Source organism: Cyclobacterium qasimii M12-11B, from assembly GCF_000427295.1.
GTDB lineage: Bacteria > Bacteroidota > Bacteroidia > Cytophagales > Cyclobacteriaceae > Cyclobacterium > Cyclobacterium qasimii.
Genome location: NZ_ATNM01000118.1, coordinates 1 through 57671, shown reverse-complemented (window position 1 = coordinate 57671; position 57671 = coordinate 1). Strand labels below are relative to the sequence as shown.

General features: G+C 38.6%; 41 protein-coding genes and 2 pseudogenes (2 of these 43 only partly in view). 22 read left to right on the top strand and 21 right to left on the bottom strand.

The features are described from left to right. Positions 1 to 47, top strand: the final stretch of a protein-coding gene (locus tag ADICYQ_RS27750) for a carboxypeptidase-like regulatory domain-containing protein (protein ID WP_200861902.1). It extends 853 nt beyond the left edge of the window; 47 of the gene's 900 nt are visible here — the last part of the coding sequence; its start codon lies beyond the left edge, outside the window; its stop codon occupies positions 45 to 47. Further along, on the top strand, positions 1 to 2541 hold the 3' portion of the coding sequence (locus ADICYQ_RS14485; protein WP_200861901.1) for a SusC/RagA family TonB-linked outer membrane protein. The gene continues 21 nt to the left of window position 1, outside the view; only the last 2541 of its 2562 coding nucleotides appear in the window; its start codon lies beyond the left edge, outside the window; the stop codon is at positions 2539 to 2541. Before ADICYQ_RS27750 ends, ADICYQ_RS14485 begins: the two co-directional genes overlap by 68 nt. Positions 2542 to 2553: 12 nt before the next feature. Beyond that, positions 2554 to 4047, top strand: a complete 1494-nt coding sequence (locus tag ADICYQ_RS14480; protein WP_020892839.1) for a RagB/SusD family nutrient uptake outer membrane protein — start codon at positions 2554 to 2556, stop codon at positions 4045 to 4047. A gap of 25 nt (positions 4048 to 4072) precedes the next feature. After that, positions 4073 to 5029, top strand: a complete 957-nt coding sequence (locus ADICYQ_RS14475) for a hypothetical protein (protein WP_040416430.1) — start codon at positions 4073 to 4075, stop codon at positions 5027 to 5029. A gap of 87 nt (positions 5030 to 5116) precedes the next feature. Beyond that, positions 5117 to 6310, top strand: a complete 1194-nt coding sequence (locus tag ADICYQ_RS14470) for a glycoside hydrolase family 26 protein (RefSeq protein WP_040416415.1) — start codon at positions 5117 to 5119, stop codon at positions 6308 to 6310. A 277-nt stretch (positions 6311 to 6587) separates the two neighbouring features. On the opposite strand, the gene ADICYQ_RS14465 is transcribed toward ADICYQ_RS14470, so the two are convergent. Continuing rightward, complete coding sequence (locus ADICYQ_RS14465) at positions 6588 to 7535, bottom strand: class I SAM-dependent methyltransferase (RefSeq protein WP_051160229.1); 948 nt, start codon at positions 7533 to 7535, stop codon at positions 6588 to 6590. A gap of 924 nt (positions 7536 to 8459) precedes the next feature. On the opposite strand from ADICYQ_RS14465, the gene ADICYQ_RS14455 reads away from it, so the two are divergent. The 7 genes and pseudogenes from ADICYQ_RS14455 to ADICYQ_RS14425 all read left to right on the top strand — a co-directional run bounded on the left by ADICYQ_RS14455 (position 8460) and on the right by ADICYQ_RS14425 (position 14056). After that, positions 8460 to 9269: a MotA/TolQ/ExbB proton channel family protein gene (locus ADICYQ_RS14455; protein ID WP_020892832.1), complete on the top strand. Its 810-nt coding sequence runs from the start codon at positions 8460 to 8462 to the stop codon at positions 9267 to 9269. Between the two features lie 59 nt (positions 9270 to 9328). After that, positions 9329 to 9628, top strand: a complete 300-nt coding sequence (locus ADICYQ_RS14450; RefSeq protein WP_020892831.1) for a hypothetical protein — start codon at positions 9329 to 9331, stop codon at positions 9626 to 9628. Positions 9629 to 9658: 30 nt separating this feature from the next. Beyond that, complete coding sequence (locus ADICYQ_RS14445; protein WP_020892830.1) at positions 9659 to 10297, top strand: ExbD/TolR family protein; 639 nt, start codon at positions 9659 to 9661, stop codon at positions 10295 to 10297. Positions 10298 to 10299: 2 nt separating this feature from the next. Next, positions 10300 to 10763: pseudogene (locus ADICYQ_RS14440) on the top strand (ExbD/TolR family protein). A gap of 396 nt (positions 10764 to 11159) precedes the next feature. Continuing rightward, on the top strand, positions 11160 to 12581 hold the full coding sequence (locus tag ADICYQ_RS14435; RefSeq protein WP_040416421.1) for an MBL fold metallo-hydrolase: 1422 nt from the start codon (positions 11160 to 11162) through the stop codon (positions 12579 to 12581). A gap of 368 nt (positions 12582 to 12949) precedes the next feature. After that, positions 12950 to 13531 carry a YeeE/YedE family protein gene (locus ADICYQ_RS14430; RefSeq protein ID WP_040416411.1) on the top strand — a complete coding sequence of 194 codons (582 nt, stop codon included), beginning with the start codon at positions 12950 to 12952 and terminating at the stop codon, positions 13529 to 13531. Between the two features lie 33 nt (positions 13532 to 13564). Then, complete coding sequence (locus ADICYQ_RS14425) at positions 13565 to 14056, top strand: DUF6691 family protein (protein WP_020892826.1); 492 nt, start codon at positions 13565 to 13567, stop codon at positions 14054 to 14056. Positions 14057 to 14119: 63 nt separating this feature from the next. Here the strand turns inward: ADICYQ_RS14425 and smc are convergent. Further along, a pseudogene (smc, locus tag ADICYQ_RS14420) lies at positions 14120 to 17677 on the bottom strand (chromosome segregation protein SMC). A gap of 501 nt (positions 17678 to 18178) precedes the next feature. On the opposite strand from smc, the gene ADICYQ_RS14415 reads away from it, so the two are divergent. Further along, on the top strand, positions 18179 to 18658 hold the full coding sequence (locus ADICYQ_RS14415) for a bactofilin family protein (protein ID WP_040416408.1): 480 nt from the start codon (positions 18179 to 18181) through the stop codon (positions 18656 to 18658). 200 nt (positions 18659 to 18858) lie between these two features. Here ADICYQ_RS14415 and ADICYQ_RS14410 read toward each other — a convergent pair whose 3' ends face one another. Further along, positions 18859 to 19323 carry a redoxin domain-containing protein gene (locus ADICYQ_RS14410; RefSeq protein WP_020892819.1) on the bottom strand — a complete coding sequence of 155 codons (465 nt, stop codon included), beginning with the start codon at positions 19321 to 19323 and terminating at the stop codon, positions 18859 to 18861. A 368-nt stretch (positions 19324 to 19691) separates the two neighbouring features. Here ADICYQ_RS14410 and ADICYQ_RS14405 point away from each other — a divergent pair, with 368 nt between their 5' ends. From ADICYQ_RS14405 to ADICYQ_RS14390, 4 genes are all read left to right on the top strand, one after another. Next, positions 19692 to 20198, top strand: a complete 507-nt coding sequence (locus tag ADICYQ_RS14405; RefSeq protein ID WP_020892818.1) for a hypothetical protein — start codon at positions 19692 to 19694, stop codon at positions 20196 to 20198. 50 nt (positions 20199 to 20248) lie between these two features. Next, a complete protein-coding gene (locus tag ADICYQ_RS14400; RefSeq protein WP_020892817.1) occupies positions 20249 to 21445 on the top strand; it encodes an Nramp family divalent metal transporter in 1197 nt (398 codons plus the stop codon). A gap of 81 nt (positions 21446 to 21526) precedes the next feature. Then, positions 21527 to 22543, top strand: coding sequence for an NAD-dependent epimerase/dehydratase family protein (locus ADICYQ_RS14395; RefSeq protein ID WP_020892816.1), 1017 nt, complete (start codon positions 21527 to 21529; stop codon positions 22541 to 22543). 10 nt (positions 22544 to 22553) lie between these two features. Further along, the gene (locus tag ADICYQ_RS14390) at positions 22554 to 23615 is read left to right on the top strand and encodes a dihydrodipicolinate synthase family protein (protein ID WP_020892815.1); all 1062 of its coding nucleotides are present in this window, start codon (positions 22554 to 22556) and stop codon (positions 23613 to 23615) included. Between the two features lie 7 nt (positions 23616 to 23622). Here ADICYQ_RS14390 and ADICYQ_RS26820 read toward each other — a convergent pair whose 3' ends face one another. Together ADICYQ_RS26820 and ADICYQ_RS26815 are read right to left on the bottom strand one after the other, a co-directional pair. Continuing rightward, the gene (locus ADICYQ_RS26820; RefSeq protein WP_020892814.1) at positions 23623 to 24081 is read right to left on the bottom strand and encodes a hypothetical protein; all 459 of its coding nucleotides are present in this window, start codon (positions 24079 to 24081) and stop codon (positions 23623 to 23625) included. A 5-nt stretch (positions 24082 to 24086) separates the two neighbouring features. Next, on the bottom strand, positions 24087 to 24854 hold the full coding sequence (locus ADICYQ_RS26815; RefSeq protein ID WP_081652363.1) for a hypothetical protein: 768 nt from the start codon (positions 24852 to 24854) through the stop codon (positions 24087 to 24089). A 202-nt stretch (positions 24855 to 25056) separates the two neighbouring features. Here ADICYQ_RS26815 and ADICYQ_RS14380 point away from each other — a divergent pair, with 202 nt between their 5' ends. Next, positions 25057 to 27189 (top strand): hypothetical protein, encoded by a 2133-nt coding sequence (locus tag ADICYQ_RS14380; RefSeq protein ID WP_020892812.1) that lies wholly within the window; start codon positions 25057 to 25059, stop codon positions 27187 to 27189. 205 nt (positions 27190 to 27394) lie between these two features. Here the strand turns inward: ADICYQ_RS14380 and ADICYQ_RS14375 are convergent, their stop codons facing one another. From ADICYQ_RS14375 to mtaB, 5 genes are all read right to left on the bottom strand, one after another. Beyond that, on the bottom strand, positions 27395 to 28102 hold the full coding sequence (locus tag ADICYQ_RS14375) for a 3-keto-disaccharide hydrolase (protein ID WP_040416407.1): 708 nt from the start codon (positions 28100 to 28102) through the stop codon (positions 27395 to 27397). A gap of 23 nt (positions 28103 to 28125) precedes the next feature. Continuing rightward, entirely contained in the window at positions 28126 to 29514 is a 1389-nt protein-coding gene (locus ADICYQ_RS14370; protein ID WP_020892810.1) for a neutral/alkaline non-lysosomal ceramidase N-terminal domain-containing protein, read from the bottom strand. 27 nt (positions 29515 to 29541) lie between these two features. Beyond that, positions 29542 to 30159, bottom strand: coding sequence for a ThuA domain-containing protein (locus ADICYQ_RS14365; RefSeq protein ID WP_020892809.1), 618 nt, complete (start codon positions 30157 to 30159; stop codon positions 29542 to 29544). An 84-nt stretch (positions 30160 to 30243) separates the two neighbouring features. Beyond that, the gene (locus ADICYQ_RS14360; protein ID WP_020892808.1) at positions 30244 to 31491 is read right to left on the bottom strand and encodes a BNR-4 repeat-containing protein; all 1248 of its coding nucleotides are present in this window, start codon (positions 31489 to 31491) and stop codon (positions 30244 to 30246) included. A gap of 244 nt (positions 31492 to 31735) precedes the next feature. Beyond that, positions 31736 to 33055, bottom strand: a complete 1320-nt coding sequence (gene mtaB / locus ADICYQ_RS14355) for a tRNA (N(6)-L-threonylcarbamoyladenosine(37)-C(2))-methylthiotransferase MtaB (protein ID WP_020892807.1) — start codon at positions 33053 to 33055, stop codon at positions 31736 to 31738. A 233-nt stretch (positions 33056 to 33288) separates the two neighbouring features. Between mtaB and ADICYQ_RS14350 the strand changes: the two genes are divergently transcribed. Next, positions 33289 to 35451: a glutamine synthetase III family protein gene (locus tag ADICYQ_RS14350; protein ID WP_174779580.1), complete on the top strand. Its 2163-nt coding sequence runs from the start codon at positions 33289 to 33291 to the stop codon at positions 35449 to 35451. A gap of 242 nt (positions 35452 to 35693) precedes the next feature. Here the strand turns inward: ADICYQ_RS14350 and ADICYQ_RS14345 are convergent, their stop codons facing one another. Then, positions 35694 to 36125 (bottom strand): hypothetical protein, encoded by a 432-nt coding sequence (locus ADICYQ_RS14345; RefSeq protein WP_146947433.1) that lies wholly within the window; start codon positions 36123 to 36125, stop codon positions 35694 to 35696. Positions 36126 to 36443: 318 nt separating this feature from the next. Then, complete coding sequence (locus ADICYQ_RS14340; protein ID WP_020892802.1) at positions 36444 to 37451, bottom strand: zinc-binding alcohol dehydrogenase family protein; 1008 nt, start codon at positions 37449 to 37451, stop codon at positions 36444 to 36446. Positions 37452 to 37783: 332 nt separating this feature from the next. On the opposite strand from ADICYQ_RS14340, the gene yiaK reads away from it, so the two are divergent. Then, positions 37784 to 38800, top strand: coding sequence for a 3-dehydro-L-gulonate 2-dehydrogenase (yiaK, locus tag ADICYQ_RS14335; RefSeq protein WP_020892801.1), 1017 nt, complete (start codon positions 37784 to 37786; stop codon positions 38798 to 38800). An 85-nt stretch (positions 38801 to 38885) separates the two neighbouring features. On the opposite strand, the gene ADICYQ_RS28740 is transcribed toward yiaK, so the two are convergent. The 4 genes from ADICYQ_RS28740 to ADICYQ_RS14320 form a co-directional block, all read right to left on the bottom strand. Next, positions 38886 to 40547: a family 78 glycoside hydrolase catalytic domain gene (locus ADICYQ_RS28740; RefSeq protein ID WP_020892800.1), complete on the bottom strand. Its 1662-nt coding sequence runs from the start codon at positions 40545 to 40547 to the stop codon at positions 38886 to 38888. Between the two features lie 11 nt (positions 40548 to 40558). Next, positions 40559 to 41743 carry an alpha-L-rhamnosidase N-terminal domain-containing protein gene (locus ADICYQ_RS28735; protein WP_020892799.1) on the bottom strand — a complete coding sequence of 395 codons (1185 nt, stop codon included), beginning with the start codon at positions 41741 to 41743 and terminating at the stop codon, positions 40559 to 40561. Between the two features lie 127 nt (positions 41744 to 41870). Then, entirely contained in the window at positions 41871 to 43376 is a 1506-nt protein-coding gene (locus ADICYQ_RS14325; protein WP_020892798.1) for a pyruvate kinase, read from the bottom strand. 205 nt (positions 43377 to 43581) lie between these two features. Beyond that, complete coding sequence (locus tag ADICYQ_RS14320; RefSeq protein WP_020892797.1) at positions 43582 to 44964, bottom strand: MBL fold metallo-hydrolase; 1383 nt, start codon at positions 44962 to 44964, stop codon at positions 43582 to 43584. A 712-nt stretch (positions 44965 to 45676) separates the two neighbouring features. Between ADICYQ_RS14320 and ADICYQ_RS28730 the strand changes: the two genes are divergently transcribed. Together ADICYQ_RS28730 and feoB are read left to right on the top strand one after the other, a co-directional pair. After that, a complete protein-coding gene (locus tag ADICYQ_RS28730) occupies positions 45677 to 45781 on the top strand; it encodes a ferrous iron transport protein A (protein ID WP_235114682.1) in 105 nt (34 codons plus the stop codon). Between the two features lie 3 nt (positions 45782 to 45784). Further along, the gene (feoB, locus tag ADICYQ_RS14315) at positions 45785 to 47896 is read left to right on the top strand and encodes a ferrous iron transport protein B (protein WP_020892795.1); all 2112 of its coding nucleotides are present in this window, start codon (positions 45785 to 45787) and stop codon (positions 47894 to 47896) included. Positions 47897 to 48205: 309 nt separating this feature from the next. Here feoB and ADICYQ_RS14310 read toward each other — a convergent pair whose 3' ends face one another. The 5 genes from ADICYQ_RS14310 to ADICYQ_RS14285 form a co-directional block, all read right to left on the bottom strand. Further along, positions 48206 to 49684: an efflux transporter outer membrane subunit gene (locus tag ADICYQ_RS14310; RefSeq protein ID WP_020892794.1), complete on the bottom strand. Its 1479-nt coding sequence runs from the start codon at positions 49682 to 49684 to the stop codon at positions 48206 to 48208. A gap of 11 nt (positions 49685 to 49695) precedes the next feature. Beyond that, positions 49696 to 52851, bottom strand: coding sequence for an efflux RND transporter permease subunit (locus tag ADICYQ_RS14305; RefSeq protein WP_020892793.1), 3156 nt, complete (start codon positions 52849 to 52851; stop codon positions 49696 to 49698). A gap of 49 nt (positions 52852 to 52900) precedes the next feature. Further along, on the bottom strand, positions 52901 to 54046 hold the full coding sequence (locus tag ADICYQ_RS14300) for an efflux RND transporter periplasmic adaptor subunit (RefSeq protein ID WP_040416402.1): 1146 nt from the start codon (positions 54044 to 54046) through the stop codon (positions 52901 to 52903). A gap of 665 nt (positions 54047 to 54711) precedes the next feature. After that, positions 54712 to 56364: a hypothetical protein gene (locus ADICYQ_RS14295; RefSeq protein ID WP_081652362.1), complete on the bottom strand. Its 1653-nt coding sequence runs from the start codon at positions 56362 to 56364 to the stop codon at positions 54712 to 54714. Positions 56365 to 56911: 547 nt separating this feature from the next. After that, positions 56912 to 57671: LLM class flavin-dependent oxidoreductase (locus ADICYQ_RS14285; protein WP_040416400.1), on the bottom strand; the 760-nt coding region annotated here is incomplete at its 5' end.

Sequence of the window (57671 nt, the reverse complement as noted above, 5' to 3'; positions counted from 1 at the left end):
GATCAAAACTCACCTTTAGTAGTGGTAAATGGCTTTCCTCTAGGTGATGCTGGAGAATTGAAACAAATAAACCCGGCAGACATAGCATCTGTTGAAGTTTTAAAGGATGCTTCTGCTTCGGCTATTTATGGTTCAAGAGGTGCCAATGGAGTCATTATTATCACTACAAAAAAAGCAAAGCAAGGAGAAACAACTTTTGGTATTCGGCAGCAAATGACCATTTCTGAGTTCACTTCAGAACTTAACCTTTGGAGAGACCCTACTTTATTGGCAGAGCTACACAATGAAGGAAGGGCAAATGGCGGATTTGAACCTATATTTATTGGTGAGGTTTCTCCATCAGGTATATACTACCCATCTATAGAAGAACTGTCAAGCGGAGAATGGCCTCACAATACACAATGGGATCAAATCGTATTCAGAGATGCTCCTATCTCTAACAATACTACGTTTTCTGTTGCCAGTAGCAATGAAAGGACCAATTTTAACCTTAGCGCTTCCTATTTTACTGACAAAGGGATTCAGATTGAAGATGATTATTCAAAAATCAACACAAACTTTAGCATCAGCCATCGCGTATTGGATAACCTGAAAATCACTTTCTCTAATATTCTGACCAAAGGCAAAAGAAATGCCAATGGAGATTTGGCCTTTTGGAGAAGTCCTATATGGCCCGTTTATGATGAAACAGGTGATTATTACCTTCTCAATAGCATGGATTTTGATCATCCTGTAGCAATTACAAAAAATCGAAAGAATGAATCCAAGACACTTGATTTACTCTCTTTTTTGGATGTTGAATGGGAAGTTATTCCTTCCGTTACAATTAATTCCCGGTTAAACTTCAAGTATGGAACAAGCATCAATGACGTGTATCAGCCTAAGCGCTATACCCAACCAGGAGAATTTAATAACGGAGCTGCCTATATCAACAACTGGCAGGGAAGTACTGTGGTTAGTGAGACATTTGCCAATTATAGAAAAGTTTTCGGAAAGCATGACTTTGGTTCTACTTTGGGATACTCTTATCAAAATGATGAATCAAGGACTTCTAATCTTGGCGCATTTGACTTTGTCAATGAAACACTCAACAATGAAAATTTAGGGGCAGGGAATCTGGAGCTAAATAGAGTAAGCAATGGATTGGTCGCATCTGAATTAGTGTCTGGGATCTTTAGGTTCAATTATACCTATGACGAAAAATACTTAATGACCTTTACTTCAAGAGCGGATGGTTCATCTAAATTTGGACAAAACAACAAATGGGCATTTTTTCCTTCAGGAGCATTAAGCTGGAAAGCCCACGAAGAGGGATTTGTGAGGGAAATGAATGTATTCGATCAACTGAAATTCAGATTGAGTTATGGTATTTCAGGTAACCAGGGGATCTCGCCTTATCAAACGCTAAGCAGATATGGCGTTAGCAATTATTTCAATAATGGAAATTGGATCACTTCAATAGGTCCGGGTATAGAAGTAGGCCGTACCGGACAGTCAGGAATTGAAGTGTTATGGGGCGGTATACCTAATCCAGACCTAAAATGGGAAACCACCGCTCAGATTGATGCGGGGGTTGATTTCTCACTTTTTGACAGCAAATTAAATGTCACTTTTGATTATTATCAAAAGAACACTGATGACTTGCTACAAGAAAGAATACTGGCGCTTTCTTCAGGATATGACAGAATGTGGATCAATAACGGCTCTATCATAAATAGAGGAATTGAGCTTACCGTTGGTAGTGATTTGATTCAAACCAAAGATCTCAATTTGAATGCTACCTTGATCTATTTCCAAAACAGAAATGAAGTGACAAGCCTCGGGAATCCACAGGAATCTGGACTTATCACTGACCCAAATACGGGGATGCAGTTCCAGTATTCAGGCAATAGTATTGAACAGTTCAGAGGGTTCCCAAATCTATTGGCGGTAGGCCAGCCTGTAAATGTTTTTTATGGTTACAAAGTTGATGGCATAATTCAATCGCTTGAGGAAGGCGTGCTTACTGGCCTGGACGGTGACCTTGCCCAGCCTGGAGAATTCAAATATGTGGACATTAATGGTGATGGGTCGGTGGATGAAAACGATCGGACGATCATTGGTAATCCTAATCCCGATTTCCTCGCCAGTTTAAACCTGGCTCTGACTTACAAAAAATTCGATATAAGCATATTTCTAAACGGCGTTTTTGGCAATGATGTCTTAAATACCCACGCGTTTGACCAGCCTAGTATTACCCCATTTAGATGGACTCTTGACAATCCGACCAACATGTATCCTAGTCTGAAAGACGGGAGACAGGTGAAATTCTCGGATTGGTGGATAGAAGATGGCTCTTTTGTAAGGATCCAAAACCTAAACATGGGTTATAATTTTGACCTACCTAAATCGATGCGTCTTCGAATTTCTATGAATGCATCCAATCTCTTTACCTTCTCCAAATTCAATGGATATGACCCTGAAGTAGGGACAGATGGTAGGTATTGGGGAGGTTATCCTCGATTAAGACAATGGACTGCTGGTTTGAATTTGACATTTTAAAAGAACTCACTCATGAAATTTCAAAAATATATACTCGTTCTATTTGGTCTGCTTACGATCAACGCATGCGACCTAAGTGAAGAACCCTATGGGTTCTATTCAGAGGATAACTTTTACAATACAGTCGAAGATGCAGAAGCTGCTATTACCTATGCTTATGATGCCTTAACCTTCTTAGAGTATTCTAGAACCGTGTTCCTACTTGGTGACATGCCTTCTGACGAATGTAATCCTAAGGCAGATGAAGGTGCAGATGCACAAGATCTGAGCAACTGGAAGGTTGCCAATTTCTCGACGAACAGAAGTTTGGTGAATTTCTTCAAATATGCCTATATCGCTATCAACAGAACCAACGCTATACTAGACGTAATTCCAAATTCAACAATTGAAGAATCGGCCAAAGGTAAATACCTGGGGGAAGCACACTTCTTAAGGGCCTGGAGTTATTTTAATCTGGTTCGGAATTTCGGAAAAGTGCCCCTGCATACCTCTTTTGTGGGAACGCTTGACCAAACTTCGGCCCCATTGGCTACTGATCTGGATCAGGTGTATGACCTTATATTAGCAGATTGCAAAAAAGCGATTGAATTATTGGAAGTGAACAGGGCTACAGGTAGGGCCGATAAAGTTGCTGCCCAGGCCTTGGCGGCAAAGGTTTACTTACACATGGCCTCTTCAAAGAACCATAATGTACCTCAATACAATAGTAGCCGTAGAGAGGTCAATACAATGTATGACAGTGCCGCTTATTTTGCCAATGAGGTGATTAGCAACCAGAATACTTATGCCTTTGATGATAATTTATTGGACATCTATGATGTGGATCAGCCTAGAGGCCCAGAGCACATCTTCTTAATGTCCATGGATAGAAGTGGGACTATCGAAGGGGATTACTCTAAAATCTCCAAACTTTTCATTCCTTATATCGCTGGTTCGGCTATTTATTTGGACAACGGCAATGGAACATTTACAGAATCCCATGATGGATGGAGCGTTTTTCAGACTAAGGAGTCCTTTTATGAAACCTTCGATGATTCTGATAAGCGTGGAAGTGAACTGCTGATTTCTGTTGTTTACGATAAATCTGGTGAGGAGATCGCCACATATCCAGGGGCTATTCCTTATCGGTTTACCAGGAAATATGTAGACCCACACTATATCCAGGACAAGACAAGTACCAAACCTTTTTTGATTAGGTTTTCTGAGGTAGCTATGATTTATGCCGAAGCTGCGGGACCAAATGCGAAAGCGTATGAAATGATTAATTTTATTCGAAACAGGGCTGGTTTAGGAGACTTAATCCCTGGACTTTCCAATGAAGACTTTAGGGAAGCAGTATGGAATGAGCGCAGCTGGGAACTGATGTACGAAGGCAACAGGATGTATGATTTGCGTAGGTTTAACAGGGTCAACAAATTAATTGATGAAGCTGCTGAATTGACGGATGAGCAAGTGGCCTTTTATCCACTGCCACAAATTGAAATTGACTTGAATCAAGCCTTGTAAAATTTTACCCAAAATGTCTTATACCATGAAACTATATATAAGTAAAATATTTCTGCTGGTGATAGTATTCACCCAGCTGTCCTGCGTGAAGAATCCTTTTGATGAGTTTGAAGAAGGCAATTGGAACAATGAAAGAAGCATCTTGACCATCAAATTTGAAAATCAGGTAGGGAAAGAACAAATAACCCGGGTAGACGACCAGATTGGTACCATCATGCTGGGAATTAACACGGGTGCTGTTGCTGATTTAAGCAGTGTGAAAATTAGCTCTTTGGTGCTTTCTTATGGTGCTGAAGCATCAGCAAAGTCAGGTGAAACCTTAAACTTTGAAAATGAAAGCAACAGCAGTACCATTACAGTAAATTCGCCAACAGGGAAATCCAGGGTTTATACTGTGATAGCAGAACCTTTTGAAGAAACGATTCTTGGAACCTATACTGTCAGCAATTTGATTGTCTATGGAGGTACGGGTCCAGAATATGGTGGTGGAGGAGTTACGGCTATGACTAATAAACCATGGGTATGGTTGCCTTCAGGAGGCCCTGAAGCAGAGCTTGACAATAGCATAACCCTCGCCCTTGATGGCTTCACTGATGATGGGAATAGCTTTGGTAAAATCACAAATGATGCAGGAGAAGACAATAGGTATGCCGATTTTCAACAAGTAGCTTTTGGCAATTATCCAGCGACTGACCTAAACGGTTTTTACAGAAAAATCCCAAAAGAAGAAGGTACATGGCTGCGAAATTATGCCACCGGAATAGTTACATTCACTTTTGCGGATGGGACTACTACAACTGGGCAATTTATTGAAGGCGCTATCACAGAAGATTTAGGAAATGGGACATCGAAAACTGTAGAAAACTATGCATTTGCTTTTAATTTGATTGGTACAGATGATTGGAATAGCATTTATAGTGATTACGATAAGTTTGTTAAACGTCCCAGGAGGTATTGGGTTGATTTGGAGAAAGTCGATTAACAATACAATAGGTTTTAAAGCACCAGTTATGCTTGAACCTGTTCTTTTAAACTAGTAATCTTTAAGGAAACTGATAATTTGTTTGAAATGAAATTACCGAAAATATTCTTAATTATACCCTTTGTTTTGAATACTGGTTGTACTTCTGTGGAGGATCCAGTAATCAAGCAACCGGGAACAAAACCGCCGGAAGAGGTGAAATTAACGCTGGTAGATAAAAATGCTACCGAGAAAACAAAAGCGCTGTATTCAAATCTTTGGGCACTCCAATCGAAAGGGTTTATGTTTGGACACCATGATGATTTGTTATATGGAAGGATGTGGTACACGGATTCAGGAGGATCTGACACCAAAGAAATAGTGGGGGACTTCCCTGGGGTTTATAGTTTGGATTTTGCGCAGATCATGGATGATAGACATGCCACAGATGACTTGAACGACGACCGTAAAAGGACGATTCTTGAAGCTAGAAGTAGGGGGGAAGTTATAACGGCCTGTGCTCACCTTAATAATCCCTTGACTGGTGGAGATTCATGGGACAATTCCAGCAATCAGGTGGTGAAGGAAATTTTAACTGAAGGCAGTGCCACTAATTCAAAATACAAAGGCTGGCTTGACAGGCTTGCTGCGTTTATGGTTGAATTAAAAGACGAAGAAGGCGACCTGATTCCAATTATTTTCAGGCCTTACCATGAACATACACAGACCTGGTCATGGTGGGGGAGTAGTGCTACTACCCAGGATGAGTTTATTGATTTTTGGAAGTTTACTGTTGATTACCTCATTCAGGACAAAGGAGTGCATAACCTAATATTTGCAATTTCTCCTCAATTAGACAGTCCATCCACGCTGGATAGACTTCTTTACCGATGGCCTGGAGATGATTATGTGGACTTTATTGGGATGGACAGCTACCATGGGACGAATACTGCCTCTCTGGCTACCAACGTGTCCAACCTTGAAAGCCTTGGTAAGCAAAAGATGAAGCCTGTAGGGATTACAGAAACAGGAATAGAAGGTGTTCGGGATGGTTCGGGGAATGAATATTCTAAATACTGGACAAAGGAGATGCTTACCCCCATCATTGGCAAAGACATATCAATGGTGATCATGTGGAGGAACAAGTACGATCCAACCCAACAGGGGCACCATTACTATGGCCCATGGGCACAGCACAGCTCTGCTGCTGACTTTAAGGAGTTTTATAATAGTTCATTTACTTTATTCAGCAAGGACTTACCTGATATGTATACCATGGCCGAGAACATCACAGTTAATTAACTTAGTGATTTCCTCTTGGAAGATCGATTCGAGAATTAATTTAAAAACCTGTGGAGAAATCTCCTCAGGTTTTTTTATGGTGCACCATTAAGAGATAAATGTACAAGTTAAGGTGCTGTCTAATTTTACTATCAAAATTGTCATAGGAAGGCCTTTGGCTACTGGAGTGCTGGGAGTAATGAGATTCTCTAACTAGGAGGGATTGCCATTGACTTTCCTAGCTCAGACTCATATAAAAGGGGTGTTCATTGAGAATTAGATGGTTTTTTAATTCAACCTAATCCTGCATTCTTATTTCAATGGGTTCAAATATTTCAGGCTTCTTTCTTCCTAAAATAAAACAAGCCTGGTCGCCAATTTTCTCCTTATTATAGTGATTGGCTTTTTTTCTAAAATCGGCCAATTCTTCTTTGCTAAACTCTTCTTCGATATTTGAACCCATCAAGGGCTTTCCTTTCTTATACAATGCTGTTCCCCAAAATTGACTGTCCATGCTGTCAAATGTGGTGTTGAATAGCTCTAGGCCAAACTTATCTCCCAAAATCTGCATGGATTTGGTGTTTGGAATAAATAAATGTCGAGGAGCATCAAGTTGAAACCAGTATTCTTTTTCCTCTTTCCAGACCTGTCCATCGGTGACAGGGACTCTGATCAACACCTCTCCACCAGGATTTAAAATTTTTGTCAGGTTTTCAAAAACTTCAATAGCATTGGGCAAATGCTCGAAAGAATGATGAAACATTATGAGATCATAGGTTTCTTCAATTTCAAAAAAATCTTTTTTCCTTATGGAGAACCTTTTAGCTATATAATTTTCTTCCACAAAAGGATCATAACCATGGAGTGATTTAAACCCACAATAGGACAGCTCGGCCAGAAGTTGCCCATTTCCACATCCAATATCCGCGATTTTACTGTTTTTGGTTAATTTAAGAGGTGAAAGCCAATCAAAATAAACGGGTGGACTAATAGATATACCGTATGTAAAGGCCTTGTACCTTAATTTTTTCAATAGGCCTAAAAATGGATTGCTACTATTGAACTCGCCAAAGGAATAATAATTGGAAGGATAGTATTTGCCAAGATCAGCAGGGGGATCCAATAAAAACAGAGATTTACAGGAATTACATTCTGCGTAAGTAAAAGTATCACTAGTGCCAAACATTCGTTCTTTGGCTTCAATAGAAGAAAAGTCATTGGATTGGCAAATCTCACATGTTGTCATAGAATTAATCATTCGGTATTCAAAGATCAAATTGAAGAATTGACAAAAGTAGAATAAAAATAGCCGACTTCAATAATACTGAAATCAGGAATCAGTGATGAAGTGGCTCTTTTAGAATGCTTCCTTCCATTTCAACCTGGTTGAGATAATGAAAGTAATTTGCTAAAACTACCTGGGCATTTCTGAGTGTTGAGAAGGTGGAACAATCCAAAAAACGGTCAATATCACCTTATGTTTTTGAGGTTTCGAGTCTCTTCTTGGTAAGAAAGCAAAAGGAATTTGAGGTTGGTTTTGATTAACGTTCCCCATAAACAATATTTCAATCAAATAAGCGAAGCTATTTTCTTCCGATTTGCAAGAATTAATTTGGGGGATAGGTGAAGCATGAAAACTTAGTTAAACCGGATCAATCTTTTAAAATAGATAAGGGACAGCTGGATTCGGATTTTATAATAGGGGCAACGAATAAGCGCATCAAAAGGAATTTATTCGCGGTGTTTATAATAGGATTCCCTTTTTATTATGTAGAAAGTGGCCTTCTTAAAGTTGACTTTTAGAAGTGATTTTATACAACCAAAGGGTTGATTAATAATCAGATAATATATATTTTGTTTGACTTTTGAAGGTGTTTCACCTAGTTCAGACTAAAAAATTAAGAGTTTTAATAGCCTTTAGAAACGTATTTTAGCTATTTTAGAGAAAGTTCACCTGTTTAATTTTTTTTTACCTATATTGTAGAATAGTGAACAAGGCCAATTTCAATGGATTAGCTTGCACCAAATGGATGTGTCGAGATGATTTGTAACAAATTCTTAGAAATTATAATGGATTCATTTGTAATTTGAGCCGAAAAAATTATAACTTTAAAATTCAAATTAAGATTAGAAACCGTTCAACCTTTAAATGTCTATTAAAAACTACACTATGAGAAAGTTAATCGCTTTGTTCATGCTTTTCGGAATGTTATTTGCTCCGATGATCACAAAAGCACAAGAAGAAACAGAATCAGAAGCTGAAGCTACTGAAGAGGCCGCACCGGTTCAAGCCGCGCCGGCTCCAACTCCAGTTATGACTGATGATGACCTAGTTGCTGAAGAGCAATCTTTTCATCAAGTTATAAAAGACAAGTTTATTGAAGGAGATCCTACTTACATGACACCAGTATTGTTATGTTTGATTTTGGGCTTAGCAGTAGCTTTGGAGAGAATTGTAACGCTAAACCTATCTACTACAAACACCAAGAAATTGTTGGCTAAAGTAGAAAGTGCTTTAGAAGAAGGTGGAATTGAAGCCGCTAAAGACGTTACTAAAGGAACTAGAGGACCTGTAGCATCTATCTTTACCCAAGGCCTTATGAGGTACTCTGAAGGTATTGAGATGGTTGAAAAATCCATCATTGCTTACGGATCTGTTGAAATGGGTCGTTTAGAAAAAGGTCTTGTTTGGATCTCTCTTTTCATCTCTTTGGCTCCAATGCTTGGTTTCATGGGTACTGTAATCGGTATGATTGGTGCATTTGATTCAATTGAAGCTGCTGGTGATATCTCTCCTTCACTTGTTGCGGGTGGTATTAAAATTGCCCTTTTGACCACAGTTGCTGGTTTGATCGTTGCGATTATCCTTCAGTTGTTTTACAACTACTGTGTGGCTAAAATCGATGGTATTGTAAATGATATGGAAGATGCTTCCATCAGCTTAGTAGACATTTTGGTTAAGCATAAATTGACTAGATAATCTAGTCAATTTAATGTTTTTCTAATAAATGAATTATTCACTTATATATTTAAGATAAAATGGATACTACTGATATATTCTTATATGCAGGGTACTTGCTGGTAATCATTGGTGTGATATTGTCTATCATAATGCCATTGATCAACTCCTTGGGAGATCCTAAGAGCCTTTTAAAGACACTCGTTGGAGTGGCTGTAATAGGTGTTGTATTTGGGGTAGCTTATTCTACCGCCAATGGTGACGTAGCTGCAAAATACATGGCTGACCCATTTAACATAACTCCAGAAGGAGCTAAAGTGGTCGGTGGTATATTGCTTACAGTTTACGCCCTGTTTTACTTGCAATTGTTGGGATTGTAATTACGGAAATTAATAAATTAATTAAATAATATGGCTAGCAAGAGAGGTAGAATGGCTCAGGAGGTAAATGCAGGATCGATGGCAGACATCGCCTTCTTGCTTCTTATCTTCTTTCTCGTGACTACGACAATTGCTTCGGATAAAGGGATAATGAACATCCTTCCTCCAAAGCAAGATCCTAATCAGCCCCCACCAGAAGTGGAATTGAATGAGCGGAATATTTTTAATATTCTGATCAATGCAAATGATGATCTTTTGATTGAAGGAGAGTTTAGAAACGATACCAAAGGGCTTTCAGAGGAAATTAAATCTTTCATTTTGAACTTCGGGAATCCTGATGAAGATGCAACGGCGCTATTCAATAGTTTGCCACCATCTTTAAAAGGTATTGCAGATCAAAGCCCTGAATCTTCTGATCATCCTATGTCGGGCGGCGCGGTAATCTCCATTAAAACAAATAGAGGTACCAGCTACGAGACTTACTTAGAGGTGCTTGATTTAATAAAACAGGCTTACTTCGAAATTTATGGAGAGCGTGTGGGACTTTCAGGTGAAGAATACAGAACCCTGTCAGGCCAGTCTGCTGCCGAAAAGGAGCTAATAGACCGTGGAAAAGAAAATATTCCAATGGCCATCTCCATTGCTGAACCTGATAAATCTGGAAGCTAATTATGTCAAAGTTTAAAAGAAAACCAAGGCGGAAACCAATATTCCTACTTCGGCATTACCCGATATTATCTTTATGTTGTTGTTTTTCTTTATGGTAACAACTGTATTGAGAGAACAAACCATATTGGTGGAACAAAAGATCCCCCAGGCTTCTCAATTGCAGAAGATTCAAAAGAAAACTTTGATTTCTTATCTTTATATTGGAAAGCCTAAAAATCCATCATTATACGGTTCTGAACCTAGGTTACAAGCCAATGATGTGTTGATTAATACTTCTGATATAGTGCTATGGGTAAACCAACAAAAAGATGCGCTTTCGGAAGCTGAAAGAGATCAAATTTGGATTTCGCTGAAAGCAGATAGAGATGTAAAAATGGGACCAATTAGTGATATTCAATTCGAACTTAGAGAAGCAGACGCTAGGAAACTTATGTATGCATCTGTAGGTAAAGTTGAAAACAACTAACTTAAGGATTTTATAAATTATTAAAAAAGCTGTTTCTTCGGAAACAGCTTTTTTTTTGCTCAAATTATTTTTCACTTCGTAAATCAGGTTCCCTAAAAATCCGATTTCTTTTTTATCACTGAGTCTTTTCAGAGCGAATGTGAATTTTGTTGCTTACTGATTTAAGTAAGATTTCACCAATCAATTAATTTTTTTGTTCAATGCGCTTTCTGCAAAGTAAGACTCCCCGTCGATGAGTGGGAAGGTCTGTTTTGGGAGTTATTACTCTTTTTGAACGGTTTAACCTGGACTTAATGTTCTAATGACAGCATCACCTTACTTGTGTGACTAATGTCATATTGTACCATAAATTTTACTCGTAGTTTTATGCTATCATTAAATGAACTGAAATCTACTATGAAAATAGAACAAATTTATACCGGTTGTTTAGCTCAAGGAGCGTATTATTTAGAATCTAATGGTGAAGCTGCTATTATAGACCCATTGAGAGAAGTCCAACCTTACATCGACAAAGCAGATAAGAACGGGGCAAAAATTAAATATATTTTTGAAACGCATTTTCACGCTGATTTTGTTTCCGGACATATTGACCTTGCAAAGAAAACCAATGCCTCAATTGTCTTTGGACCAACAGATATGGAATTGGGTTTTGAAGCTACAGTAGCAAAAGATCAACAAGAATTTATCCTTGGAAAAAGTAAAATCCGAGTAATACATACCCCTGGACATACCATGGAAAGTTCGGTCTTTCTTTTGATCAATGAGGAAGGGAAGTCAGAAGCATTGTTTACTGGTGATACCTTATTTATCGGGGATGTTGGTAGACCCGACCTCGCTCAAAAAGTAATAGCTGACCTTACCCAAGAAAAACTTGCGGGATATTTATATGACTCCTTAAGGGAGAAAATTTTACCCTTGCCAGATGATTTGATCATCTATCCTGCACATGGTGCTGGAAGTGCCTGTGGTAAAAATATGAGCAAAGAAACGCATGATACTTTGGGTAACCAGAAGAAAACAAACTATGCCTTACAAGAGATGTCTAAGGAATCCTTTACTGCTCAGGTATTAAATGGTCTTACTCCTCCTCCTGCCTATTTCCCCCAGAATGTAATGATGAATATAAAGGGATATGACAGCATAGACGAAGTTCTAGAAAGAGGACAGGAGGCACTTTCTCCTGAGGATTTCGAATATTTAGCCAACCAGACTGGAGCCATAGTTTTGGATACACGAAGCCCTGAAGTATTCGCAAAGAGTTTTATCCCTAATGCTATTAACATTGGTATTGATGGAAGCTTTGCAGTGTGGGTAGGAAGTCTCATTCCTGATGTCAAACAAGAACTGTTAATCGTAGCAGAAAAAGGCAGGGAAGAGGAAGTGATCACCAGGTTGGCTAGAGTTGGTTACGATCATGCCATTGGTTTTCTAAATGGTGGGATAGCTGCATGGATAGCAGCAGGTAAAGAAATAGACATTATACCATCCATAGATGTTGATGAACTCAAAGACCTTTCGATCACACATCCTGAGAATCTTGTCTTGGATGTTCGTAAAGCAAGTGAACACTTTAGTGAGCATGTTATTGGTTCTATTAATGCGCCCTTGGATTACATAAACGAAAGTATGAACCAAATTGATAAAGACAAAACCTATATGGTTCACTGTGCGGGTGGTTATCGTTCTATGGTTTTTTGTTCTGTATTGAGGGCCAGAGGCTATGATAACTTGATTAATGTGAAAGGTGGTTTTGATGCCATTAAATCCTCTGATAAGTTCAATATCAGTGAATATGCATGCCCTACAACGATGTTATAAGGTTGGGATTTGATCCTTTGTGGCAATAGTATTCTTGAACGATATATACTGTTAGTAAAATTAGGGTCCCGTTGGTATTTAGCGTTTACTTTCGGGGCTCTTGAACCTAATCAGACGTTTATTTTGTTCTCTTGGGAAATTTATTCTATGCCCCGAAAACCCATCTAATTGTATTGCTGAATAAAATCACTTTCTATCTTTCTTTAAGCTTTCTACGGTCATTGTCGATAGTCTAACTCTGTGTTCAACCTGATTATTCGATTGGTCTCGTATTAGCTTGCACTAGCCTTTATTCGGGAAGTGTTGTGGTTACTAGAAAGCTATTTCGTGATACATTATCATTTGTAAACAAAAAATAATTTATAATAATGAATGAATTCTTGAACTGGCTCAGTCAACCTTGGCCATGGTATATTGCTGGGCCTATGATAGGTCTTACAGTACCCATACTCTTATTATTGGGAAACAGGTCCTTTGGCATCTCATCTTCCTTAAGGCATATTTGTGCGGTCTGTGTACCTGCTAAAATCCCTTTCTTCCAATACAATTGGAAAGAAGAAGCCTGGAACTTAATGTTTGTGACAGGTATATTAATAGGGGGATTCATAGCTGCAATGTTTCTATCAAATCCTGAAACGATTGTAATTGCTGAAAGCACCCAAAGGGATTTGAATGCTTTGGGAATAACAAATTTTGAAAATTTATTACCAGCAGAGATATTTAGCTGGGATAATTTATTTACCCTCAAAGGCTTGTTTTTCTTTGTAATTGGTGGTTTTCTGGTTGGATTTGGCACCAGGTATGCAGGTGGATGTACCTCAGGTCATGCGATTATGGGAATAAGTAACCTTCAATGGCCATCAGTAGTAGCAACAATATTTTTTATGATTGGAGGATTAGTAATGACTCATTTGTTTTTACCCTTCATCATGAATTTGGTAGGCTTTTGATAAAATTAACGATTCAAATAAAAAAATATAAGCATGTTATTAAAAGAAAATGACGCCTTAGCGGCTGATGAAAATGCTATTTTAGCTGCTAAAGTAAAACAAGGAGAAACGGGTCTGTCTTTATTGAAATACCTTTTCGTAGGAATCGTATTCGGGATAATTTTTGTAAAAGGAGAAATTATTTCTTGGTTTAGGATTCAGGAAATGTTCAGGTTTCAATCCTTTTTTATGTATGGCGTAATTGGTTCTGCCATTCTTGTTGGAATGGTTTCCATACAGATAATCAAAAGGTTTTCAATTAAAACCATCAATGGTCAAGTCATAAAAATAGCGGATAAAAAATTCAATAAGGGACAGATTTATGGCGGTTTTATTTTTGGTTTGGGTTGGGCCATTACCGGCGCTTGTCCAGGTCCATTGTTTGCTCAAATAGGTACAGGTTTTACGGTGGTGATTGTTTCTTTTTTGAGCGCTGTCGCCGGAACTTGGGTTTATGGAAGGTTTGCTGATAAACTGCCAAAATAAGCCATAGGATTATTGCAATTCTTTATGCCTAAAAAGTAATTAATGAGGAGGATTATTCACTGCTTATTCTGGTGAAGCCTCCTCATCTACCAGCTCTCTCAAATCTACAGGTACAACTCTGGAAACTCCTGTTTCTATCATGGTAATGCCATAAATTATATCTGTACTTGCCATGGTTCGCTTATTATGAGTGACAATTATAAATTGGGACTCATTCGAGAACTTCTGAATGATTTGGTTGAATTTATCAATATTGGCATCATCTAAAGGTGCATCTACCTCATCGAAGATACAAAATGGTGCAGGTTTTAGCAGATAGATGGAAAACAATAAGGAAGTGGCAGTCAAAGTCTTTTCACCACCGGATAGTTGATTGATAGACAATGGACGTTTCCCTTTAGGCTTTGCGATGATTTCAATACTACTTTCCAAAGGCATGTCAGGGTCTGTCAGCTTTAGGTCGCAATCATCTTCTTCAGTAAACAAAGACCGAAAAACCTTAACGAAGTTGACTTTTATCTTTTCAAAAGCATCTGTGAAAGTTTCTTTTGCTACTTGATCAATTTCTTGAATGGTAGACATCAATGATTCTTTCGCTTTGATGAGGTCGTCTTTTTGAGTGGTAATAAAGGTATGACGCTCCTTAATTTCGTCATAAGCTTCCATTGCCATAGGGTTAATAGGGCCTATTTTTTCTAATTTTGATTTTGATTTTTGGACCTCTTCTCTCAAAGAGCTTTCAGTTTTAGAAGCGTGTTCATCTTCTAATTCCGGGTTTTCCTCCATGATCTTATCCAGGTCCAGCTCAAATTCTACACTCAATCTTTCTTTGATGGCATTAAGCTTTAGATTAATTTCATTTGCTGACTGCTTTAGATCCATTAATAAATTATCCGACTGCTCTTTTCTTCGTTGGATTTCTCTAATGGTTTTTTCTACTTCATCTATTCCCCCCTTGAAGCGTAATAGTCTTTTTCAGCTTCATTTACCCCGGATTCAATGCGCTCTTTCTCTCCGTAGAGTTCAATTAGCTCGTCATCCTTTACTTCATTGTTGTCAATTAGGGATTTTATTTCTTGTTCAGTTTGCCCCATTTCACCTTGAGCCTTTTCGATTCGCTGTTTGCTACTTTCGTAAGTACTTTGTTTGAAGGTGATTTCCTGAGCTATACTTTGAAGTTTGTTTAATTGTTGATGGTAAAGAATGTTCTCTTCATTGTATTGAGAGGATCTGTGTGAAAGTTCTTCTGAAGCTTCCTGTAAGTCAGAATTTATATTGTTTATTTCTTCCTCCAGGTATTCAAAAGCTTCTTTTTCCTCCTTTAATAAAGGCCCTAAGTTTTCCAGTTCCTCTGTAAGAGTGAAGATTTTTTCTTCGATGTCTTCTTTTTATTGGCATTTGAAGTTAGCATTTCAGCCAACTGCTCCTTCTTGGTTTTGATTGAAACAAAATCTTGATTCAATTCATTTACGATCGCTTGTTTTTCTTCAATCGCTTGTTTAAAATTAATTGCTTTTAATTTCGAAAGTTCAGCAGTTTTTTTATCCAGGTTAGCCCTGGTTTCATTCATCTTTTTCTGTAGAATTTTAATTTCTTTTTCCAGCTTTTCAAGATTCTTTGCCCTACCTATCCTTTTGCCCTCAAATAACCCAACTGAACCACCAGAAATGGTAAACTTTCGATCGATAAATTTCCCACTTTCTGTGATAAATATTCCTTCCTGCGTTTTTTGGAACCTGGTGAATGTCTCCTGCAAATATGTAGACATCGTCCAATAAATAAGCCACCAATGGCGCATATTTAGAATCATACTCTATAATTTCTGTCGCTGCTACAGCATCTGGAAAAAGCTTGTTTTGGCTTGCTCTAAATTTTTCAAATCTTTCCAGGACAAAGAAATGTGCTTTCCCTTTGCCCGAATCGCTTAAGAGTTTTACTGCAGCAATTGCTTCTGTGTCATTGTCAACTACATAATAATTCATGTAGTTTTCTAAAAAATTTTCTATGGTAACCCTATACTTTTCATCAGTAGTGATAATGTCTGAAAGCAATGGCATGTTTTTGCCCCACTGACTGTTTTTTCTCAGAAACTTAATGGCCTCTGGAAAACCCTCCAGGTTGTCAACTAGGGATTTTGTAAGTTGGAATTCATTGCTTTTCGCGTCCAGTTTACGGTTCACCTGCGTAAGCTCTTCCCTTATCAATTCCTGCATTCTGCTGGTTTCTTCCTGCTTTGCCAGGTGAGCAGCCTCTTCACTCTTTAGGCTTTCAAAGGCCTTGTTTTCTTTGTCTAATTGAGACTTGATTAGTTGAAGTTTGTCTTCAAATCCAGCAAGATTTTCTATTTGACTGTTGTCATCTGTAGCTGTTTTTTCCAACTCCTGCTTTATAGTAGTGAGTTGTATTTGTTTAATTTCCTGACTTTTAGATAGCTGGTACATTTCGTCTCGTTTGCGAGCGAAAGTACTTTGCATTACTTTTTGTTTTTCTAAAGAGGCATTGTGCATTGCCTTCTTTTCCTCGTAAACGGCTTTTAATTCATTTACAGTAATTTCTTTTTCATTGGTGAGTTTTTCCGAAATTCTTTGTTCTTGTTCGAGAGATTTTATACTGAACCCCGCTCTTTCATTGCTTTTCTTATCCTGTTCGATTTGCTCACGCAATTGATGGGATTTGTCCTGAAGGAACCTTAGCCTTTCATTTTTAATTTTTTATCACTTTCAAACTGACGAATTTTATTAACGTGTTCATTTAAGGCTTTTTGCCTACTTCCCAGTAGTTTTTCCTTGTTGATCATTTCTGTTTTAAGGTTTTCCAGAAATGCGTCTTTATTCGCTAATGTTGCGTTTAGTTGTACTTTTTGATCATTTTCGGCTTCCAGCTTATTGTTCAGGTTTATAAGGGAATCGCGTTGGTCGAAGACTCCTTTTTTTGCGAGAGCGATGCTGGCCGATTTGTAATCTTTCTTTATTTCAAAATATCTGGTCGCCTGTCTGGCTTGTTTTTCTAGGGACTTTAAGTTTTTTCTATTTCAAACAATAAGTCCTCGACCCTGTCGAGGTCTACATCTGTATCTCCTAGTTTTTTAAGTGTTTCTTTTTTTCTGGTTTTAAACTTAGAAATACCAGCTGCTTCCTCAAATAATTCTCTTCTGGAATTGTTTTTATCATTGAGCAATTCATCGATCATTTTTAATTCTATTATAGCATAGCTATTAGAATTAATCCCTGTGTCCATGAATAGGTTTGTAATGTCTTTTAAGCGACAGGTGATGTCATTCAATAAATATTCGCTTTCCCCTGAGCGGTAATAACGTCTGGTAATTGTGACATGCGTGTATTCTGTAGGCAGCAGGTTTTTGGTGTTTTCAAAGGTCAGAGAAACCTCAGCCATGTTGAGTTGCTTTCTATTTTTGGTGCCATTAAAAATGACATTTTCCATTTTGTCAGAACGCAACATTCTGGTTTTCTGCTCTCCAAGTACCCATCTGATGGCATCTACAACATTTGATTTCCCACAACCATTCGGGCCCACTATTCCAGTGATTCCTTTGTCAAAGTGGATCATCACTTTGTCGCCAAAACTTTTAAAACCTCTGATTTCTAATTTGGAGAGTTGCATGTAGTAGATTTAAACCTAAACAAATTTAACCTAATCCATTCAATTTTCAAATGGCTAAAATGGTAAGCTTTCAACGGCCTTTATTTACAATGGATTACATGGAGGCCTGATTGGTTTAAAATGGATATTTTGAAATACCCATCCCTTCATTCCGAAATCTTAAAAATTGCATGGATAGTGATTTGGTCTACTTAGAAAAGATTGTAAATAAACTTATGAAATTGATTTTAAATCCCTGAATTACAAACTTTTTTAAATTAAAAATTTTTGAAATTAAGGCTTAAAAATGTCGAAATAATTAATTTTTTAATTGAAAAAGGCTAATTATTGAGCTAAAGTGAGCGTATATAAATAATGGTAATTTAAAAAGGGTTACAAAAATTTGAACGGACGACAATTACAATTATTAGCAACTACCAAAATTGAATTGTAATCTAATGGCAAGTTTTGTTTATTTGCTTTTTGCATACCTGATTTTAATAGTCTAAATAAAAATTATTGATGATGACTCCTAAAAATACCGCGAAATTGACGATCCACCCTTTGGGTTTTGTTTCCTTTTTTTTGCGGGGATTTAGGGTGATGGGTGATGTGTCTACAGAAAATGACCTTAGGATAGAAGGCGTTATTCAAGGAAATATAAGGACCCGAAAAAAGGTTGTTATTGGAGAAACAGGACAAGTAATTGGGGATATAGAAGGAGCTGAGGTTGTGATTTTAGGGGAAGTTGTAGGTAAGGTAATAGGCTCTAAAACTATCGTCGTTGGGAGTAAAGGGCTACTTCATGGAACAGCCATCACAGATGATTTACACGTGGAGTTTGGGGCAGAAGTAGATGCAAGCATTCAAAAATACAGTGCGATTACCACAGAGGTACCTCTTGAACTGTCGAGTGTAACAAACAAGGGCACAGATGAAGCGAAAAAGATCATAAATCCCCAAGACAAGGAGCTGATTTCAACAATAGCGGTGCTCAATTAATTGTCATCGAAAAGAAGGTCCTTTATAAGGATGTATGTATTCAGTTTTTTACTTTATGCATAAAAAACCAGATCACTTTTGTCTGGAATGAATGTTCTTGATCCGTAAAAGCATATCATTAGCTACTTTTTGCTAGAACAATTTTTCCTTTAGCCTATATTCAATTGCTAGATATTGTTTTCCTAATTATGCGGTTAGCATTAATTTTCTAAGGAGTTAATTGAGTTTGCGAAATTCTGATCTGACAATACCATTTTGGAAGCCAACTCTACGATGCTTTCAAGATTCTTGCTTTTAATGTCATCGCCGTTAAGGATGTATTGCGTAATTCCTGATTTATCAATAAAATAAATAGGGTTATCAATTAATATCTCTTTTGAAAGCATTTCTTCCAGGTTTTTTTTCACCTCATTTTTTGGTAGGTAATAGATAGGGAAAACCAAGAAATCTTCCATGTGTGAATTGAGCCAGTTGACGGAAAATAAGTGTTCTTCAAAGGTGTTCTTATTAAACCCTATGAGATGAAAGTTTAATTTCTTGAGTTGTTTTAAGGCCAATTCAAACCTATTTCGACCTTCCTTGGTTTTAGGAATTAATTCAGAAGGATTAGTGCAAATAATAATTCTTTTGTTTTCGATTATAGACTTTAGGTTGACATTTTCCATAGCGTGTTTTTCACGATAACGTTAGGGAAAGCGATGTTTTTACTGCCTAGAGAATTGGTTATTGGATTCGTTTTCATGGTAGGGTCTGGTTTTGTAATAACTAAATGCTTTTGTTAAACAATACTATAATTTAAGCAAATTTAATTTAATTATTAATAGAAAAATTAAAAGTTTATCAGTATATGATTAAAATCATCTATTGAGTTAACTTTAATCTTGATTTTTATAATTTTGGTATTGAATCCCCATAAATCGGTCAATGGTATTCTTAGGAAAACCATTGAACCTTAATTATTGATACCCATCAAAAAAATACCCTCATACCGGATTATTTTTGTAAATTTATTTTTAAATCATCCGATAGGTTCATGGACAGTAGTACAGTATTCTATATTATTGCAGTAATCATTTATTTTATTTACACTTCATTTGCCAAAAAGAAAGCAGATAATGAAGGTCCAGAAATGGATGAAAATGACAATGTTCCTAATCAAGGGCCTTCTTTCGAGGAACTCTTGCGTGATATTCGAAATGAACAACATCAGGAAGTTCCAGAAGAAACGGAAGAGGAATGGGTTGAACCAATTCCTAGACGGGGATATCAAGAATTAAATAAGACCGAAGAATATGCTGAGGTAGAGAAACCTCCGGTAAAAGAAGGTGAGTTCATTAGTGCCTATCGTGGTGTTCGTCAACCCTTGGTTAAACTAGATGATCAGGTTGATATAGAAAATGATCAAAAACTCCTAGGGGAGGTTGTTGATGTCGCTGGAGAGTACCAAAATGGAAATAAATACGCTAGACTTCTTAAAAATCCTGAAACAATAAAAGAGGCAGTCGTATTGACTGAAGTTTTTAATAGAAGACATTTTTAGATTTACGCAGAAATAATTAATTCACAACAAAACTTCGCAGAAATACAAATATGATCCAACGTTGGTTAAAATCTTTGGGCCCTGGACTAATTACCGCAGCATTGGTTTTTGGTCCCGGTAGTCTTACAATTACTTCCAAATTGGGAGCTGTTTATGGCTTCCATTTACTTTGGGTAATTATTATAGCAGCATTGTTAATGTTAGCTTTTACAGGAATGGGGGCAAGAATAGGCATGGCCTCTGAGTTTTCACTTATCACCTTATTTAGAAATAAATGGGGCAAGGCCGCTGCCTTGCTTGCAGGAATTAGTGTGTTTTTCGTAACTGCCGCCTTCCAGGCAGGCAATACGGTAGGCGCAGGATTAGCCTTGTCCGAATCATTGGGGCAGACCAATAGTTTATGGATTGTAGTGATTTCCTTAATGGCTATCTCCTTGCTGTTTTTCAAGTCTTTCTATAAAATCTTAGAGAAAGTAATGATGCTAATGGTTGGGATTATGCTCATCTCTTTCCTTTTTACCATTATTATTGCGCCACCGGCTTGGGATCAGGTATTGACAGGATTGAATCCTAGTATTCCTCAAGGATCTTTTATATTGGTAATCGCTTTGGTAGCTTCGAGTTTCTCTATTGCAGGGGCTTTCTACCAATCTTATCTGGTTCAGGAAAAAGGATGGAAAAAAGAGGAATCCAAGGATGCTCTACGAGAAAGTTATACAGGAATTGTCATACTAGGTCTTATTTCTTCAATGATAATGATCAGTGCGGCTACTATTTTATATCCTAAAGGAGTAACAGTAACTTCGGCAGGGGATATAGGGATGGCCCTTGAGCCTGTTTATGGTAAATTTTCCTTTATGGTTTTTATGGTTGGCTTATTTGGGGCTTCATTTTCCTCTTTACTAGGGAATGCAAGTATCGGAGGTACCTTGCTGTCTGACTCCTTGTCTTTAGGGCGGAATTTAAATAGCACTCCAGTAAAACTGTTAATATCGCTTATTATTATAATTGGCGCAGGTATAGCATTAATTTTTGGGAGACTTCCATTAGAACTTATTGTTTTCGCCCAAGGGATTACCATTTTTGCAGTGCCTTTCATAGGATTAGGTCTGTTTTTGATTGGTAACGATACCAGCATTATGGGATCCTTGAAAAACAATACCTTTACCAATGTTGTTGCAATTATTGGTTTATTGGTGCTATTCACCCTGGCTTTTAGCAACGCTTACTCCTTGTTTATTGCCTAAAACAGTACTATTCAGGCCAATTGATATTTGTTCGAACAAAAATGGATAATTTATACACCACTAAAATTTACTACTAAATCAATGAAATCTATAGAAGAATTAGAGGAAATACTTAGCAAGCCTACAGCCGGTCTGGTTGAGGACATAAAAAAAATCAATGGAGACATCCTCATTTTAGGGGTAGCAGGTAAAATGGGGCCAAGCCTTGCCAAGCTTGCAAGCAGAGCATTTAAAGATGCTGGTATAAATAAAAAAGTAATAGGCGTCTCCAGGTTTTCTGATCCCAAGATGAAAACAGATCTTGAGAATCACGGTGTGATTTGTATTACTGCAGACTTATTGGATGATGAGGCGTTACAAGCTTTACCAGAAGCCGAAAATGTCATTTACATGGCAGGTAAAAAGTTTGGTACTACAGGACAGGAACATTCTACTTGGGCGATGAATGCCTACTTACCTGGAAGAGTTGCGACAAAGTATAAGAATTCTAAAATTGTGGTGTTCTCAAGTGGAAACATATACCCTTTCATGCATTATGCATCAGGAGGAGCTTTAGAATCAACCCCCCCGGAGCCAATTGGAGAATATGCACAATCATGCCTTGGAAGAGAACGTGTTTTTGAATATTTCAGTCATCAATACAACATTCCGATGTTGATGTATAGATTGAATTATGCCATAGACATGCGTTATGGTAATCTATTGGAAATATGTAAGATGGTAAATACCGAAAAGCCAATCAATTTGAGAAGTGGCCATATGAACGTTATCTGGCAAGGCGATGCAAATGAGATTGCTATTCGTTCTTTACTACATACTACAAGTCCTCCTAAAATACTGAATGTAACAGGACCTGAAACGATCAGTATCAAACAAGTGGCAGAAAAATTTGGCCAGTTGTTGAACAAGAAACCAGTGTTTATAAACGAACCTGAGCCAAATGTTTTGTTGAACAATGCCTCTCTTTGTCACCAGCTTTTTGGATACCCAACTGTATCTTTGCTTACCATGATAGAGATGACTGTTCAATGGGTACAGCAAGACGGAGAAACTTTGAATAAACCAACCCATTTCCAGGAAAGAGAAGGAAAATTTTAATTATAAAATAATGAGTGAATTAAATCCCGCTATCAAGCAATTATTACATGATGGGACTGTTATACCTGCCCATCCATTAGCTTTAAATGCAGAAAGAAAACTTGATGAGAAACACCAACGGGCGCTTTCTCGCTATTACATTGCCTCAGGAGCAGGTGGAATAGCTGTTGGAGTACACAGTACCCAATTTGAAATTAGAGAAGAGAAGTACGGACTTTTTGAGCCGGTACTAAGAATGGCCATGGAGGAGGTTAAGGCAGCTGCTATAGAAAGACCTTTTGCAATGGTAGCAGGAATAGTAGGCGGTACTGATCAGGCAGTAGCAGAAGCCTCTTTGGCAAAAGAATTGGGATACGACCTTGGTTTGTTGAGTGCTGGAGGATTAGGCGACTGGTCGGAAAAGGACTTGATAAAAAGGGCTGAAAAAGTGGCAGAGGTTATTCCAATTTTTGGTTTCTATCTTCAACCTTCCGCAGGAGGCCGTTTGTTAAGTTATGACTTTTGGAAGGATTTCGCTGATATCCCTAATGTTCAGGCGATAAAAATGGCACCCTTCAACAGGTACCAGTCTTTGGATGTGGTAAGAGCAGTATGTTCTTCTAGCAGACATGAGGAGATAGCCATGTATACTGGTAATGATGACAATATAGTAGCAGACCTACTTACACCTTTTACTTTTGTGGTAGATGGTAAGAAAGTAACCAAAAGAGTTGCTGGTGGATTACTTGGTCATTGGGCAGTATGGACAACCAAAGCTGTTGCCTTAATGGAAAAAATAAAAGAATGTAGAGACAATGACCTTTCAGGTATGGAAGAATTGCTTGAATTAGGTGTGCAAATTACAGATTCAAATGCTGTAATCTTCGATCCAAAGCACCAATTCAAAGGATGTATTCCTGGAATTCATGAAATATTAAGACGTCAGGGTTTACTTGAAGGTACTTGGTGCCTCAATCCTGGAGAAGTACTATCACCTGGTCAATCAGCAGAAATTGATCGCGTATATAAGGCTTATCCATGGTTGAATGACGATGAGTTTGTTAAGAATAACCTCAAGAAATTCCTGTCTTAATGATACACTAGGGTTCTAGAAAATATTCAAAGAAATTGTAAATGATTTCATTGGATGCTGAATTTGGAGAATGATCAGGGCGATTACTCATGCCCACTCTATCTCTTTTACCGTACAAGGCATTTGCCTTAATGCTGTAATTCAGCGGAACCCAACGATTCTCCCCGTCCTCGGCACCACCTGAGACCAAAAATGGGCGGGGAGCCATCAAGACATGAAGTTCATGCAGGTCTTTTCCTTCCTTTAAGAGTTGAGGGTACAATCCTCTGGCAGGATTTTCGTTAGTAGGAACACCTCTCTCTCTTCTAGGTCTTGGGTGATATCCCAGGTACCAAGGCTCCCAATAATTGATGCTTGGTCTCGTTTGTTCAAAAACGATTCCTGGATCTGACCAGGCTGCAGCAGCAAAATTCTCAAACAGGCATGAAGCAAACATTGCCCATTTCCCTCCGTAGCTGTGGCCCATAATCCCTATTTTTTCTTATTCACTTCTGGCATGTCGGCCAAAAGATACCAGGCATTTGCAGCAGCATAAGCAAGCAATGAAAGTGGTTGAACTGTTGCATGATCAATGTCTGGATAGTACAAGGAATAGGTACTGTTGTCAGACGTTTCTGTTGTCCCAATGGAGAGGGTGACAAATCCTCTTTTGACCAATTGTAATGCAAAATCTCTGTCTGGTTTTCCTTCTCCTATAGCTGTTTCAGGTTCGTAATACACAGTAACCACCGCAGGTAGGTTATTGGCCTCATGTGGCAGTAATAGATAGCCTTCGGTCATTTGACCAGGTATCCATTCAAAACGAATTCTTTTTTTGATATAATCCGCTTTATTGATGATTTCAAGGATCTCATAATTGGGGTTTACAATAAAGTCCGGCCATTCGCCCATTCGGGTATGCCATGATTTTAGAATTTCCGCTTTTCTTTTCTTCCATTCTTCTAAAGTGGTTACCTGGCTATTGTCTTCAAAAATAAATGGGTCCTTATAATCCCCTTTTACCCCTTTGTATTCAGCAGGTACCGTGAAATAAGGAGCCAGCTTATTCCAGTCGACCCTTTTTTTGAGAGGGTTTTGTATGGTGTCGCCATTTGCTTCTTTGTCAATGTTAATAATTTTCAAAGGAGATTGATATTCATTTTCCACTAAGATGGAATCATTAAAACCTTCGGCATGTATGGTTGAAATATTTAAACCAAGGAAGGCGAATAAGAGGAACGATAAAAATTTGACAAGCATTTCTCAGGATTATATATGTTTATTTAAAGGTAAGAATTTCAGTTCTTAAAGCCTTTTAAAAACGATGTTTTTACTGCCTTAAATAAGGCTCATATTAGTGAAAAGTGTTTTTTTTACCGCTGAAACAATATTTTATAAATGGGTTGACGATAAATGCAGAATTGACCTATATTGCGGTTTTTAATACAAATAAACTCAATTTATGTTTCGGTTCTGGCTTTTAATATTGATTTCTGCATTTTTCACTTCTTGTAACCTTGCCTCAAAAGATAAGATTCACGTGGTAGGTGCGGAAAATAGTGATCTAATACAATGGTTGGAAGGAGAAGGCTACACATTTGAGTTTCATTCGGAAACAATGTCTGCCATAGATAATATGGAGAAGGGAGCCACTTTAATGGTGCTTTCGACAGAATATCCTAAAAAAAGAGTAGCTGTACCCGAGGGCTTCTTTACTGCAGCTCAACAAAAGGACATCAAGTTTTATTTGGAGTATCCTGAAGATTTTGAAGGCCTGGAAAGCAACGGCGAAGTTTTGAAGACAAGGCTTGAAAGAGCTGTGGTGGTATCGGATGAATTTGGTGCCGAGTTGAGCCGTATGAAAATATTAGGCATTAATGATTGCCATGTTATACCGGCAGAAGTTAGTGACCCTTTGTTAGTGGTTGCTAAAGTAGCAGGTCTTGACAGTGCCGTATATGGTTTAGAGGGCGTGCCAGCCTATCCATTGTTGTTCAAAAAAGACCAGGGTTTTATTGCCCTTAGTAAATTATCAGATTTTGCTAAAGGTAGATTTGGACCTGAAGCCCACTGGAAAATTTTATGGTCTCATATAATTTCAGAACTTACAGGAGACAGTACCTTTAGCTATAATTCCTGGCCTCGATATGTTGAACCTGCCTTCAATGCCACGGAAACCTTGTCTCGTACTGATAAAATGAACAGTGTTAGAAACGGGGTGGATTGGTTTGAAAAAGGGAAATTCTACATCGCCGAAGAATGGAAGGACTATTGGCTAAAGTACCAGGGAAACGGTACCAATCCTATTGGTCCACCTGTTCCCGAAAAATATTCGTCAGGAGATGGATCTGAGGGTTTACTAGAGGGGCATTCCTCAAATATTTTTTATGATGGCACTCAGCAATATCGCTATTGGATCAGAGCAGATGTGCAAGGAGAAGCAGCTTATGCCTTGGCTGCTGCAGCCAATCTTTTGGAAGAGCCCTCCTATAATATTAAAGCAGAAAACTTAGTTAAGTTCTTGTATAGGGAAAATCTTACCAATGGACCTCGTAATGATCCTGATTCTGCTGCCTATGGACTAATAGGTTGGTCAAATACCCATCCTTTTGTTTATTATGGAGATGACAACGCCCGCGCAATTCTAGGAGTGCTAGGTGCAATGGCTCATATGCAAAAAGAAGACTGGAATGAAGAAATGACGGAAGCAATTTTGGCCAATTTCAGGACAACGGGAAAAAATGGTTTTAGGAGCAACAGGTTAAACAATACCAACCTGCACCAATTGGGATGGAAGCATTACTGGAATCAAGAGACCATTAATCCTGCACCGCATTTTGAATCCTGGATGTGGGCAAATTATTTGTGGTTGTATGATAAGACCGGATATGAACCTTTACTTACGAAAGCTAAAAAAGGGATTGAAATCACTATGGAGGGCTATCCTCAGGATTGGCTGTGGACAAATGGTATTCAGCAGGAGCGGGCAAGAATGATTCTGCCCTTGGCTTGGTTAGTCAAAGTAGAGGATACTCCTGAGCATAGAGAATGGTTGGACAGAATTGTAAGCAAGCTTTTGGAAAATCAAGTTGAAAGTGGGGCGATAAGAGAAGAATTAGGTGGAGCCGATAAAGGAAGATATGGCCGAACTTCCTCCAACCAAGAGTATGGCCTACATGAGGCACCTTTGATATTTGAAAACGGTGATCCTATCGCTGATATGTTGTATACGAGTAATTTCGCCTTTTTCAGCCTTAATGAAGCTGCTCATGCGACTAATAATCCGGAATATTTTGAAGCCTTGGAGAAATTATCTGATTTTATGACAAGGATACAAGTCAAAAGCGACACGATAAAAGACCTTGATGGCGCCTGGTTTAGGGCTTTCGACTATGAGCGTTGGGAGTATTGGGCTTCTAATGCTGATGCTGGCTGGGGCGCCTGGGGAACACTTACGGGATGGACACAAAGTTGGATAGTGGCCACTCAGGTTTTGGTTTTACAAGACCAAAGTTATTGGGAGCTAACAAAGAATTCTAAAATTGGGGATAGCTTCGATGAAAAATCAAGCCTGATGCTTGAAGAATACAAGTAGGGATTGGCCTGGATTCTTGTGATCGAGTGACTTTCAGGTAAAGGTCGGGAAAGTCTTTTTGTGAATTTTACTGGCAAGAGCTTTTATAAAAAAATATTCTGTATCTGTCTAACAACAGTATTAAAAATAATTTGCCAAATGAAGATTAAAACATAGGTTGCTATGCCTTAACCTTCATTTGGCTTGACTTTTCGCTACTATTAAGCTAAAGCTTTTTGATTTTTATATTTCGGAAGAAGACTTTGTCTCCGTGGTCTGTGATTAAAATATGGCCTTCTTTAAGCTCACCATAATTTTTATCATCCTTAAATTTGTTGGCAGTTTTTTTCTTTAGGTAGTCTTTGCTTCCTCTGGTATAACTCACTAATTTTTTACCATTCAACCAATGGCTAACCTTTTTTCCCTTGGCCACAATTTTACCCTTATTCCATTCGCCATGAGGGTTTAGTTGCTTGTTTTTAGGCGGGTAGAATAAGTAAGCTGCTCCTGTAGAGGTAGTTCCATTTGGGTCCTCCTTGACACCTTCGTAATTGTAATCGTCGATAATTTGGTATTCAGGACCATTAACCTTCATTTCCCCTGATTTCTCATTGTAAATGGTATCTACAAAATACTTAATTCCGCTATTGGCCTTTTCAGTCAGGTTAAATTCGAAAACCAGTTCAAAGTCACCGTACTTATCTTTAGTGATAATGTCTCCACCACCTTCGCCTTCCATAAAGAGCATCCCGTCTTCTACTTTCCATCCTTTTATGGGGGAGGAAGGAGTACTCTTTGAGCGCCACTTTTCTAAGGAGCCCCCGTCAAATAAGACCTCGTAACCCGCTGATTGAGCCAACAATTCAAGGCTAAGGGAGGTGCTTAGTAGCAGTGTTATTGCTACTGCGAATATCTTAAATGTGAATTTTTTCATAATGTTCAAGCGAGCTATGCTTTTTATTTTGCGGGTTGAATTGCTAATTTACTAGCCAGTCCATCAAATGCAGATAGGATTTGTTCCTCTAATCCAGTTTTCCATTTACTTGGCAGGCCATAAACCATTTGCGCGGTATGTCCCTCGTATCCTCCTTCTTCTAAGATGACTTCGGTCGGAATATAACTCATTACGTCATTCGTATAGGTCATGACAAAAATATCAGGACCATACTTTTCTTTGAGTTTATTGGCGTATCCAATTGTTACCTCGCCACCCATGGTGAAAATAGACTGGTTGCCAATCTTAATGATTTGCACTGGGAAAGGATAAGAAGATGGGAGGGTGTTCCCCGCTTCTATTTCCCCAAGCATTCGTTCTGCCCACCTTTTCATGTAGCCACTTTGCTCCTTGATTATTTTATTAAGTTCAGCCTTGCTAGGAGCATCTTCTAAGCCAAGGTCTATTTCTGTATAAGCAGATCCTAAATCCGCCTCTAAAGGCTTCATGTCTTCAGAGAGTACCCTTTCTACTGTGGCTGCCAAGACTGTTCCATATTGTTTTGCTAAAGGAAGTGTTCTTCTGGGAAGTGGGTTTTGATCTCCACCAGCTCCTTGAAAAAACATGGCCATCGCTCCAGGGTAATTTTTCTCGACTACTTCCTGGGCATAACCCGGATAATCTCCAGACCATTCGTAACCACTCAGTACGGTAGGATGACAAGCATAGCCAAATAGTACAGTGGTGATATGATCGTTTTCATCCATTACTTTTAAAACAGGAACAGCGTGATCCATAGGTCCATTCAAGTCTGTTGACAAATGAACTTCGCTCTCCTTATTGTTTCTTCTATTGACCTGAAATCTAGCCGTCCCATTGTTGGAATAAATCTTGGAGGGCTTCATATTGGAAAGTGCCTTGCCAATGCTTTTTACTATTTCTTCCTGAAGATTAGCGGTGTATTCTTCTACATCATTTCGTTGCTGCGGATTCATAGGGTAAATGTCAAATAGAGATTTTCCTAGTACAGGCGCGGAATGGGTATGGCTACTGTTTAAAACAATTTGAGATTTTTGAAGGCCAAACTCCTTGATTGCTGAATTACGTATTCCATCAGACAAGTTCTTAGGTAAGCCTAGTAGATCTGAAGTAACGATTACGGTTTTGTATCCTTTTGCATCTTCCAATGCCAACACCTTTACCCATAACTCTCCATATTTCCCTTCTGCAGTATGGTCTCTATGACCGTAACCAGCCATCCATAAGGAAGATTTCGGTGTAATGTTAATTTTATCTGTTCCGGTTTTCCAAGTAGTTGTTTTTTGAGAATAACCTTGAAAACTGATAGAAACAAATACAAACAGTAGGGCAGTAAATAAGATTTGTTGATGAGATAAAATGAAGCTTTTCATGAGCTGATGGATAATTTAGTGGTTTGCTTATTTTATTTTTAATGTCCAGTCAATGGCATTTTTCATGAATTGAATGAAATAGGGGTGGGTAAAGTCGGTAGGATACCCAAGAGAGGTATAGAAAACCCTTGATTTTCCATATTTCCTCGTATAAGCGATAGGGTTTGTTTTTCCATCTGAAGTACCGCTTAATATTACATTAGCCTTTTTGTCAAGCGTGTTTCCTATTAAATAGAGGTTGCCTTGACTTTCCCATTCTCCTTCAGGGATACCTTTCAATATTTTTTTACCTGTTTTCTGTTCCGCTACAACATGGGTAGGGGATCGGGCCGCTCCGTAACCTTTATTTTCATGTCCTAAAACCTCAGGAACAAAATCCTTCCAGTCCTCAAATCCTAAAGGAATATCACCTTCTCTGACTGAAAACGCATGATTGGCTGTTCTTATGCCAAGGACGGGCTTGCCTGCAGCAATATAATCTTTTATCAGTTGCATCTGATCGGTAGAAAGTGCCACCCTTCTTAAGAAAAACACCAACAGATCACTGTCCATGTTTTTCTCTAATTCCGGGAGTTTAAACTCATTTCTTTCACCTTCACCTAAAATCACTTTTGTCTCAAACCCACTTTCTTTTGTGAGTTTCATTGCAAAATAAGGGATGGTGAGATCCGCTTCATAATTGTCAGGATCCTTGCTGATAAGGAATGTTATTTTCTTGTTTTCGTTCTTTTAACCGTTTTTTTTCTGGATTACTTTTCCGTAAACCTTAAGTTGATAATCCTTGTAGGTAGTATATCTTCCTGTCAACCACAAAACAATTTCTCTGTTTTCATCTGCCAATACTATAGGCCTGAAATTGTCCTCTTTTGAATTAAAAGTTACAGGAGTAAATTCCCATGGGCTTTCTTCATCAAGTCTTTCTCCCCTGAATATTTCATATCTTCTTTCACCATCTACAAGTAGTGGGTCACCAGTTACTGGATGTACATCTCCGGAAAAGTAAAGGATGTTTTTGTCTTTTGGGTTTAAGCTTATTAAACCTGTATATTCATTTTCATCAGGATACAAGCGACTGCCTCCAAAGGCGATCTCATTTTCAACCCATTTGCCATCATCCCAAATAGCATAATGGTACCTATTGTCAAAACCACCTTTTGATACATTAAATCGCTCTCCTCTGGAAACTGGGTCTTTGGCTACAGTGAAAACAAAATAAGGTGTGCCATTCTCATCCAATTGGATGTCACTTGTCCAACCCACATCTTCTCGTGTTTCAAGGTCTCCATCAAATACTATTGTGAAATCAGAAGGTTTGAACTTGCTGTTTTCTGTTGTGCTTAATGGGCCTACTAAGGTTCCATCAGATTTATAGGCATTGCCATTTTCTATATACCCATGGTATATATTATTGTTCATGTGTCTTGGGTGTCCATCCGTGGTGATGAAATGTACACGATTTTTTCCGTCTGAAGCATACCTCAAATAGGATCTTCCAGGGAATTCAAAAAGCCTCCCTCCAAATGTCCAGCTATCACCATAGTCTTTAGAGACCATATAGTGTGGGTTGTTGCCATTTCCTCTAAAGAAATTATAGGTTAAATCAGCCTCCTCAAGGTAATAGGTGTTGGAATAACAAACCTTAGCATTGGCGATAAAGGAAGATTCATCCGTCCACTCACTAATGTCGAACGGGTTAACTGTTGTTCTATACCTAACGGAATCGTCATAGGTGTGTCCAGAATAAACGGTTAAAATTTTACCATCAGGTCTCAGCATGAGTGAACCTACGTTGTGATCATCGGCAGGTAAAGAGCCTTCGGTAATTATAGTGGTTTTTGAACTGTTATCATCCAAATTCCACTCACTAACTGTATTGTATCCTTTTGAAGTGACTCCAGTGAAAAACACTTTGTTGTCAATTAAAAGCGCCCTTTCGTCCTGAAACCAACACCAGCTACCATCTTCAGCTATTTTCACTGGTTGAAAAGGGTCAATATTTTTCCCCAATGAACTCTGAGAATAAGTATTAGTAAACTGGAACAGTAATAGAACTATTGTAAAAATGAAATTTTTTGAATGCGTGATCATGTTATAAATTGGATTGGGGAATAAATCTTACAATAACCCAATTTAAGACATGGAATTCATTCTTACATCATAAAAATTATAAAATTAAAAAATACGCTGATCATCGGTTGATTAACGTTACCAATTTATAATCTTAGTGGTGTATTTCTTCCCTTTCAGGTTCATAAACATCTACACTACCTTTCTCATTTATTTCGACCAAGGTCACATTTTTCAATTCATTTATTAAAAGAGGGTCATATTTAGCACTTACTCTAATGTAGTTTTCTGTAAAACCGAACATTTTACCATCTTCTACATCCCCTTCAAACAAAACAGTGTATGTTTTGCCAAGATTCTCTTCATAAAAAGCCCTTTTTTTCTTCTCAGAAAGTATTCTTAGCATTTTTGAGCGCTTGTTTCTGATTTTCATGGGAACTGCTTCGTCCATTTCTGCGGCCCTGGTATTGGCCCGTTCAGAATAAGTAAATACATGAAGATAAGAAATTGGAAGCTCTTTGAGGAATTCATAAGTTTCCAGAAACAATTCTTCCGTTTCACCTGGAAAACCGACGATTACATCGACCCCAATACAGCAGTGGGGCATTAGGCCTTTGATTTTGCTGACCCTATCTTCATAAAGCTCCCTTAAATACCTTCTCCCCATTTTTCTTAATATGGTATTGCTACCTGATTGAAGAGGGATATGGAAGTGGGGGACAAAATTTTGGGATTGGGCGACAAATGAGATGGCTTCATTGGTGAGCAAATTGGGCTCTATTGATGAAATTCGAAATCTATTGATCCCTTCAACCTGATCCAATGCCTGTATAAGGTCTATGAATTTTTCTTTTCTCTTGCCATTGTGAATGCCGAAGTCCCCAATATTAACACCAGTAATTACTATTTCTTTTACTTCAGTAGCTGCAATTTCATTGGCTGCCGCTATAATATTGTCAATGGTGTCACTTCTACTTTTTCCTCTTGCAAGAGGAATTGTACAAAATGCGCAGCCATAGTTGCAACCGTCTTGAACCTTTAGAAAGGTACGTGTTCGATCGTGAATACTATAAGCGTTGTTAAATACTTCCGCTTCAGCGATGGAAGAAGCGTAGACTTTGGCCTCCTGACCAACCGAAAAATCATCAAGTAATTCAATCAACCTGAATTTTTCTGCTGCACCTAAGACAGCATCTACTCCTGGAATAGTGGCAATCTCCTGAGGCTTGAGTTGTGCATAACACCCAATAATAGCTATAAAGCCGTTTGGAGATATCTTTTTGGCCTCCTTTACGATTTTCTTACATTTTTTGTCAGCATTTTCGGTAACTGAACAAGTATTGATAATGAAAATATCAGGTGTTTCCTCAAAGCCAACCTTTTTATAGCCCTTTTTTTCAAACATACGGCTGATGGTAGAGGTTTCTGCATAATTTAATTTGCAACCGAGGGTATAGAATGCTACTTTTTTCAAACTTTTCTTTTCTTTTATTCCAGTGCAAATTTAGTGAATATCCTTGAGTTTTCCATTTTTGCAATAAATTAGACGAATTCGAAAAAAAACATCCATTCTGATGGATATTTTGGGTGTGTTTGTTATCAATACTGTAAAAATTACCGAAATTGCTTCTAAAAGTCACCATAAATGAAAAAAATTCAATTATTTTTCTAATTTTGTAATTAGTTTTTAAACCATAAACTATTCAAATGGCAACATTAAGACAAAAAGCGTTAATGAAAGTGCAAAGCAGAGCTAAGGTAACTGCAGTAGCACCTTCTTTAAAAATTTCTGATTATTTCGGATCTCAGGTATTTGGCTTAAAAGAGATGCAGGAAACCTTAGCTAGTCCTGTTTTCAAAAAAGTCAAATCTGCGATTGAAAAAGGAACGAAAATAGATATGTCCACTGCTGATGAAATCGCAACAGCAGTAAAAGGATGGGCCATGTCAAAAGGTGCAACGCATTATACTCACTGGTTTCAACCCCTAACGGGATCAACTGCTGAGAAACATGACACCTTTTTCGATGCCATGACTGGAATGGAAAGATTTAAAGGGAGTACTTTGGTTCAACAAGAGCCTGATGCATCATCTTTCCCAAATGGTGGAATAAGAACGACTTTCGAGGCTCGTGGATATACCGCTTGGGATCCCAGCTCTCCGATTTTTATTTTCGATCAAGCACTTTGCATACCAACAATATTTGTTTCGTATACAGGTGAAGCACTTGATTTTAAAACACCACTTATCAGGTCTACTGAATCAATCAATGCAGCTGCTGTAGACATCTGTCAGTATTTTGACAGGAATGTCAAAAAAGTAAATCCTTCACTAGGTGTAGAACAAGAATATTTCGTAGTAGATAGAGCACTATATGCTACCCGTCCAGATCTAGTAATGGCTGGTAGAACTGTTTTTGGACATAATCCAGCAAGAGGTCAGCAATTAGATGATCATTATTTCGGGTCTATTCCTTCCAGAGTTAAGGAGTACATGAAAGACTTTGAAATTGAGGCATTGAAATTAGGTATTCCTGTTTCAACGCGTCACAATGAAGTTGCTCCAGGACAGTTTGAGGTTGCTCCATTATTTGAGGACATCAATAAAGCCACTGACCACAACCTTCTTTTGATGGAAGTAATGGAAAAAGTGGCCGAAAAGCACAACTTTAAAGTTCTCTTCCATGAGAAACCATTTGCAGGCCTTAACGGTAGCGGAAAGCACAACAACTGGTCATTAATAACTGATACAGGAGTTAATCTTTTTCAGCCTAGTAACTCTGCAAGAGAAAACCTTCAGTTCTTATGCTTCTTGGTAGCTACTATCAAAGCGGTATATGTGAATGCTGACCTACTTAGGGCTAGTATTGCTTCTGCTGGTAATGATTTCAGATTAGGTGCAAATGAAGCCCCTCCTGCTATTATCTCTATCTTCTTGGGAAGTACGCTTACTGAGATTCTTGATGAATTGGAGAAAAATGGCAATTTAAAAATAGAAAAAGGAGACAATATGTACATGAAATTGGGAATTTCTAAAATTCCTGAGATCATTCTTGACAACACTGATAGAAACAGAACTTCTCCTTTCGCCTTTACTGGTAATAAATTTGAGTTCAGAGCTGTTGGATCCACTGCAAACCCTGCAGGTCCAATGACAGCACTTAATGTGATCGTTGCTGATGTCCTTAAAGACATGAAACGAGATATCGATAAGGAAATTGGCGCTGGTAAAGAAAAGAAACTTGCCATAGTTAACGTACTTAGAAAATATATCAAGGAAAGTAAAAAAGTTCGTTTCGAAGGTGATGGCTATTCCGAAGAATGGGCACAAGAAGCTGAGAAAAGAGGTCTTTCTAACTTAAAAAGTACTGCTGATGCCTTAGATGTTCTTATTTCTAAGTCTGTAACAGATCTTTACAAAAAGCATGGTGTGCTTAATGAAAGAGAATTACATGCAAGACATGAAATCAGGTTGGAGAACTATATAATGAAAGTTCAAATCGAATCCCGTGTAATGGGTGATTTGGCCTTGAACCACATTATCCCTACAGCCATCCTTTATCAAAACAAGCTTATTGCAAATGCAAATGGTTTGAAAGGATTAGGTTTAGATCATTCAGCAGCCCTTGATACAATTGAGGAAATCTCTAAACACCTTGAGTCACTCAAATCAAATGTTGGCGAAATGGTTGAAGCTAGGAAGCGAGTAAATAAAGAAGAAGATATTTCTAAAAAAGCCAAGCTTTATAGCGTTGATGTAAAAGACACCTACTTTGATGTAATCAGGTATGCAGTAGACAAACTTGAATTGCTAGTGGACGATGAGTCTTGGCCATTAGTGAAATACAGAGAGATGCTCTTTTTGAAATAAAAGAAAATAGATTTATTGAAAAGCCCGATTGTATCGGGCTTTTTTTTTGGTTCTTTTTGATAGGATTGTTGAAGAATATCTTTCTATTGCAAATCCAAACTAACTTTTTAAAGTCTTAGGATAATCGTGCTAGAATAGTGGGCATTGTTTCTATTTCACCAACCCATAAAGGGCGTAATGTCATAGCTAGGGATGAAACCCGTGGCCTAGTGAAAGCACTTAAAACTATTGCTGAATTGGGATTAATATTGGTACAAGGGGATATACCATGAAATGTATTTGTCTTCAAGTTTAGGAAGACACTCATTATTTTGAGCAATTTTAAATTTCCTTTGAATGGTCATCGCTAATTCTGCAAAATCTATCCCAATATCTTTTGGATCATTTTCACAGATGAAATAAAGGTCCCTTATATCACCCTGAATGTCTACATAAACCCTGGCCTGGATTTTTATGTTTCTAAAAAGGATTTGGGTATCCTCATCAAAATAGCTTGAAATATGCCCAAAGCTTAATTCACTACTAAGATTTGTTGTGGAACAGTCAAGGCTCATGCCTTCCGTGTCTATTCTAGTAAAGTCTTTTGAATGGGGTTTGACAACGTAGGCATTATTGGTCTTTAAGATTTGGTAATTACTATTCATCTGCCCATTAACAAATAATGGGAATACCATGAAACAAAGGGTCAGAAATAAAAATGAAAACCTATTCATAGATTATACGCTTTAACTTTCAAATTTCGTAAATAAATCAATCAAGAAACAAAAGCAATTTACAAATGGTGGGAAGGGTTTTTGAATGGTAAAAAACCCAATACCTGAAATATGTAAATGAAATCAGTTCAAGTTTAACTCTATTGGTTTCCTGTCCATGCAAATTTTGCTTTTATCATTGCAGCGGTAGGGTGAAAACTCAAAAATCCATTTTACGCGTATGCCTCCTTGCTCACATGGGGGAAGAGAAGGGCTATAAGTTACAATTAACAGGTAAGTTTAAAATTCTATTAGAGCCTTGATGACTTGGCTTTCAGGATGGGTAAGTTCTGGGAATTTCTCTTTTGTTTCTGAAAAATCAAATTTATTCGTGGTATAAGAATTGGTAGGGAAAGATTTATTTTCTAATGTGGATATGACATATAGAAAGTCATCCTTGGTAGCATTTCTACTGCATAGTAAGGTCAATTCTTTGGCATGAATGGAAGGGTGGTGAAAAGACAATTGGTCTTTGTATAGCCCAACCAATACGTATTTCCCCCCATGTCCTACATAATAGGGGCCTGCCTCCATCGCTGATTTGTTGCCAGTGGCATCAAATACGGCATCAAAGCTGTTTTTATATTTCTCTTTTAGCCTTGAATCAGCCTCAACTTCTTTTGCATTGATTTTATGGCTGGCTTTAAACTCGTTCTTGGCCAGGTTTAACCTCCAGGGGTTGATGTCCAGGGCAGTTACTTCTGCACCTGCAAGCTTAGCAAAAACCATGATCGCCAATCCAATCGGTCCGCAACCCATGACCAAAACCTGATCTCCTTTTTGGATACCGGCTCTTCTGACTGAATGGGCGGCTACAGAAAGTGGCTCTACGATGGCCATTTCATCCCAACTTAGCTGAGGTGTTGGAATAAGAATAGACTCAGGTAGGGCCATGTATTCCTGCATGGCACCATCTGTATGGACACCCAATACTTTAAGTTTTTCACAGCAGTTGGTTTTTCCTGCTTTACAAGCACTGCATTGACCGCAATGAAGGTAAGGAATGACTACAACGGGTTCCCCTTCCCCAAATAAAGAACCATTGGGTTGGGCTACTTGAGCGGCTATTTCATGTCCAAGAATTCTCGGATAAGTAAAAAATGCCTGGTTTCCTGCAAAGGCATGCAAATCGGTGCCACAAACACCCAGTTTTTTAATGTTAACCAATACCTCACCTTCTATGGCTTGTGGAATTTCAGTTTCCTTGTTAGAGAACAGACCCGGGCGTTCACAGCTGATAACTTTCATATAGACAGAGAATCAATTTTTAGGTATGCAAAAAGTAAAAAAGAAGGAATTAACCAAAAATTTGATTGAGATGATAACTATATGTATTTGATATCTAATTATTTTCAAACAATTAATTAAGTAGTTTCTATTAGTACTTACGGAATCAATATAGCGATTTCCGCCATTGTTTTACTTCAAATGTTTGCGAGTAAGCCCAACTAAATCCATTTTATGAGGAAAAAAAGTATAGATAGCCGGTCTTATATTGCTAAATATTCCAATGAGTATTTTTTTCGCTTAGTTAATTTCTCTTACTTTAATCTGAAAACATTTTTATACCAAATACCAGTATGGATACAAGCAAAAGGATACCCTTTGAAGTTTTAGAAACTACTTTCATCAAAGTGTTAACCAGACATGGGTTTGAGCAGAATAAGGCTGAAATCTGTTCCAAATTATTTGCCAAGGCAAGTTTGGATGGGGTGGCCTCCCATGGATTAAATCGTTTTCCTGCCTTTTTGGAGCAGATTTCAAGAGGAAGAGTGTTACCGGATAAAGATCCGGTAAAGGAGTTTTCGCTACCAATAATGGAACGTTGGAATGGGCAGTTGGGGGCTGGGATGTACAATGCCTCTTTGGCCATGGACAGGGCTATAGCCATGGCCACAACCAATGGAATGGGTTGCGTAGCTTTGAGCAATACCAATCACTGGATGCGTGCAGGCAACTATGGATGGCAAGCAGCTGAAGCTGGTTGTATTGGGATTTGTTTTACCAATACTACACCCAATATGCCAGCCTGGGGCGGAAAAGAGCCTAAATTAGGCAACAACCCTTTGGTGATTGCCTTGCCTTATTTAGACAAAGCTGTAGTTCTGGATACTGCAATGACCCAATACTCTTACGGGAAAATGGCGATTTACAGAAAAGAAAACAGAGAATTGCCCTTCGATGCAGGTTTTGATTCAGAAGGAAAGCTCACAAAAGATCCATTTGAGGTGATTGCAGAACAGTTGGCTCTGCCTATTGGCTTATGGAAAGGAGCAGGGCTGTCAATGATGCTGGACCTGATGGCATCGGGTTTATCTGATGGTCAATCTACCCATGAAATTGGTCGGCAGAAAGAGGAGTATGGGGTCTCCCAGTTTTTCTTATGCTTACATCCTGAAGTTTTGGGTATCCCAAAGGAGAAGCTTGACGAGAGAATTGGAAACGTTTTAGCAGATTTGAAAACTTCCAAGGTTTTTGAGGGCATGGAAATAAGCTATCCTGGAGAACAATCCTTTGTTAGGAGGGAAGAAAATCTTCGACTTGGTGTTCCTGTGGATACTGAAATCTGGGAAAAGGTTGTCAAAATGATTGAATAACCCTTAAAATTTCTACGCAATGCCCTCAAGTCCAAATTAAAAGATGCCTGATTTGTAGCACACTAAACCAACCGTATTCCCCAAATCAATCAATGCTACTTACGAAATGGTAAGTTCCGGACCCTAATTTTACTGTTTGTTTGCCATTGTAAAAGTGCCCCAATTGAATGTCTTTATGCTGATCCAAACGTTTATTATCCAAGGTTACGTCGAGTTCATTTTTAGCTGGAATGAAAATAGTTGCCTGGGTATTCACGGGAATGCTGACATCCATAATAAGTTTTCCATTCTCCTTTTTCCAGGAACTGGTGATTTTCCCATGAATAGATTCGTGACTTGCAGCAACATAATTGATCGCTTTCTTGGGTATTTCTGGAGCGATGATAAAAGTCTTGTACCCCGCTTCATCTGATCTAATACCTGCCATATTGTGAAACATCCATTCGAATACTGACCCAAAGGCGTAATGACTAAAGGAGTTCATGCCATTGTTTAGACTGGCCATTTTTTCAGGGTCATCCTTTACATAACTGTCCCATCTTTCCCATATAGTAGTGGCACCATTTTTTATCTCAAAGCCCCATGAAGGGTATTCTTCATTAAGTAGGAGTTGGTAGGCCAGGTCACTGTGACCTGTAGCAGACAATGCCGGTAAAAGTTGCTTAGCCCCAAGGAATCCCGTAGCCAATTTGCCATCATTTTCAAGAATTAACTCTGCCAAATGCTCACCTGCTATCTTTTTTTGCTCCTCATTTAGAAAATCAAGAGCAATGGCATTGGCATAAGCTGTTTGTGTATTGCCTGAAAACCCCATTTGTCCATCCACATATCCTTTTCCGTCCCCATAGGCGGAAGCATTGGTGGTAAGTCTTCCGGTCGCTTTGTCCATATAATGGTCAGCAAAAGCCGACTTAATTTTTTTCGACAGATTTTGGTAGTGTATGGCTCTTTCTGATTTCCCTATTGCCGTCGCCATTTCTGACATCAACTGGGCAACATAGCCATAGTACATGGTGGCGAGCATGTCAGGAGGAGTCTTTTTACCAATTGAAAGCCAGTCTCCATAGCCTCCTTTAGGGCTGAGATCTGCAAATGATCCCTCTGGGTAAAAGAAAGCACCTTTGCTTTTTTTGTCATGGAAAGCCATGAATCTTTCCATGTTTTCCCAGCCTTTTTTAATGATACGTGTATCACCATAAGCGCGAAACTGTTCATAAGGATTGATAACTCCTGCTTCCATCCATCCCGGGGCATAGGTATCGGAACTTCTTACCCCCGGAGCGGGCGCATAATCCGGGTAGGCACCATAATCCCATTGCGCATCATTTAAATCCTGGATCCATTTTGTGAAGAAGGCAGAGACGTCCATGTTAATGGCTGCTGTACCTGCGTAGGTTTGCGCATCACCAGTCCATCCCATTCTTTCGTCCCTTTGAGGGCAATCGGTTGGGATGTCTACAAAATTTGCTCTTTGGGTCCAGACAATGTTTTTGTACAATTGATTGACCATGGGGTGATCTGTTTCAAAATGGCCTACCCTCGGGGTATTTGATCCCAAAACCAAGCCTGTGATATTCTCTTTTGTGGGTTTCCCTGGAAACCCGGTAACTTCTACATATTGGAAACCATGGTAGGTAAAAGAGGGAGTCCATTCTTCTCCATTAGGATCTCCTTTGAGAATGTAAGTGTCCGTAGCCCTTGCCATGCGTAGGTTCTCATCCATAAGTCTACCATCAGGGTGTAACATCTCTCCAAACCTTAAAACAACCTTATCGCCAGCCTTTCCTTTACTTTTAACTTGACCAAACCGGCAAAATTTTGCCCCATATTAAAAATGAACTTACCATTCTCCCGCTCATGGATTTCGATAGGTTTTATAACTTCTGTGACTTGTACAGGCTGTGCTGGGTAAAGCTCCAAATTACGCTTGCCAGCATTAATGATTTCAGCATTGTCCCAGTTATTGTCATTGAAATTGGTTTTGCTCCAGTCCTCAGGGACCTTTCTTGCATCAAAAGTTTCCCCGTGAAGGATATCTGATTCAACAAGTCCTCCTGAAGTGGCTTTCCATTCCTCATTGCTGGAAAAAGTGGCTGTTTCACCATTGGAATAAGTAACCTCCAATTGTGCTCTTAAAGCAGGGGTGTCTCCATAAAATGCCCTAACTATCGGATTGCCTATCAATAAAGCATAACCAATATAGCCACTGTACCAGCCTGGCGAAAGGATGGCCTGTAACACATGTTCTCCTTGGTCCAATCGATCTGTGACATCATATACATTGTAATAGACCCTTTTATTATAATCTGTCCAGCCAGGAGCAAGAAAGTCCTGACCCACTTTTTTGCCATTGATAAGGTATTCGTACAAACCCAGGGAAGTGATGTACAATCGGGCTTTGGAAACTTTATTGGTTAGGTTTATTTTATTCCTGAGAATAGGGGAAGGGGGGAGCAATAATTCTTTGTTCTTGTAAGGTATAGGTAAGGTGTTTGATGAAAAATCTTTACCTATCCATTTACTTTTCCAATCGCTTGACATTAAGAGCCCCATTTCCCAGGTTGAAGCTTCGCTCCATTCTCCTGGTTGGTCTTTTTTATCCCAACTTTGAACTTTCCAGTAGCATTTTTGTCGGGAAGTAAGCGCTTTCCCCTTGTAAATCACTTGGGTGGTTTGATCTCCCGAAATTTTGTTCGAGTCCCATAAATCTGCCTTTCCTGGCTCCAAAAGCTCCATTTTACTTGCTACCAAAATGCGATAAGCCGTTTGGTGTTGATCCCTTTCTTCAGAAGCTAAAATCCAACTCAAGCGTGGTTCTCTTTCATCAATAAACGGATTTTCAAGGTATTCACACCTTAAATATTCTGGTGTCAAGTCCGATATTGCCATTGCTTTACTGGAAAGCATAAGTGAAAACAATACCAAAAAAGTTGAGATTTTCATGGGTTTACTTTTGGTTTGGAATCTAAAGTAAGTGAATTCTAAATTTAAAGGCGTCCTGCACTGTGCTGTATAACAATTGATCTTTAAGGTGTCCTGTACTGAACGGAAGTAGGTTGCGAAAGAAACCCTACTTACGTTCAGGGATCGCTTCTAACCTATAGATGTTATTGGAATCTATAAAGTCAATTGCGATACTTAATGGGCGAAAAATAAACCTCTTTTTAGTCCTATGTCCAGCTGTTCTAAGCATGATCTCTTTGAGTGTTTTCAATACCCTAATGGTGTGATTACCCTTATTGATCATGATACATTCTGCCAAGGAAGCCTGTCCTGCATCTGTGATCTCTGATCGGGTGGGCATGCCTGACTTTTGAAGGGTTTCCAGTACTTGAGTTGCCCAGACTACAGGTACATGAGCCGCTTCACAAATCCATGAAATTTGATCTTGAATTTCCCCCATTCGACCAAATCCAATCTCAACGGCAAGGTCTCCCCGTGCAATCATGATTCCGAATGGTGGGTTTTTCATCGCTTCAAGTAAAAGCGAAGGCAGGTTTCTAACTGACTCAGGTGTTTCTATTTTTAGAATGATCGGAAGAGGTTTTTTAGGCGCTAATTTTTTTAGCTCATTGGTTAATTTGGTGACATCTCCCGGTGTTTTTACAAATGAATAGCCCACTAAATCCGCATTTTTGCATATAAAGGGTAGACAGGTTTTATCATAATCAGTAAGGGACGGAATATTCATAGGGGTATCAGGAAAATTGATCCCTTTCTCTGATTTAATCTTCCCTTTTTTTGATGCCACACGAACCAATTCAACTGCCGCTTTTCCATGTTCCACCTTGGTCACGACACCGCTGATTTCACCATCATCAATAAAAACCCTTTGTTTCTCTTCTAGAAAAGAAATTATTCCTGCTTCATTGGGACTAATCACTATGTCTTCAGCTGAAAACCCTTCACTTGTTTCAGCTAACCAAATGGTATCACCTTCATTTACCTTAACCTTCCCTTCTTCTTTTCCTTTGGCTAAAAGGCAAGTTCTGATTTTTGGTCCGGCTAAGTCAAAGTAAATTTTACAGGACAACCCCGTTTTCTTCTCAGCTGATTTGACTTGTTTGATCATCGCCTTCCAAACCTTTTCATTGTCATGTGCACAATTGATGCGTGCTACTTGCATGCCATTAAGTAGAAGTCTTTCCACCAGTTCAGCGTTATCGGCAAAATCTGAAGCAAATGTGACCATAACAGAGGGCATTTTCTCTTGTGTTGGCTTGCCAAACAGGAGTTTGCTGTTGTTTTCTAGTTTCTTCCGGCTGAATTTATAAGTGCATGGGTTGAGCGCAGCTTCTGAATAGACATGACCTAAACGTTCTCTTATTGTTTGTATCTGTCTATGAAGATGATTTTCAGAATTGGAAAGTGCAGAAAAACCATAGTAGTGAAGACGTTCCTGCAAGGTTTTTCTATCCTTACTCCTAAAATAAAGGTACTGGATTAAATTTGTAGCCGATACAATCTGAGATTCAGGAAGAGTGTCTAAATAAACATCAAACTCATGGGTAGTTTGAAGCAAAGCCTCTTCCAATTGCCCCATTTCCTTGGCAAGTTGATTTATGGTAGTTTTCATTGGGTTTAAATATTATAAACTGTTAACTAAATACCCAATTAAAAAGTATAAAGTTAACAGTGTTTTTATCTTGCAATTAACTAATTCTTGTTTTAAAAACAAGCCCAAGAAATTACTTAGCGTTATTTATTGCCTGAAATTTTTCATAGCTGTTCTATCATGTGAAGAGACTCCTTTACTACAGGTGTTATTTTATCGCCTGAATTTAGTTTTTCTGCCAATCTTGCCAACCACCTGCATAATTAAAAACATTTTCAAAACCATTGGCTTCCAATATGGAATAAGCAATGGCAGCCCTGGTGCCTGAAAGGCAATGAACGATGACCGGCTGATCTTTACTTACCTCGTCAAGGTTCTGCTGGAGTTTTCCAACGAATATGTTTTTTGCACCTTCTATATGCCCTTTTTTAAATTCTGAGGCACCTCTAACATCTATTATCTGTGCATTGTGGTTGAAAATTTTGTCCTGAACCTCTTTCTTTTCAATTGGGGTTGAGGTTTTTAAATCACTGTTTACTGCGGTTTTTAATTCATCAGCACTGATGTAACCAAATGCATCATCGAGACCAATTCGCATCAATTTTCTCGACAAGTCCTCCAATTCATTTGACTCAGCAATGAGGGCAAATGGAGTGTCATAATCCATAAAGGAGCCCATCCAAGTAGCGATAGAATTGTTGTTTTCAATGTTCAAACTTCCCTTCAGATAGCCCTTTGCAAAATCTTCAGGAGACCTGGTGTCTATTATTGGCATCTGACCGATAACCTTGTTCATAAACATGTCGATTGACAAGTGCTTGATCTCTGGTACTTCGGTAAGCAGTTTGCGCTCAATTTTATTGAGTTCTTTCATTTTTGCAAAATACCTTGGAGGTTCTGGTTGGTCCTCAAGCAAAGTCTTAGTGAAGGTGGCTTCATCCTCCAACAACTGGAAAGCCCAATTTCTTATTTTTTCATAGCCAATGGTGCTGGATGGAACAGCTCCTAGCGCTTTTCCACATGCTGAACCTGCTCCATGCCCAGGCCAGATTTGAACGAATTCCGGGTTTTTTTGAAATTTTTGAAGTGAATCAAACATCTGTGCGGCACCTATTTCCTGACTGCCTTTTATTCCGGCTGCCTGCTCTAATAAGTCTGGCCTTCCGACATCTCCTACAAAGACGAAATCTCCCGTAAAAACCATGACAGGTGCATCAGTCGCGGCCTTGTCAGTCAAAAGAAAACTTAGGCTCTCAGGCGTATGGCCAGGGGTAGCAATCACGCCAAAATCTAAGTTTCCAAGCATGATGTGGTCTCCGTGAATGATTTTTTTATGTGGAAATTCATACTGCCAATCTTCGCCTCCCATATCAGAAAGGTACATTTCTGCTCCTGTTAATGCTGCCAATTCCCGAGATCCCGATAAAAAATCCGCATGGATATGGGTTTCCATGATTTTGGTAATGGTAAAATTATTTTCTTCAGCAATTTTCAAATAAGTGTCCACATCCCTTTTGGGATCTATTACTGCAGCAATTCCTCCGGCTTGACATCCAATAACATAACTTGCCTGTGCCAAACTTTTATCATATACACGTTCGAAAAACATATTATTTTTGATTTTTGTTGACGTTCAATTTTATTTTTTAAAATTGAAACCTAAATTTTTCAATGAAGCTATTTGGTGCCGAGAATACATTATACTTGGCAAAACATTGCGTTTTAATGTTTCCAAAGTAGGGAGCACCATACGAGCTTCCTGCTTTCCGCTAGATTAGGCTTAAGGAATCCCAAAAGCTTTGTTAAACATAAAGCTAGATTAAAATTGGCATGAATACAGTGACATTAATTACCTAAGTCTGCTTTTTACCATTTTTTTAATTTTTATTCTTTCAATTGGTAATCAAAACGAATGCCTAAGATTAACACGATTGAAATGATCCTCTGGTTTTGATTATTTAAAAAAAACGAATTTCTAAGGGCATTGCTTCACTGATTTTCGGTTGATTTTTGTCATGTTTTATTTTTTTTGCAATGCTTTGCCTTTCTGCGAACTTACAAGCTGTATTTTTTGGTTATAAGCTTGGAGATAACATAATTTATTCAATCTAAATAAAGGCGAAAATCCTTATTTTTACGAGAAAATTATGTTAAAATTGCGCATTGAAATCAAAGATGCAGATAAGTCTTTAAAACCGAATTCCCATGACTGCAGCACGACTGAATAACAATACGGTACACGAAATTGCCAGCATAACCAACTCTAACCTTTTGGTGAGGATGATGGAAATGGGGGTTTTGCCAGGTAAAAAATTAGCTTATTGAAAAAAGCTCCTTTTAATGGCCCTATGGCATTTATAATTGACGGAAATATACTTGCCTTAAGAATAGAGGAGGCTGATCTGATTCATTTGAAAGCAGAATAGGGGATGGAAATAGCAGAAAAATTGGGTACACGAAGAATTGCCATTATTGGTAATCCAAATGTGGGGAAGTCAAGTATTTTTAACCAACTCACAGGCTTAAGTCAAAAAATCGGTAATTATCCTGGAATGACTGTTGATAAAATGGTCGGTTATTTTCAAAGCGGTGAGCAGCGTTTTGAGTTGATAGATTTGCCAGGAACCTATAGCCTCTTACCTAAATCTGAGGATGAAGTTATTGCCCACAAAGTCCTCAACGGTCAAGGAGAAGAAAAACCCGATGCCGCACTAGTGATTTTAGATGCCTGTAACTTGGAAAGAAGCCTTTTGCTTGGTACCCAAGTGATGGATCTAGGGATTCCAATTGCTTTTGTGATCAACATGAAAGACTTGGCAGAAAAAAGGGGCTTAAACATTAAAACATTTGCATTGTACCAGGAATTAGGCGTTCCTTTGGTCATGACCGATGCCCGAAACAATCAGGGGCTAGACACGGTAAAGTCTTTATTTCTTGAAGATAAATTTGTTGTGGGGAAACCTTTTCATGAGCTTGAATTCCCTGAGTTGCTTGGAGAAGTTCAAGAAAAATTTGGTTTTAGCCAGCCCTATCAGGCCTTTCAACAATTGATTTTTGCTTCTTTTGATCCTACCTTATCTGAGGAAAAACGGATGTGGTTGGAAGAACGTGCTTCGGCTTTTCATTTTGATAACCAGGAGCAACAGACAAAAGAAACTACTGATAGGTACCGAAAAATTAAGGAGCTACTTAGTAAATCTGTGCTTTCGGGAACGAATGAGCCAAGAAAATTTCATGGGAAATTGGATGCTATTTTCCTTCATCCTATTTGGGGGTATGTAACCTTTTTTGGTATCATGTTGCTCATTTTTCAGGCAATTTTTGCCTGGGCTGAAGCGCCAATGGATTTTATAGACAGTACTTTTGCTTCATTAAGTAGTTGGGTGGTAGAAACACTGCCTCCAGGAGTTTTTACAGATTTATTGGCCGAAGGGATCATAACAGGTATTGGTGGTGTGGTGATTTTCATTCCCCAAATAGCGCTATTGTTTGGCTTCCTTGCTTTTCTGGAAGATACAGGCTATTTCTCTAGGGTTGTTTTTCTTATGGACCGTATCATGCGTCCATTTGGATTGCATGGAAAAAGTGTGGTGCCTTTGATCTCAGGAATGGCTTGTGCCATACCAGGTATAATGGCCAGTAGAAACATTAGCAACAGCAAAGAACGATTGATAACCATTTTGGTAACCCCTTGGATGAGTTGTTCTGCACGGTTGCCTGTCTACGTTATTTTGATAGGACTGACGGTGCCAGATGAAGCCTGGATGGGGATTAATTTTCAGGCCATTGCACTTTTAGTCATGTACCTATTTGGTACTGTTTTTACATTGCTAGGAGCCTTTGCGCTTAAGTTTATCATTAAAACAAAAGAGAAAAGCTTCTTGATGACGGACTTGCCAATTTACAGAATGCCACGACTGCGAACTGTATTAATGACCATGTTCAATAAATCAAAAATATTTGTTCTTGAAGCAGGAAAAGTGATTTTGGCAATTTCTATAGTTTTGTGGGTATTGGCCAGTTATGGACCATCAGGAAGAATGGAAGCTGTGGAGGCTGAAAAGATAGCCATGTTGGAGAAGGCAACAGACAGTGAAAAAGAAGAAATAATGCATGTTTATGCATCAAAGGAATTGGAGTCATCTTATATAGGAATCTTAGGAAAGTCAATAGAACCAGCCATTCGTCCTTTAGGGTATGACTGGAAAATAGGAATTGCGCTGTTAACTTCCTTTGCAGCCAGAGAGGTTTTTGTGGCCACCGTGGCTACAATATATAGTGTTGGGGAAGAAGTTGAGGATGAATTAACAATCAGACAAAAGCTGGAAAAGCAGGTGCATGCAGATACTGGTGAAAAGGTTTTTGACAGAGCCACAGGGTTTTCCTTGATGGTTTTTTATGCCTTGGCAATGCAGTGTATGAGTACTGTAGCAGTGGTCTACAGGGAAACAAAGAGTTGGAAATGGCCAGTATTACAAACCATTTTCATGACGATTATAGCCTATTTAGGTGCTTTAGCAACTTATCAAATATTCTCTTAAGTTATGTGGCAGGAAGTGTTGGTTTTAGTTTTATTTGTCACCGTTATTGGCGGGTGGATTTACCGTACTTGGTTTCGCAAGTCCGCTAAACCCCAGACCGGTTGCGGTTGTGATAAATGCGGATAAACAGCTTCATAGAAGTTGTTTAATCTAAAAAATTGATGAATAACAAATAAATTCACCAGACATACCCAAATTTGGAGGTATGCCTGGTGAATTATGTAGTTTGATAAAGAAACAATACCGCTGTTTTTATCAGCTAATATTAAAAGATTTTTTATCTTATTTTTTGGAAACTAAGCTTGTGGCTTAGTTCCATCCACCTCCTAGGTTTCGGTACAATTCTATATTTGCTACCAGCATTTGCATTTTGACATCTACCATGTATAGTTCGCTTTCCAGTGCATTGCTTTGGGCGTTGATCACCTCCAGGTAAGTCGCATACCCACTGCTAAATAACAAATAGGATTCCTTCACCGCTTTTCTAGCATTTGTCAGCCGTCTTTCGGCCAACACATATTCCTCTTCCAACTTTTGAATAGTAACCATTCCATTGGATACATCAGATACCGCCTGGATCACTTTCTCTCGGAAGGCAAGTTCAGCAATATCTCTTTCTGAAAGGGATATTTTATACCTCGTTTTTAGCTTCCTATTTTGAAAGATAGGCTGTGTAAGTGAACCTATAAAGACACCAAACAGAGAGCTGGGATTCGTGATATTGGACAGGTTTATCGCGTCGTAACCTAACTGGGCATTTAAGGACAAGGATGGATAGCGCATTGCTTGAGAGACCCCTACCTGAGCATTTGCCTCTACCAAAGCCAATTCGGCCGCATATACATCTGGTCTATTTTTAATAAGCTCTAGCGGTACGCCCACAGCCACTTCACTGAGCAATCTGGTGTCACCTAAACCCGTTTGAACATCAATTGACTCCTTAGGATATTCCCCCAGTAATTCGTTTAGCCTGTTTTTTTGAACTTCAAGCTCACGCTCTATTTGAGGTACTAATGATGCGGAGATTAGTTTTTGGGATTCGGTTTGTGTAATCGCCAAAGAAGAGACTTCGCCGGCCCTGTACTGTAGTTTTACGATACTCAGCGTAGAATCATTTAACCTTAAATTGTATTCAGCAACCTGCTGCTGTTCTTTCAGCATAAGTAATGTATAATAGGAAGTTGCAATCTCAGCGACAACATCCGTTTTTACTGCCTTGGTATAGGCCTCCCTTTGTTGCCATTGGGCTAAATTAGCTTCCTTTAACCGCCTGAATTTTCCCCACAAATCGATTTCCCAACTAGACTGTAGTGCGGCCATATTACTGGCCCTGGTGACATACCATTGGTTGGGTGAATTGGTGTCGCCATAGAAATTGACACTTTCTCTTGTCGAAGAATTTCTTGAATAGCGATCATCCCTCTTTTCAAGTATGGCTGTGAGTTGAGGTAAGAAGTTTGCTTTGGATTGCTTAAAAGATTCATTGGCAATTTCACCTTCCTTTTCAATTTGCTTTAAGTAAAGGTTATTGCGTAGCCCGTCATCGATCAATTGCAACAAGGTCGTGTCTTCGAAAAACACCTTCCATTCCACTTTCCCGATGTTTGTAGTGTCTATTGAAAGACTGTCTGATTCGTCGGAAGAAAAAGACTTGAATGCATCAGGGAGGTTTAAGTTTGGTTGCACATAATTTTCTCCTGATTTACATCCCCACAAGGTCATGATTACTATTAAAATAATCGAATGAGCAGGTAGGGAAGCATATTTTATTTTATTTTTGAATAACATATTTTCAAATTTTAAGCTTCGACAGGATTATTTTTACCTGAGTTTCTTCTGGTTTTTTCATGCAAATACTGGAAAACCATATAGAGGGTAGGGATGATGAAAATACCCAGAATTACCCCGAAGAGCATTCCCCCAGCTGCGCCTATACTTACCGATTTGTTTCCCTGTGCAGATGCTCCGACTGTTCTCATTAAAGGAATCAATCCTGCGATGAATGCAAAGGATGTCATGATGATTGGCCTGATCCGTAGTCGAGCAGCCTCGACAGCAGCATTGAATATACTCATGCCTTGTCTCCTTTTTTGAGTAGCAAATTCAACAATCAAAATTGCATTTTTAGCCAATAACCCTATAAGCATGATAATACTTACCTGTACGTATATATTGTTGTCTATTCCTGCCAGATTAATAGCGACAAATACACCTAAAAGCCCGCACGGTATGGAGAGCAATACCGCAAATGGTAATAGATAACTCTCATATTGGGCTGCCAAAAGGAAGAATACAAACACTATACTTAGAATGAAGATAATGGCTGTCTGAAAGCCTGACTCTTTCTCCTCCAAACTCATTCCTGTCCATTCATAACTATAGTTGGTAGGAAGTTCTGCGGCAATGGCTTCCATGGCATCCAAAGCATCTCCTGAGCTGTAGCCTTCCGCAGGTGTTGCATTGACGGTGATGGAGTTAAATAAATTGTAGCGGTTTACTATTTCCGGTCCATTTACCTCTTCAAGGGTAACCATCGTATTTACAGGTACCATTTCTCCAAGGTTATTTCTCACGAAAATTGCATCTAAAGATTTTTTCTCCGTCCTATATTGAACATCAGCTTGTACAAAGATCCTGTACTGCCGGCCAAATCGGTTAAAGTCACCTGATTGTAACCTCCCAAAATAGGCCTGCACGGATTTCATCATGTCTCGGACACTCACCCCCATGTTTTTTGCCTTTACATAATCAATGTTCATTTGGTACTGAGGGAAATTGGCATTAAACGTGGTAAATGCTTTTTCGATTTCAGGTCTTTCATTTACAGCAGCGATAAATTTATCTGCTTCTTTATTAAAATCGGTAAAACTTTCTCCTACTCGATCCTGGATAATCATCTCCAGACCCGAAAATTCCCCAAAACCTTGAACAGTCGGTCTTGCGAATACATTGATTTCAGCTTCTGGAATATGTGATAAATCCCTAATTAATTCAGAAATTAAAGAATTGATTTCTTGGGTTTCTCCACGTTTATCAATAGGCTTAAGGTTGATGTACCCCATCCCAAAAGAGGGGCTTGGAGCATTTTCCATTACATTAAATCCCGAAATACTATTGACACTTCTTACGGCAGCATGACCCCTAAGAATGGAATCTACCTGATGCATTGGCCCTGAAGTCCTATGCAAAGAGGAGCCAGGAGGCATGGTAAGGGAATAGGTTAGAAAACTATCGTCTTCTGCCGGTATAAATGCACTAGGTGTACTTCTGAACATAATTACCGTAAGTGCCAACAATACGACCAAGGCACTGAGCGGTATCCATTTTTTGTGAAGTAAGTAAGTAACTACTCCTACATATTTATTGGTGAAGGCATCAAATCCTGTTTCAAAAGCAGTGAAAATCCTATGCTTAACACGAGAAAATTTACTAGCTGATTTATCTTCATATTCTTTGGCAGGCTTCAACAATAAAGCACATAAAACAGGGCTTAAGGTCAAGGCATTTAAAGCAGAAATAAGGATCGCAAAAATCAAAGTATAAGCAAACTGCCGGTAGAACAAGCCCACAGGTCCCTCCATAAACCCTACTGGGACGAAAACGGCCGCCATGACGATGGTAATGGAGATAATAGCAGTTGATATTTCCTTCATTGCCTCAATGGTCGCCTTTTTTGCAGGCATTTTATCATGGGTCATCTTGTGGTGAACCGCCTCTACCACCACAATTGCATCATCCACTACAATACCTATGGCGAGCACCAGTGCAAACATCGTAAGGACATTGACTGAGAAGCCGAGCAGTTGTAAGAAGAAAAAGGTACCTATCAACGAAACAGGAATGGCAATGGCAGGAATGATCGTTGATCTTAAATCTTGTAAGAAAATAAAAACGACAATGAACACAAGAATACAAGCCTCAATGATGGTGTGTACTACCTGGTCTATGGATTCGTCTATTTGATTTCTTACAGAGTATGATATCTCATAGGTGATTCCTTCGGGGAAATTTTTGGAAATTCTCTCCATAGCCTCCCGGATTTTCTGATCTATTTCTTTGGCATTTGAATCACTGGTCTGCGTAATATTAATCGTAGCTGCAGCTTTACCATTCACGGTGTTGTCACTACCCACATTCGAAGCACCCAGCTCTACCCTTGCAATGTCTCTTAAATAGAGTATGGAGCCATCTTTGTTGGATTTGATAACAATGTTCTCATACTCTTCAGGAGTACTGAACCGACCTTTGTGTTTGATGATGGTTTCAAAAATCTCATCAGATGTTTCTCCAAATCGACCTGGGGCTGCTTCAAAATTTTGGTCATTGATTTGATTGGTTACATCTTGGGGGACAAGCCCATATAGCGCAAGTTTTTCGGGGTTTAGCCATACCCTCATGGCATAGGTCCTTCTCCCAACGAATGAAGCCTGGGCCACACCCTCTACCCTCAAAAGTTCTCGCTTTACATTGATCCTGGAATAGGATTGAATAAAAGTTTCATCATAAGGAGAATCCTCTTCTGTGGCTAAAATGTTGATCGTCATTATATTGCCACTAAGCCTTTTCACCACAGAGATTCCTTCTTGGATTACTTCTGGAGGAAGTTCGCCGATCTCTCTTGAAATACTATTCTGGACATTGACAGCAGCTATGTCTGGATCAGTACCTGGTTTGAAAAATATATTGATGCTACCTATGCCGGAATTGGTGGCTTTGGAACGAATATAGGTCATGTTCTCTACACCGTTTATTGCCTCCTCTAATGGTAGTAACACTGATTTGGCCACTGTCTCGGCATTTCCTCCCGGATAACTCACGCCAACATTTACACTTGGTGGGGCAATGTCTGGAAATCTGGTTACTGGGAGACGCATCAAACTTATCAGCCCAGCGAGAACTATTAATATTGAAATAACAGAGGCCAAGACAGGCCTGTCGATTATTTTCTTAATCATACATCTAAAAGTTGGTGGTAGTTAATTTTCAATCTATAAAGTGGGAAGCTTAAGGTATAGCCGTCAATTGGTAGCCCTCCACTTTCATCCCATCTTTGATTTTATTTACACCTGATTGGATAATGGTTTCTCCTTCAGAAAGATCGCCCTCTTTCAAAATATAGTTTTGACCCGCTTTGCCTGAAATATTGACCTCTTGTCTTCTTACTGTGCTGTCAGCTTTTAGGATAAAGACAAAGTTTTTGTCCTGAATTTTGGTAATTGATTGTTGAGGAACCATCAATACATTAGGGTGTATTTGTTCCAAAATAATTTTACCTGTGTTACCACTTCTCAGAAGTTTGTCAGGATTGCTAAATTTTGCTCTTAAAGTAATGGCACCAGTGTTCCGGTCTATCTGTCCGGCATCCGCATCAATTATTCCTTCTTCAGAATGAATAGTCCCATCTGCCAAGATCAATTTAACATTGGGGTTTAGTCTACGAGCGGTTGAATCCTCTTTCATTTTTCTGTAAAACAAGTAGTTGGATTCACTCATTGCAAAATAAACATAGACCTCGCTGATTTCTGATAAAGTAGTAATGGGTTCATCGTCTCCTTTAGACAATAAATTCCCTACCCTCATTGGGATTAGGCCAATATAGCCACTTACAGGAGCTTTTATTTGCGTGAACTGCATGTCTATTTGACTAGTGCCTTTCAATGCTTCTGCTTGAGAAAGTGATGCCTTTGCTACGCCATAGTTCGATTGTGCTGTTTTCATTTGCACCTCCGAGATGACTTCATGGTCAATTAGGGGTTGTAGCCTTTCCATTTCAATCTTGGCATTTTCAAGTTTTGCTTTTTCTACCTCTACTGCAGCCTGTGCATTTTTGAGACGCTCTACATAAGGCAAGGCATTAATACTAAATAATAGCTGCCCTTTTTCTACAAAATCTCCTTCATCCACATGGATCTGATCCAATAAGCCCTCAACTTGTGGACGGATCTCAACGTTTACCTTGCCTTCTATCGCTCCCAAGTATTCGAAAGTAGTGACGGCAGAATCTTTCTGAACAGTGGTAACTGGTAATGAAAGTGTTTCTACTTCTACCTGCTCTCCCTTACTGTCGCAAGAATAATTTACCGAAGAAATCATTACAATTATCGGAATCAACAAAATGTTCTCGTTGAATATTGATTTTATTAGTCTCATTATTTATATAAAATTTTATTATTCTTATGGTCTGGTTTTTTAAAATTGACCATTTGAATGATTTGATTTATGACTTAATCAAAAAGTATTCCAATAAAATCTGTGATGAAAGGAGTGAAATTTATTTGACTGGTTCTTAGTCAGTATATTTGTTATTAAACAAAGAAAAAATAGTTTTTAATTATGTTTAATTGCTATTTTTCAAAATTGGCTTCGGAAAATTGGATGATTTCATCAGGGATAAAAAAAGTAAATATTTCACGAATTTATTTTACAAAATGGAGAAAAGGGCTTTTCTCAGCTGGAATTTGCTAATGTCAAGGATCGGTGAGGCCCACTAAATAACCGGTTATTATTGTTGATTTAGGGCCATTATTAGGAATATGTTTTCAAATTCTAAGTTCTTTTAGCAAATAGTGAAGGATAGAGGGGGGGCATAAAAAAAACTCACATAGTATCGCTATGTGAGTTTTTGGGTTTGATAGAGACCATAAGGCCTCTCAGGTGATTTCTTGACCATTGGATGGCAAACAAATAATATTGGGCTTCTAATCGATAGCTTTATATTGACTATCCTGATTGTTGTGACCCTATTGTATTACTTTGAATCCAACAGGAGATACTCAAGAGTCTTGAAAGGCCGAAAATAATGGTGACTAGTTATATTATTTTGTAATAACTTTTATTTCGTTAAACATGAATGGGTTTTCACTTAACCTTAATTCTTTGCCACTTTTTGTGGTGACATCCTTAAGAATAACCTTTTTGGATAAAACATAAGGATACTTTTCCTGGTAAGTAGCATCTGTATTCTTAGAATTGAAGTTGGTGAAAATAGCAGGTCCTTCATAGTCTTCCGGATGGTTGGAATCATCGATTTTAAGGTTTTCTATCGTTATCTTTTCAGGCATATAACTGGTGTAACCGAAATCATGTTGGCCAGAGTAAGAACCGCTAATTAATGCTGGGCTACTTGTATTACCTCCATTTGGTATAAAAACACAGTTGCGGATAATTAACTCTCCTTGCCAGGTACTGCCATAATCAGAGCGGAGGTTGATTATACTTCTTCCACGTAAAGTAGAGTTTTCAACAATCAATGTTCCACTACCAATGGCATTTATGCCCATGTGACCTAAAGTTGAGTTACGAATGGTGGCATTTGCAACGCCTTTGTGTGCATCAAACCTGGAAAATGTACAGTTGTCAAATAAGAGATTCTTACAGTAGTTTGAACCCATTATCCCCCAATATTCTCTGTCATCGATGTCATTTGTTTGGCTACAGTTTATGAAGGAAATATTAAGCGCATTTCCAACCAGTATGTCATAGGTACCCATGGAGACTGGATTTCCAGCCGACCCAATGGTTTTATAAGTTTTGTGTCCGGTAAGTATAGTGTTTTTGACCGTTACATAAGAACAGTTTCTTATACTTAAAAACCCCCCATAAGGAGCGCCATGTTCACCTTCTCCTGTTACCTTATGCTCAAGCCCATCGATAATTACATTAGAGCGGTTTACCAATAGGTTGCGGCTGTAGTAGTTGTATTTCGATTCTTCCTTATTGGCAATTGTGATGAAATGTCCACCAGTGATATTTAGTGTTTCTTCATCTATAGGAAGAGCCATTATTTCCGTGATTTCATCAAAGTCCCAGATAATGGGAGCATCCATGTCTACTTTACCGTTCTTATCAACAATAAAAATATCTGATTGTGCAGAACCATTGTCTTGATTACTGCCATACCGAATGTAGTGCTTCACATTGGAATTGGATACAGTAATCAGGGATGTTCCTGGCAAGGAAGCCTTTATCTTTTTCTGATTTCTTTTAAGTGAAGTTATCCCCTCAAGTTTGAACGGTTTCAGGTTGGAACTAACGGTGAAAACAGCAGCCTTAAGATTGTCAACGTCGGTGTCGTCAATAATAAAAGTAGCTGTTCCGAAATCTGTGTCTGTTTGGATATAGGCTGTTCGGTCTTTTTTTCCGATATAATAACTTGCTCCATCATCTGCTTTTACTTTTAAAGAGTGCTCATTGGCGTAGGCATGCGCTCCGGCGATGGCATCTATATCATCGGACTTTCCATCACCTTTGGCACCAAAGTCACTGTACTTAACCAATTTATTTTCTTTGAATTTGAGGATGTCCTTGGGTGATACATTTATAAGCAATTCCCCTTTTTCATTGCTTTGTACTTGGGTTTTACCCTTGTCGGATGTGATCACAACATTTCCAAGAGGGTCTTTGGTCTCCCCCTGGGATACAAAAACAGAGGTGAATACAAAAAACAAAAGGAGCAAATTTCTCATCATGGGTTCATTTAATGGTAATCAGTTCAATTGATAAACCCGAAATAGGCAATGGGAAAACCATTACTTATTTTGGATCAAATAGTAAGTTTAAATGTGTAACTGTTCCCAAACTGGTGATTTTTATGCAAAAATGCAATAAACATTCCACCAGTGTTTGTCAAAAGTTTAAGGAGTTTGAATATGGAATTTCTTTGTGAACAACATCCTTGTTTTGTTAACGGGCAAAGCCATTGCCAGTCCTTATTACTGCGCACCGTTTAATCTCTTTTAACCCCTTGAGATGTTAGTTTTCTTTAAGACTCCATTTTTTATTTTTATTAATGGTTTTGATTAATTTTTTATTAATGCGTTATGTTCTTTATACCCGCAAGCCTAAAGATCCATTTTAATGATTACCATAAGGCAGGAATAAAGTAATTGGCAATGACCCAAGTTGCTTCATTGCATTGTCGTTTTTCTTGTTTCCCTATCCATTTAAAGGCATTAAAAAGGCCAGGTGAAAATTAAACACCTGGCCTTTTTATTAAATGAATAAATCTTACCTTAATTATAACTGTTTTTCTTTAGAAAGTGATTTCAAAGCTTTAGCAGTGTATTCCAGGGATTTAAGCCTTTTGTCATGGTCAAAGATATTCGTGGTTACCATCACCTCATCCACATCATATTGGTCAATAAAGCTTTCTAAGCCTTTTTGGACTTTTTCGAAACTTCCAATAAAAGCAAACTTCGTCATTTGTTTAATGGCCGCTTCTTCCTGAAGTGACCAAATCTCACTCATGTCTTTCACTGGAGGAGACAAAGGATAGGACCTGCCTCTTACAATACCTAAAGCCATTTGGTAAAATGAAGTGGCCAAATATTCGGCTTCTTCATCCGTATCTGCAACGATAACATTTACACATGCCATTAGAAATGGATGTTTGTTTTGTTGAGATGGTTTGAAATTTTGTTTGTAATAGGTTGATGCCTGGGCAAAATATGCAGGAGCAAAGTGACTTGCGAAAACATAGGGAAGACCCTTTTTTGCAGCCATGAAAGCACTGTCCATGCTTGAACCCAATAAATAAATGGGTATGTTATGCCCTTCAGCAGGATAAGCACGAACAGGGGAATCAATGTTTTCATCAGAGAAAAACATTTGTAACTCTTCCAAATCCTGAGGAAATTCCTGAACCGTCTGCATCCTTCCCCTCCTTAATACGGAAGCAGTTTTTTGATCTGTTCCAGGAGCTCTTCCTAATCCCAGATCTATTCTGCCAGGATAAAGTGAATCAAGTGTTCCGATTTGCTCGGCTACAATCATGGGG

Coding starts and splice junctions, on each gene's coding strand:
- ADICYQ_RS14480 (WP_020892839.1), top strand. CDS start 2,554: ATGAAATTTCAAAAATATATACTCGTTCTATTTGGTCTGCTTACGATC.
- ADICYQ_RS14425 (WP_020892826.1), top strand. CDS start 13,565: ATGTTATTAAAAGAAAATGACGCCTTAGCGGCTGATGAAAATGCTATT.
- ADICYQ_RS26815 (WP_081652363.1), bottom strand. CDS start 24,854: ATGCTTGTCAAATTTTTATCGTTCCTCTTATTCGCCTTCCTTGGTTTA.
- ADICYQ_RS14370 (WP_020892810.1), bottom strand. CDS start 29,514: ATGAAAAGCTTCATTTTATCTCATCAACAAATCTTATTTACTGCCCTA.
- ADICYQ_RS14400 (WP_020892817.1), top strand. CDS start 20,249: ATGATCCAACGTTGGTTAAAATCTTTGGGCCCTGGACTAATTACCGCA.
- ADICYQ_RS14450 (WP_020892831.1), top strand. CDS start 9,329: ATGGATACTACTGATATATTCTTATATGCAGGGTACTTGCTGGTAATC.
- ADICYQ_RS14465 (WP_051160229.1), bottom strand. CDS start 7,535: ATGACAACATGTGAGATTTGCCAATCCAATGACTTTTCTTCTATTGAA.
- ADICYQ_RS14365 (WP_020892809.1), bottom strand. CDS start 30,159: ATGAAACTCACAAAAGAAAGTGGGTTTGAGACAAAAGTGATTTTAGGT.
- ADICYQ_RS14435 (WP_040416421.1), top strand. CDS start 11,160: ATGAAAATAGAACAAATTTATACCGGTTGTTTAGCTCAAGGAGCGTAT.
- ADICYQ_RS14395 (WP_020892816.1), top strand. CDS start 21,527: ATGAAATCTATAGAAGAATTAGAGGAAATACTTAGCAAGCCTACAGCC.
- ADICYQ_RS26820 (WP_020892814.1), bottom strand. CDS start 24,081: ATGGGCCACAGCTACGGAGGGAAATGGGCAATGTTTGCTTCATGCCTG.
- ADICYQ_RS14320 (WP_020892797.1), bottom strand. CDS start 44,964: ATGTTTTTCGAACGTGTATATGATAAAAGTTTGGCACAGGCAAGTTAT.
- ADICYQ_RS14390 (WP_020892815.1), top strand. CDS start 22,554: ATGAGTGAATTAAATCCCGCTATCAAGCAATTATTACATGATGGGACT.
- ADICYQ_RS28735 (WP_020892799.1), bottom strand. CDS start 41,743: ATGAAAATCTCAACTTTTTTGGTATTGTTTTCACTTATGCTTTCCAGT.
- feoB (WP_020892795.1), top strand. CDS start 45,785: ATGGAAATAGCAGAAAAATTGGGTACACGAAGAATTGCCATTATTGGT.
- ADICYQ_RS14445 (WP_020892830.1), top strand. CDS start 9,659: ATGGCTAGCAAGAGAGGTAGAATGGCTCAGGAGGTAAATGCAGGATCG.
- ADICYQ_RS14350 (WP_174779580.1), top strand. CDS start 33,289: ATGGCAACATTAAGACAAAAAGCGTTAATGAAAGTGCAAAGCAGAGCT.
- ADICYQ_RS14300 (WP_040416402.1), bottom strand. CDS start 54,046: ATGAGACTAATAAAATCAATATTCAACGAGAACATTTTGTTGATTCCG.
- ADICYQ_RS14455 (WP_020892832.1), top strand. CDS start 8,460: ATGAGAAAGTTAATCGCTTTGTTCATGCTTTTCGGAATGTTATTTGCT.
- ADICYQ_RS14410 (WP_020892819.1), bottom strand. CDS start 19,323: ATGGAAAATGTCAACCTAAAGTCTATAATCGAAAACAAAAGAATTATT.
- yiaK (WP_020892801.1), top strand. CDS start 37,784: ATGGATACAAGCAAAAGGATACCCTTTGAAGTTTTAGAAACTACTTTC.
- ADICYQ_RS14375 (WP_040416407.1), bottom strand. CDS start 28,102: ATGAAAAAATTCACATTTAAGATATTCGCAGTAGCAATAACACTGCTA.
- ADICYQ_RS14310 (WP_020892794.1), bottom strand. CDS start 49,684: ATGTTATTCAAAAATAAAATAAAATATGCTTCCCTACCTGCTCATTCG.
- ADICYQ_RS14470 (WP_040416415.1), top strand. CDS start 5,117: ATGAAATTACCGAAAATATTCTTAATTATACCCTTTGTTTTGAATACT.
- ADICYQ_RS14305 (WP_020892793.1), bottom strand. CDS start 52,851: ATGATTAAGAAAATAATCGACAGGCCTGTCTTGGCCTCTGTTATTTCA.
- ADICYQ_RS14345 (WP_146947433.1), bottom strand. CDS start 36,125: ATGGTATTCCCATTATTTGTTAATGGGCAGATGAATAGTAATTACCAA.
- ADICYQ_RS14325 (WP_020892798.1), bottom strand. CDS start 43,376: ATGAAAACTACCATAAATCAACTTGCCAAGGAAATGGGGCAATTGGAA.
- ADICYQ_RS14340 (WP_020892802.1), bottom strand. CDS start 37,451: ATGAAAGTTATCAGCTGTGAACGCCCGGGTCTGTTCTCTAACAAGGAA.
- ADICYQ_RS14405 (WP_020892818.1), top strand. CDS start 19,692: ATGGACAGTAGTACAGTATTCTATATTATTGCAGTAATCATTTATTTT.
- ADICYQ_RS14430 (WP_040416411.1), top strand. CDS start 12,950: ATGAATGAATTCTTGAACTGGCTCAGTCAACCTTGGCCATGGTATATT.
- ADICYQ_RS14380 (WP_020892812.1), top strand. CDS start 25,057: ATGTTTCGGTTCTGGCTTTTAATATTGATTTCTGCATTTTTCACTTCT.
- ADICYQ_RS14295 (WP_081652362.1), bottom strand. CDS start 56,364: ATGATGAGAAATTTGCTCCTTTTGTTTTTTGTATTCACCTCTGTTTTT.
- ADICYQ_RS28740 (WP_020892800.1), bottom strand. CDS start 40,547: ATGTTACACCCTGATGGTAGACTTATGGATGAGAACCTACGCATGGCA.
- ADICYQ_RS14415 (WP_040416408.1), top strand. CDS start 18,179: ATGATGACTCCTAAAAATACCGCGAAATTGACGATCCACCCTTTGGGT.
- ADICYQ_RS14475 (WP_040416430.1), top strand. CDS start 4,073: ATGAAACTATATATAAGTAAAATATTTCTGCTGGTGATAGTATTCACC.